This window comes from Hyphomonas sp. BRH_c22 (assembly GCF_000961795.1).
Taxonomy (GTDB): Bacteria; Pseudomonadota; Alphaproteobacteria; order Caulobacterales; family Hyphomonadaceae; genus Hyphomonas.
This window is the reverse complement of record NZ_LADU01000122.1, coordinates 57,672-110,258: the sequence shown is the minus strand read 5'-3', so window position 1 is coordinate 110,258 and position 52,587 is coordinate 57,672. Positions and strand designations below refer to the sequence as shown.

The 52,587-nt window shown below is 58.1% G+C and carries 57 protein-coding genes, 1 tRNA gene and 4 pseudogenes (1 of these 62 cut by a window edge); 29 read left to right on the top strand and 33 right to left on the bottom strand.

The window, feature by feature from the left end:
- Positions 1-470 (bottom strand): helix-turn-helix domain-containing protein (locus VR74_RS17825; RefSeq protein ID WP_045699084.1); only part of this gene is annotated, 470 nt, incomplete at its 3' end.
- Between the two features lie 447 nt (positions 471-917).
- On the opposite strand from VR74_RS17825, the gene VR74_RS17820 reads away from it, so the two are divergent.
- The 10 genes from VR74_RS17820 (at position 918) to VR74_RS17775 (ending at position 10,557) form a co-directional block, all read left to right on the top strand.
- Positions 918-1,685 carry a DUF3450 domain-containing protein gene (locus VR74_RS17820; protein ID WP_045699046.1) on the top strand — a complete coding sequence of 256 codons (768 nt, stop codon included), beginning with the start codon at positions 918-920 and terminating at the stop codon, positions 1,683-1,685.
- Between the two features lie 33 nt (positions 1,686-1,718).
- The gene (locus tag VR74_RS17815; protein WP_045699043.1) at positions 1,719-3,119 is read left to right on the top strand and encodes a MotA/TolQ/ExbB proton channel family protein; all 1,401 of its coding nucleotides are present in this window, start codon (positions 1,719-1,721) and stop codon (positions 3,117-3,119) included.
- Between the two features lie 39 nt (positions 3,120-3,158).
- Positions 3,159-3,668 (top strand): MotA/TolQ/ExbB proton channel family protein, encoded by a 510-nt coding sequence (locus VR74_RS17810; RefSeq protein WP_045699041.1) that lies wholly within the window; start codon positions 3,159-3,161, stop codon positions 3,666-3,668.
- Positions 3,668-4,084, top strand: coding sequence for a biopolymer transporter ExbD (locus VR74_RS17805; RefSeq protein WP_045699039.1), 417 nt, complete (start codon positions 3,668-3,670; stop codon positions 4,082-4,084). Before VR74_RS17810 ends, VR74_RS17805 begins: the two co-directional genes overlap by 1 nt.
- A 15-nt stretch (positions 4,085-4,099) precedes the next feature.
- Positions 4,100-4,519, top strand: coding sequence for a biopolymer transporter ExbD (locus VR74_RS17800; RefSeq protein WP_045699037.1), 420 nt, complete (start codon positions 4,100-4,102; stop codon positions 4,517-4,519).
- Positions 4,520-4,530: 11 nt separating this feature from the next.
- Positions 4,531-5,154, top strand: a complete 624-nt coding sequence (locus tag VR74_RS17795; protein WP_045699035.1) for an energy transducer TonB — start codon at positions 4,531-4,533, stop codon at positions 5,152-5,154.
- Positions 5,155-5,591: 437 nt separating this feature from the next.
- Entirely contained in the window at positions 5,592-6,992 is a 1,401-nt protein-coding gene (locus VR74_RS17790; protein ID WP_045699034.1) for a tetratricopeptide repeat protein, read from the top strand.
- 501 nt (positions 6,993-7,493) lie between these two features.
- Positions 7,494-8,501 (top strand): glycosyltransferase family 2 protein, encoded by a 1,008-nt coding sequence (locus VR74_RS17785; protein WP_045699032.1) that lies wholly within the window; start codon positions 7,494-7,496, stop codon positions 8,499-8,501.
- Complete coding sequence (locus tag VR74_RS17780; protein ID WP_045699030.1) at positions 8,498-8,920, top strand: GtrA family protein; 423 nt, start codon at positions 8,498-8,500, stop codon at positions 8,918-8,920. Before VR74_RS17785 ends, VR74_RS17780 begins: the two co-directional genes overlap by 4 nt.
- Positions 8,921-9,021: 101 nt before the next feature.
- Positions 9,022-10,557 carry a glycosyltransferase family 39 protein gene (locus VR74_RS17775; RefSeq protein ID WP_045699027.1) on the top strand — a complete coding sequence of 512 codons (1,536 nt, stop codon included), beginning with the start codon at positions 9,022-9,024 and terminating at the stop codon, positions 10,555-10,557.
- 160 nt (positions 10,558-10,717) lie between these two features.
- Here VR74_RS17775 and VR74_RS17770 read toward each other — a convergent pair whose 3' ends face one another.
- The 4 genes and pseudogenes from VR74_RS17770 to VR74_RS21615 form a co-directional block, all read right to left on the bottom strand.
- Positions 10,718-11,287, bottom strand: coding sequence for a plasmid pRiA4b ORF-3 family protein (locus VR74_RS17770; RefSeq protein WP_045699026.1), 570 nt, complete (start codon positions 11,285-11,287; stop codon positions 10,718-10,720).
- Entirely contained in the window at positions 11,284-12,696 is a 1,413-nt protein-coding gene (locus VR74_RS17765) for an IS66 family transposase (protein ID WP_299951153.1), read from the bottom strand. The genes VR74_RS17770 and VR74_RS17765 overlap by 4 nt, the downstream gene beginning before the upstream one ends.
- Positions 12,696-12,947, bottom strand: coding sequence for a hypothetical protein (locus VR74_RS21295; protein WP_299951150.1), 252 nt, complete (start codon positions 12,945-12,947; stop codon positions 12,696-12,698). Before VR74_RS21295 ends, VR74_RS17765 begins: the two co-directional genes overlap by 1 nt.
- Positions 12,923-13,042 (bottom strand): annotated as a pseudogene (locus VR74_RS21615) (IS66 family insertion sequence element accessory protein TnpB); the annotation flags it as partial. The gene VR74_RS21295 and the pseudogene VR74_RS21615, both read right to left, overlap by 25 nt.
- A 93-nt stretch (positions 13,043-13,135) precedes the next feature.
- On the opposite strand from VR74_RS21615, the pseudogene VR74_RS17760 reads away from it, so the two are divergent.
- Positions 13,136-14,484, top strand: a pseudogene (locus VR74_RS17760) (IS1182 family transposase).
- Positions 14,485-14,525: 41 nt separating this feature from the next.
- Here VR74_RS17760 and tnpB read toward each other — a convergent pair.
- From tnpB to VR74_RS17735, 5 genes and pseudogenes are all read right to left on the bottom strand, one after another.
- Positions 14,526-14,753: pseudogene (tnpB, locus tag VR74_RS17755) on the bottom strand (IS66 family insertion sequence element accessory protein TnpB); the annotation flags it as partial.
- Positions 14,750-15,103, bottom strand: a complete 354-nt coding sequence (locus tag VR74_RS17750; protein ID WP_045699024.1) for a transposase — start codon at positions 15,101-15,103, stop codon at positions 14,750-14,752. The pseudogene tnpB and the gene VR74_RS17750, both read right to left, overlap by 4 nt.
- A gap of 233 nt (positions 15,104-15,336) precedes the next feature.
- Positions 15,337-15,864 carry a polymer-forming cytoskeletal protein gene (locus VR74_RS17745; protein ID WP_045699023.1) on the bottom strand — a complete coding sequence of 176 codons (528 nt, stop codon included), beginning with the start codon at positions 15,862-15,864 and terminating at the stop codon, positions 15,337-15,339.
- Complete coding sequence (locus tag VR74_RS17740) at positions 15,854-17,071, bottom strand: M23 family metallopeptidase (RefSeq protein ID WP_045699021.1); 1,218 nt, start codon at positions 17,069-17,071, stop codon at positions 15,854-15,856. Before VR74_RS17740 ends, VR74_RS17745 begins: the two co-directional genes overlap by 11 nt.
- A 208-nt stretch (positions 17,072-17,279) precedes the next feature.
- Positions 17,280-17,744 carry a peroxiredoxin gene (locus tag VR74_RS17735; RefSeq protein ID WP_045699018.1) on the bottom strand — a complete coding sequence of 155 codons (465 nt, stop codon included), beginning with the start codon at positions 17,742-17,744 and terminating at the stop codon, positions 17,280-17,282.
- Positions 17,745-17,843: 99 nt separating this feature from the next.
- Between VR74_RS17735 and VR74_RS17730 the strand changes: the two genes are divergently transcribed.
- A complete protein-coding gene (locus tag VR74_RS17730; RefSeq protein WP_299951148.1) occupies positions 17,844-21,230 on the top strand; it encodes an AsmA-like C-terminal region-containing protein in 3,387 nt (1,128 codons plus the stop codon).
- 88 nt (positions 21,231-21,318) lie between these two features.
- Here the strand turns inward: VR74_RS17730 and VR74_RS17725 are convergent, their stop codons facing one another.
- The 4 genes from VR74_RS17725 to VR74_RS17710 form a co-directional block, all read right to left on the bottom strand.
- A complete protein-coding gene (locus tag VR74_RS17725) occupies positions 21,319-22,521 on the bottom strand; it encodes an acyltransferase (RefSeq protein WP_299951145.1) in 1,203 nt (400 codons plus the stop codon).
- A 179-nt stretch (positions 22,522-22,700) separates the two neighbouring features.
- A complete protein-coding gene (locus VR74_RS17720; protein ID WP_045699013.1) occupies positions 22,701-23,765 on the bottom strand; it encodes an acyltransferase in 1,065 nt (354 codons plus the stop codon).
- Positions 23,762-24,502 carry an SGNH/GDSL hydrolase family protein gene (locus tag VR74_RS17715; protein ID WP_299951140.1) on the bottom strand — a complete coding sequence of 247 codons (741 nt, stop codon included), beginning with the start codon at positions 24,500-24,502 and terminating at the stop codon, positions 23,762-23,764. The genes VR74_RS17720 and VR74_RS17715 overlap by 4 nt, the downstream gene beginning before the upstream one ends.
- A complete protein-coding gene (locus tag VR74_RS17710) occupies positions 24,499-25,770 on the bottom strand; it encodes an O-antigen ligase family protein (RefSeq protein ID WP_045699011.1) in 1,272 nt (423 codons plus the stop codon). Before VR74_RS17710 ends, VR74_RS17715 begins: the two co-directional genes overlap by 4 nt.
- A 168-nt stretch (positions 25,771-25,938) precedes the next feature.
- On the opposite strand from VR74_RS17710, the gene VR74_RS17705 reads away from it, so the two are divergent.
- Both VR74_RS17705 and VR74_RS21290 read left to right on the top strand, forming a co-directional pair.
- Complete coding sequence (locus tag VR74_RS17705; RefSeq protein ID WP_299951163.1) at positions 25,939-26,811, top strand: GDSL-type esterase/lipase family protein; 873 nt, start codon at positions 25,939-25,941, stop codon at positions 26,809-26,811.
- A gap of 181 nt (positions 26,812-26,992) precedes the next feature.
- Positions 26,993-27,141: pseudogene (locus VR74_RS21290) on the top strand (IS630 family transposase); the annotation flags it as partial.
- Positions 27,142-27,358: 217 nt separating this feature from the next.
- Here the strand turns inward: VR74_RS21290 and VR74_RS17700 are convergent.
- The 4 genes from VR74_RS17700 to tyrS form a co-directional block, all read right to left on the bottom strand.
- Positions 27,359-28,729 (bottom strand): alkaline phosphatase family protein, encoded by a 1,371-nt coding sequence (locus tag VR74_RS17700; RefSeq protein ID WP_299951137.1) that lies wholly within the window; start codon positions 28,727-28,729, stop codon positions 27,359-27,361.
- A 134-nt stretch (positions 28,730-28,863) separates the two neighbouring features.
- Positions 28,864-29,043 carry a hypothetical protein gene (locus tag VR74_RS17695; protein ID WP_299951134.1) on the bottom strand — a complete coding sequence of 60 codons (180 nt, stop codon included), beginning with the start codon at positions 29,041-29,043 and terminating at the stop codon, positions 28,864-28,866.
- 10 nt (positions 29,044-29,053) lie between these two features.
- Positions 29,054-29,347 carry a hypothetical protein gene (locus VR74_RS17690; protein ID WP_045699008.1) on the bottom strand — a complete coding sequence of 98 codons (294 nt, stop codon included), beginning with the start codon at positions 29,345-29,347 and terminating at the stop codon, positions 29,054-29,056.
- Between the two features lie 48 nt (positions 29,348-29,395).
- Complete coding sequence (tyrS, locus tag VR74_RS17685; RefSeq protein ID WP_045699007.1) at positions 29,396-30,649, bottom strand: tyrosine--tRNA ligase; 1,254 nt, start codon at positions 30,647-30,649, stop codon at positions 29,396-29,398.
- Between the two features lie 49 nt (positions 30,650-30,698).
- Between tyrS and VR74_RS17680 the strand changes: the two genes are divergently transcribed.
- Positions 30,699-31,829, top strand: a complete 1,131-nt coding sequence (locus VR74_RS17680) for an anhydro-N-acetylmuramic acid kinase (RefSeq protein WP_299951131.1) — start codon at positions 30,699-30,701, stop codon at positions 31,827-31,829.
- Here VR74_RS17680 and VR74_RS17675 read toward each other — a convergent pair.
- Complete coding sequence (locus VR74_RS17675; RefSeq protein ID WP_045699006.1) at positions 31,826-32,503, bottom strand: alpha/beta hydrolase; 678 nt, start codon at positions 32,501-32,503, stop codon at positions 31,826-31,828. The two genes, VR74_RS17680 and VR74_RS17675, sit on opposite strands and share 4 nt — an antisense overlap.
- A gap of 113 nt (positions 32,504-32,616) precedes the next feature.
- Between VR74_RS17675 and VR74_RS17670 the strand changes: the two genes are divergently transcribed.
- Genes VR74_RS17670 through VR74_RS17635 form a run of 8 tightly spaced genes read left to right on the top strand, consistent with a single transcriptional unit; the run spans position 32,617 to position 39,812 of the window.
- Entirely contained in the window at positions 32,617-33,762 is a 1,146-nt protein-coding gene (locus VR74_RS17670) for a cysteine desulfurase family protein (protein ID WP_045699075.1), read from the top strand.
- Positions 33,762-35,324, top strand: coding sequence for a Fe-S cluster assembly protein SufB (sufB, locus tag VR74_RS17665; RefSeq protein ID WP_045699003.1), 1,563 nt, complete (start codon positions 33,762-33,764; stop codon positions 35,322-35,324). Before VR74_RS17670 ends, sufB begins: the two co-directional genes overlap by 1 nt.
- A gap of 52 nt (positions 35,325-35,376) precedes the next feature.
- Positions 35,377-35,745 (top strand): hypothetical protein, encoded by a 369-nt coding sequence (locus tag VR74_RS17660; RefSeq protein WP_045699001.1) that lies wholly within the window; start codon positions 35,377-35,379, stop codon positions 35,743-35,745.
- A 58-nt stretch (positions 35,746-35,803) separates the two neighbouring features.
- Complete coding sequence (gene sufC / locus VR74_RS17655) at positions 35,804-36,565, top strand: Fe-S cluster assembly ATPase SufC (RefSeq protein WP_045699000.1); 762 nt, start codon at positions 35,804-35,806, stop codon at positions 36,563-36,565.
- Entirely contained in the window at positions 36,562-37,788 is a 1,227-nt protein-coding gene (locus VR74_RS17650) for a SufD family Fe-S cluster assembly protein (protein ID WP_045698998.1), read from the top strand. Before sufC ends, VR74_RS17650 begins: the two co-directional genes overlap by 4 nt.
- Positions 37,785-39,008, top strand: coding sequence for a cysteine desulfurase (locus VR74_RS17645; RefSeq protein WP_045698996.1), 1,224 nt, complete (start codon positions 37,785-37,787; stop codon positions 39,006-39,008). The genes VR74_RS17650 and VR74_RS17645 overlap by 4 nt, the downstream gene beginning before the upstream one ends.
- A 10-nt stretch (positions 39,009-39,018) precedes the next feature.
- Positions 39,019-39,408, top strand: coding sequence for an SUF system Fe-S cluster assembly protein (locus VR74_RS17640; protein ID WP_045698994.1), 390 nt, complete (start codon positions 39,019-39,021; stop codon positions 39,406-39,408).
- Between the two features lie 35 nt (positions 39,409-39,443).
- Positions 39,444-39,812 (top strand): iron-sulfur cluster assembly accessory protein, encoded by a 369-nt coding sequence (locus VR74_RS17635; protein WP_045698992.1) that lies wholly within the window; start codon positions 39,444-39,446, stop codon positions 39,810-39,812.
- Between the two features lie 55 nt (positions 39,813-39,867).
- Here VR74_RS17635 and VR74_RS17630 read toward each other — a convergent pair whose 3' ends face one another.
- The 3 genes from VR74_RS17630 to VR74_RS17620 form a co-directional block, all read right to left on the bottom strand.
- Positions 39,868-40,389 carry a hypothetical protein gene (locus VR74_RS17630; RefSeq protein WP_299951129.1) on the bottom strand — a complete coding sequence of 174 codons (522 nt, stop codon included), beginning with the start codon at positions 40,387-40,389 and terminating at the stop codon, positions 39,868-39,870.
- A gap of 99 nt (positions 40,390-40,488) precedes the next feature.
- Positions 40,489-41,295, bottom strand: a complete 807-nt coding sequence (locus tag VR74_RS17625; RefSeq protein WP_045698989.1) for a 1-acyl-sn-glycerol-3-phosphate acyltransferase — start codon at positions 41,293-41,295, stop codon at positions 40,489-40,491.
- Positions 41,296-41,334: 39 nt separating this feature from the next.
- Entirely contained in the window at positions 41,335-41,943 is a 609-nt protein-coding gene (locus tag VR74_RS17620) for a TetR/AcrR family transcriptional regulator (protein ID WP_045698988.1), read from the bottom strand.
- Between the two features lie 151 nt (positions 41,944-42,094).
- Between VR74_RS17620 and VR74_RS17615 the strand changes: the two genes are divergently transcribed.
- Positions 42,095-42,625 (top strand): hypothetical protein, encoded by a 531-nt coding sequence (locus tag VR74_RS17615; RefSeq protein ID WP_299951126.1) that lies wholly within the window; start codon positions 42,095-42,097, stop codon positions 42,623-42,625.
- A gap of 10 nt (positions 42,626-42,635) precedes the next feature.
- On the opposite strand, the gene purS is transcribed toward VR74_RS17615, so the two are convergent.
- Complete coding sequence (purS, locus tag VR74_RS17610) at positions 42,636-42,881, bottom strand: phosphoribosylformylglycinamidine synthase subunit PurS (RefSeq protein WP_045698986.1); 246 nt, start codon at positions 42,879-42,881, stop codon at positions 42,636-42,638.
- Between the two features lie 85 nt (positions 42,882-42,966).
- Complete coding sequence (purC, locus tag VR74_RS17605; RefSeq protein WP_045698984.1) at positions 42,967-43,740, bottom strand: phosphoribosylaminoimidazolesuccinocarboxamide synthase; 774 nt, start codon at positions 43,738-43,740, stop codon at positions 42,967-42,969.
- A 172-nt stretch (positions 43,741-43,912) separates the two neighbouring features.
- Here purC and VR74_RS17600 point away from each other — a divergent pair, with 172 nt between their 5' ends.
- Positions 43,913-44,242 (top strand): DUF1476 domain-containing protein, encoded by a 330-nt coding sequence (locus VR74_RS17600; protein WP_045698983.1) that lies wholly within the window; start codon positions 43,913-43,915, stop codon positions 44,240-44,242.
- Here VR74_RS17600 and VR74_RS17595 read toward each other — a convergent pair.
- From VR74_RS17595 to VR74_RS17580, 4 genes are all read right to left on the bottom strand, one after another.
- The gene (locus VR74_RS17595; RefSeq protein ID WP_299951123.1) at positions 44,239-44,730 is read right to left on the bottom strand and encodes a thioredoxin domain-containing protein; all 492 of its coding nucleotides are present in this window, start codon (positions 44,728-44,730) and stop codon (positions 44,239-44,241) included. The genes VR74_RS17600 and VR74_RS17595 overlap by 4 nt on opposite strands.
- A gap of 61 nt (positions 44,731-44,791) precedes the next feature.
- Entirely contained in the window at positions 44,792-45,592 is an 801-nt protein-coding gene (locus tag VR74_RS17590) for a family 16 glycosylhydrolase (RefSeq protein WP_299951121.1), read from the bottom strand.
- Positions 45,593-45,922: 330 nt separating this feature from the next.
- On the bottom strand, positions 45,923-46,549 hold the full coding sequence (locus VR74_RS17585) for a 5-formyltetrahydrofolate cyclo-ligase (protein ID WP_299951118.1): 627 nt from the start codon (positions 46,547-46,549) through the stop codon (positions 45,923-45,925).
- A gap of 257 nt (positions 46,550-46,806) precedes the next feature.
- Entirely contained in the window at positions 46,807-47,874 is a 1,068-nt protein-coding gene (locus tag VR74_RS17580) for an esterase-like activity of phytase family protein (protein ID WP_299951115.1), read from the bottom strand.
- Between the two features lie 141 nt (positions 47,875-48,015).
- On the opposite strand from VR74_RS17580, the gene VR74_RS17575 reads away from it, so the two are divergent.
- Complete coding sequence (locus tag VR74_RS17575; RefSeq protein WP_045698977.1) at positions 48,016-48,480, top strand: helix-turn-helix domain-containing protein; 465 nt, start codon at positions 48,016-48,018, stop codon at positions 48,478-48,480.
- 203 nt (positions 48,481-48,683) lie between these two features.
- A tRNA-Gly gene (locus VR74_RS17570) sits at positions 48,684-48,758 on the top strand.
- Positions 48,759-48,834: 76 nt separating this feature from the next.
- Here the strand turns inward: VR74_RS17570 and VR74_RS17565 are convergent.
- On the bottom strand, positions 48,835-49,890 hold the full coding sequence (locus VR74_RS17565) for a hypothetical protein (protein WP_045698975.1): 1,056 nt from the start codon (positions 49,888-49,890) through the stop codon (positions 48,835-48,837).
- 127 nt (positions 49,891-50,017) lie between these two features.
- Between VR74_RS17565 and VR74_RS17560 the strand changes: the two genes are divergently transcribed.
- Positions 50,018-50,668: a hypothetical protein gene (locus VR74_RS17560; RefSeq protein ID WP_299951113.1), complete on the top strand. Its 651-nt coding sequence runs from the start codon at positions 50,018-50,020 to the stop codon at positions 50,666-50,668.
- Here VR74_RS17560 and VR74_RS21285 read toward each other — a convergent pair.
- On the bottom strand, positions 50,592-50,840 hold the full coding sequence (locus VR74_RS21285; RefSeq protein ID WP_299951110.1) for a hypothetical protein: 249 nt from the start codon (positions 50,838-50,840) through the stop codon (positions 50,592-50,594). The two genes, VR74_RS17560 and VR74_RS21285, sit on opposite strands and share 77 nt — an antisense overlap.
- 185 nt (positions 50,841-51,025) lie before the next feature.
- On the opposite strand from VR74_RS21285, the gene VR74_RS21280 reads away from it, so the two are divergent.
- Positions 51,026-51,163: a hypothetical protein gene (locus VR74_RS21280; protein WP_299951107.1), complete on the top strand. Its 138-nt coding sequence runs from the start codon at positions 51,026-51,028 to the stop codon at positions 51,161-51,163.
- Between the two features lie 36 nt (positions 51,164-51,199).
- On the opposite strand, the gene VR74_RS17555 is transcribed toward VR74_RS21280, so the two are convergent.
- The 3 genes in view from VR74_RS17555 to VR74_RS17545 are tightly spaced (at most 13 nt apart) and all read right to left on the bottom strand, a layout consistent with a single transcriptional unit that may run on beyond the window.
- Positions 51,200-51,517 (bottom strand): hypothetical protein, encoded by a 318-nt coding sequence (locus VR74_RS17555; protein ID WP_045698971.1) that lies wholly within the window; start codon positions 51,515-51,517, stop codon positions 51,200-51,202.
- A complete protein-coding gene (locus VR74_RS17550; protein ID WP_045698970.1) occupies positions 51,514-52,230 on the bottom strand; it encodes a hypothetical protein in 717 nt (238 codons plus the stop codon). The genes VR74_RS17555 and VR74_RS17550 overlap by 4 nt, the downstream gene beginning before the upstream one ends.
- Before the next feature lie 13 nt (positions 52,231-52,243).
- Positions 52,244-52,587: the final stretch of a terminase family protein gene (locus VR74_RS17545; protein ID WP_045698969.1), read on the bottom strand. The gene runs 1,039 nt beyond the window's last position; only the last 344 of its 1,383 coding nucleotides appear in the window; its start codon lies beyond the right edge, outside the window — the gene reads right to left on this strand; the stop codon is at positions 52,244-52,246.

Genomic DNA, 52,587 nt, shown 5'->3' with positions numbered 1-52,587 from the left:
CCGAGACGGAACTCTCCCTTGAAGTCGACACACCAGAGGGCATTGGGAACCGATCCGGATGAAAGGGAGGTTCCCAATGCCCTCTGGCGCCTCTTGCCTGCCCGCTTCACAAGGCCGTAGCGGTCAAGGACAGCATGAATGGTCGAGCGGGCGGGAATGCGCACGTCACCTGCCAGGCGCCGCACCAGGAGCTCCCTGATCTTGCGGGCGCCCCAGTGGGGCTTGTCCTTTTTGGCATCGATGATCGCCCGCTCGATGGGCACCGGCAGCTGGTTGGCATACCGCACCGGCCGTCGGGAGCGATCCTCAAGGGCAATCAGCCCCTCTTCCTTGTAACGATTGAAGATCTTGTAGCCGGTCTTGCGCGAAATTCCGAACTCCCGGCAAAGATCCGTCATCGATTCACCCTCCAGCCGGCGGGCGACAAAGCGCAGTCTCTCGTCCATTTTCGATTGTTCCTTCCATGGCATCGTAACCTCCCGCCAAAGCGGAAAGTGTTACCCATGTGTCCGGTACAATCTGTCACCTATGTCTCGAGCCGCTCAGGTGTTCGCGATGGCGCAATCTTCTTTGTTACTGTATTGCAAGAGTTGCGTTCGCGCGTGACGCGGATATTTTCTAAACGAATCGTAAAGCCTTGTTGATCCCGTCGTTCAGGGTTGTTAGCGTCGAAGTTCGCAAATAAGGGCGTTGCGGACTTGTTGCTAGAATGGCAAGGGTCAAAGCGAGAGAGCGAGCAGCGCTCCAGAATGGGCAGGTGTCGGGCGTCTTCGCCTTGCGACTTCCAACATAACTCGGCCGGTGTGTTTTTTGGCCAGGCATTGAAACCGGGACATCTTCGCTAGCAGGATGCCTGATTGTCGAATTTCCCGCGCAAATTTTTTGCGCGACCGTTTGGAGAGTGAGAGGCAAACCTCATGAAGAAACTTCTGTCACCAGCTCGCGGCGTCATTGCCGCTGCGCTGATTGCTGGACTGGCCATTCCGGCCCAGGCTCAGTTGCGCGATGCGCTTAATACGGGCGAGCAGGCCACACGGCGTGCTGAACAAGTCCAGGAACAAATCAACCAGCTCGACGATCAGCGCACCGATATGGTTCGCGAGTATCGGACCTTGCTGCAGCGTCGCGACGCTGCCGAGCTCTACTCCAAGCAGCAGGAACTTGTTGTGAAGAGCCAGCGCGAAGAGATCGTGTCTCTTACCGAGCAGCTTGGGTCGATCGACGACATCACGGCTCAGACGGTCCCAATGCTCCTGAGCATGGTTGAAGAGCTTCAGAACTTCGTTGCAGCTGACCTTCCATTCAAGCAGACGGAACGTGAAGCCCGTCTCGAAGGTCTGGTCGGCATCATGCAGCAGCCCAATGTTACGGCTGCTGAGCAGTACCGGCTCATCATGGACGCCTATCAGGCTGAAATGGAATACGGCCGCACGATCAGCACCTGGCAGGAAGAGATCGACCTCGACGGTAACCCGACGACGGTTGACATGTTCCTCTATGGCCGCGTTGCACTCGTCTATCTGACGCCAAACGGCAAGGCATCTCGCTACAATAGGGCGACGGGTGCTTGGGAATCGCTTCCTGGCAAATATGCGCCTGATATCGCCAAGGCGATCCGCGTTGCGCAGGGCAAGGCACAACAGGACGTCCTGTTTGCTCCGGTTCAGAAATTCTCGGTCGAATAGTCGGCGCGATCCAGGGAACAAGAGGTACAGAAAATGTTGAATATTAAATCCTCGCTGAAGGCTCTGGGCGCGGCAACGCTGCTCGGTCTCAGCTCAGTAACACTTGCGGCTCCTGCAGATGCACAGGCGACATTGAAGTCGGTTCTGGACAGCATCCGCAAGGACTCAAATGAAATGTCCGCCGCTGACCAGGCTCGCCTGCGCGAGTTCCAGCAGGACAAGAATGCCCAGGAAGCCAAGATGGCTGAGGCGCGCAATGCGCTTGCAGTTGTCGAGGCTCGCGGACGTGCACTCGGCGCTGAATTTGACGCCAACGAAGCAGAGCTTGGTGCTCTTGAAGCTCAAGTATCTGAACAGGCGGGTGACTTCCAGGAACTGCTCGGCCAGTTCCGGACTGCAGCTGGTGAAACGATGCCAGAGATTGCGAACTCGTTTGCGAACTTTGACTATCCCGACCGCGTTGAAGGCATTGCAGAAATTGCCGAAGCCCGCACACTTCCTAACCGGGCTCAGCTTGAACGTCTGCCGAAGGCAATGCTGCAGGAAATGCTGGCGCAGTCAGAAGTGAAAACGTTTACCGCCGTGGTCGATGGCATCGGTCCTGACGGTTCGAACGCTGAAGCCGAGCTGATGCGTGTCGGCGTGTTCACCGCCGCGACAACGAACGGCAAGAAGTTTGTTGAAGTGAAAAAGGCTGGCAGTGGCGACACGTTCCTGCAGGCCTTCAAGCAACAGCCCGCTGGCGCGTTCGCGTCGGGAATGGGTTCGCTGATCAATGCGGGCCCCGACCAGATCGTTCGCGCGCCGGTTGATCCTTCGAAGGGCAACCTGTTCGGCATTCTCGGCGACCTTCCGAAGTTCAGTGATCGTCTCCAGCAGGGTGGCCCTGTTGGTGCTGTGATCGCCGTGCTTGCGGCTATCGGTATCCTGATCGGCTTCTATAAGATGTTCACGCTCTTCACGATGGGCGGGGCGATGCGGAAAACCGCGAAAACCCGTCAAGCAGGCACCGGCAACCCGCTGGCGCGCGTATTCGAAGCGTATGAGACGAACCGCAACACCGACATCGAGACGCTTGAACTCAAACTCGACGAACAGATCCTCCGTGAATCTCCACGCATTGAGCGCTTCAACGACATCATCAAGGTGTTCGCGGCTGTGGCTCCTCTGCTCGGACTTCTCGGTACGGTTATCGGTATGATCATTACCTTCACCACGATCACGATCTACGGTGCAGGCGATCCGAAACTGATGGCTGGCGGTATCTCGGTCGCACTTATGACCACCGTGTTTGGCCTTGTGGCCGCCATTCCGCTCTTGCTGATCCACGCTGTTGCCTCGTCGATGGCGCGTGCCAACCAGCAAATCCTCGACGAGCAGGCTGCTGGCCTGGTTGCCGAGAAAGCGGAATCCCTGCGCGGGGCGATGGCGTAAGCCATCCCCCTCGTTTCACTCGAGGAGGAGGAACCCGATATGGGTTTTGCAGATCTACAAGCTTTCCTCGATCGTGGCGGTCCCGTGTTGATTGTCATTATGGCAGCAACATTCTTCATGTGGGCACTTATCCTGGAACGGTTGTTCTATTTCAGGTTCGCTCACAAGCAGGTGGCCGCGGAAGCGATCGCGGAGTGGCGCTCGCGCTCCGATCGGAAATCAACATTAGCCCATTGGGTGAAAGACAAGCTGGTGTCTGAAGTTCGTTTGAAAGCCGAACAGAACGTTCAGTTGACCAAGGCCATGGTGGCGCTCGCGCCGCTTCTCGGCCTGCTTGGAACGGTGACAGGGATGGTGGCTGTGTTTGACGTCATGGCCATCACCAATGGCGCGGATGCTAAGGCCATGTCGGCCGGTGTGTCGCGTGCCACGATCCCGACAATGGCCGGCATGGTCGCGTCGCTTTCTGGCATTCTCTTCACATCCGGCATGGATCGCCGCGTGAACAGGTCTGTCCAGTGGGTTGAAGACGAGATGGAGATCGGTTGATGCGCGGACGCAAAACAAGAAATGTGGACGAAGCCAATGTCGATCTCACGCCGATGCTGGACGTGGTGTTCATTCTTCTGATCTTCTTCATTGTGACGGCAACGTTTGCTCAGGAAGAGGCGCTGGGACTTGAACCTCCACCTCCGCCTGCTCCGGAACAGGAGCCAGACAAACAGGTGCCCGCCATCCTGATCCTGATTGACGAGTCAAACCTCATCACCGTGAACGGGCGCGCGACAGACATCGGTTCGGTTCGGGCGAATATTGAGCGTGTCCGGGCCGAGACGCCGGAGAGTGCCGTCGTTATCCAGGCCCATCCCAAGGCCAAGAGCGGTGTTATCGTTCTGATCCGGGATGCAGCTTACAACGCTGGCTATATGGACCGGGTTAACCTTGTCCTGACAGCAGTAGAATAAGAGGAGCGACAAGACATGGCACGCAGAAAACGCCAGTCCGCCAGTGGCGGCGGAGGAGCGGAAGACGACGTCAACTTGACGCCCATGCTGGACGTTGTGTTCATTCTTCTGATCTTCTTCATTGTGACAGCCCAGTTCATCAAGGAGCCCGGGGTTCCAATCGTTCGTCCGGAAGTGGACAACAAAGCCCAGGTCAAACCGCTTGCGATCCTCATCGCAATCAACAAGGACAGTGAAATCTACATCGACAAAAAGAAGGTCGATCCGAACGAAATGGGCTTTACGTTCAAGCAATTGCGTGAGGACAATCCGTTGGGTGAGGTCGTCGTTCAAGCCGATGTGGATTCGCAAGCCGAAGTGCTTGTCGACGTGATGGAAACGATCAACAAGATCGACGGCGCGACGGTCATCAATATTTCGGCCAAGCGAGAGTAGGAGACCAAGACATGTTCAACAGTCCTTTTCTCAGGTTAGTGGTGGCATTCGCGATTGCGGTGCCGATCGTCTACTTGCTCTTCATTCTTATGAGTTCGTTGATCAACGTCACCGAAATCAGGGTTGATAAGGGTGAGCAGCGGGTTCTTTCGGCGATCACACCACAGCAGCAGGACAGCGAAATCCGGACACGCCAGCGCTCCAAGCCGAAGCGTCTTGATTCAGCTGCGAAGCCGCCACCGCCACCGAAAGTGTCAGCGACCAAGTCGCAGATCAACCTTCCGACTCCGAAAATCGCGGGCGCCGCGCCAACGGAGCTGAACCTCGGCCGGATGCAGTCGCTTGCGATCGACCCGGTGGCTATTTCCGACCGGGACGCTCAACCTATTCGTCCACCAACGCCTTCGTTCCCGCAACGTGCGGCAGAGCGCGGCATTGAAGGAAACTGCGATGTCCGTTTCGATGTGGACACGCGCGGGCGCCCCTACAATGTCCAGGCAACGTGCACGAACGACATGTTTACGCGCGAAGCTGAACGGGCCGTTTCCCGAGTTGAATTCGCACCGAAGATCATTCGGGGCAAAGCAGCAGAGCGCAAGAATGTTGTGTATCCGCTCGAATTCAAACTCCAATAGGATCGGACCTGCATAGGCTCCTCACTCAATCAAGAGCGCTCCCTTGGGGCGCTCTTTTTTTGGAAACCGGTGGGGGTGTGAGCTCTGGTCGACCTGGTTTGAGGATGGCTTGAGTGAAAGCGGCGAAAATGATATAAGGTAACATTGTCGAACTTGATTACCTTCGTTCCGTTCGAGCAGAGTCTGCCTGTGCGGTGTCAGTCGGAGCATTCCTGCTCTCATCTCGTGATGAGTGATGAATGGCGAGATGTCGGATGACGAATTACATTGACGAAACGGGTGATAGCGACCCATAAAGTTATGGATACGCACACCTTAAATCGGGCAGAAGCGCGCTGTGAAATAGCTTCATTTTTCGCGCAGAAGTTCTTGATCCCGCCCAACAATTCCGATTGATTGGGCCAAACGCCGCGAGCAGCGCGGTCAGGAGAGGAAAGATGGGAATTAGAGCAACTCTCAAGAGCGCCGTTGTCGTGGGCCTGATGGTCACGATGGGAGCGGGTGCCGCGCTGGCGCAGGCTTGTACCGAGACAGAATTCACCTCGAAAACGGGACAGACCTATCTCGAGGCCGAACAGGCAGCGATGGTCAAAAAGGATTTTGCGACCGCGATTGCGAAACTCAATTCACTGCGCTCTCAGCCTTTGAATTGCTACGAAGAAGGCGCTGTCATCAAGCTGTCTGCTTACATCAAGATCGAGAACGGTGATCGCAAAGGTGCGGTGCAGGATCTTCTGACAGCTCTGAACAAGGGCTACATTCCAGAAGCGGACGCTGCGCAGACCTATTACAATATTGCCCAGATCTATCTTCAGGAAGAAGATCTCGTCAAAGCGCTTGAATATATGAACAAGTGGCAGCAGGCTGGTGGCAAGCCAGACCGCACGCAAAAGTGGCAACTGGCTGTCCTTAATCAGCGTGCAGACAAGTTCAAGGAAGCGGTCCGCTGGGCTGAGGAGGTTCGCCGTGAAGACGGATCGAACTTCAAGCAGGAAGTCTATGATCTCTTGTTGTTCCTTTACAACCAGACTGACGAAAAGGCGAAAATGGCCGAGGTTCTGGAGGTGCTCGTAGAGCGCAATCCGACTGAGCGGAAATACTGGGATGCGATCGCAGGCAACTATTTTGCGGATAATGAAGAGCGCAAGGCATTCGAAGTTCAAAAAGCGATGTATCTTGGTGGTCTTTTGACGACGCAGGACGAGCTCATGCGCATCGTGAACTTCTACAATCGCTTTAACGCGCCGTATCATGCCGCGCGCATTCTCGAGAAAGAGATGAATGCGGGGCGCATCACGAAGAACCTGGAGCGGCTTGAGCTGCTGGCGAACCTTTATCAGGTTGCACGTGAACACGAAAAGGCTATCCCGGTCATCAAGCAGGCTGCTGATGCCGGCGGTGGCGGTGCGATGTATGAACGTCTCGGTCGCTCCTATGCCGACCTCCAGAAGTGGAAAGAATCGGAAGAAGCACTTACCAAGGCGATAAGCATGGGCGGCGTCAAGGATCGCGGCAACGCTTACGTTCTGATCGGGCAGTCGCGCTATGAGCGTGGTGATCGCTCCGGGGCGCGGGAATCCTTCAAGACGGCAGGCAATACTGCAGGGCGTAGCTGGATCGACTTCATGAACTCGGAGGAGAACACCAAACGTGCTCTCGTCTGTTTCGAAGTTCAGTCTGCCTGGCTCAACGTAGAGAACGAGGCGAAAATCTGTAAGCGGCTCGCTGTTCTCGGAGAAGAGAATCTCCCGGAGAATTGCAAGACGATCAAGGATCGTCTGGAAGCTGCCGAAGCCAAGTTCAACGCCACGCCAGAGTGCAAAGGGCAGGGCACTTGATTTAGCCAAAATCTTCGCGTCCTCAGTTTGAGCGTGCATTAATCAAGAGCCCCGAGTTGAACGCTCGGGGTTCTTTATGTATTCGGCTATTCGTTCCCGACGAAGTGGCATTGCCTCTGATAACCTTCAGGATCTTTCGCCCACTTGATTGTATGGTTGGTTCCTTCGAGGCTGGGAGGGTCGACAATGGACGAGAAAGAAGGCAGGTCGATGGGGAGTTTGGCTCTCATCAATGTGGCCCGGATACGGGTTCCTCGATCCCGAGTTATTGGCGCGATCGACTTCCAGGGCAGAACCTATGCTTTTCGAACACAGATGTTCAGGTCTGAAGCAAGCCTGCCATCCATGGTTCGACGATCACGACGAAGCCGGGTATGTGGTATTGGACTTGCACTTAGTCATGCTCATAAAGGCTTCACACTTGATGTTCACCGAGCGCATGGGCCGGGCGTGTGAACCGGCAGACAGCAACCGGGACTTTCAATCGTACAGGGTCGAGATATGCAAAAACCGGAAATATCGATCATTGTGCCTTGGTACAATGAGGCGGAAAACTGTGCGCATTTTTTTGAAACAGTTGTGCCCATCTTGGAAGACGTCACAGTCTCCTATGAAATCGTCTGCGTGAATGATGGTAGCAAAGACGACACGTTCAGTTTGCTGCGCGCACATCGCTCCGAAAACCCGAATATCAAGATTGTCAATCTATCGCGTAACTTCGGAAAGGAAGCCGCGCTTTCCGCCGGGGTCGATATAGCCTCAGGACGTGCCGTCATTCCTATGGACGCAGACCTTCAGGACCCGCCGGAATTGCTCGACGCCATGGTGAAGGCCTGGCGGGACGGCGCTCAGGTTGTACTGGCCCGTCGGATGGATCGTCAGAGCGACAGCGTGTTGAAACGTGCGACATCCCGTTGGTTCTATGAACTGTTTTCCAGAATGGCCAAGCCGGCAATCCCCAAGAATGTCGGTGACTACCGGCTGATGGACCGGATCGTGGTGGACGCGCTGAAGCAACTTCCCGAACGCTCCCGCTTCATGAAAGGTCTGTTCGCCTGGGTCGGCTTTCGCCAGATCACCCTCGACTATACCCGTCCGCAACGTGCTGCGGGGAGCACCAAGTTCAATTATCTGAAATTGTGGAATTTTGCGCTTGATGGCATTTTTTCCTTCAGCTCCCTGCCACTGAAGATATGGTCCTATTTTGGCTTCCTTGTGAGCATGGTCGCCATCATCTTCATGGCGTTTCTCATCGCTCGAACGATTTTGACGGGCATAGATACGCCTGGCTATGCGTCCACGCTGAGCATCATTCTATTGTTCAATGGGATTATTCTGATCAGCATGGGGGCAATGGGTGAATATATTTCCCGTATCTTCATAGAGGTCAAGCAGCGGCCAATATACCTGATCAACGAGATGGAAGGATTTGAGGCAAGTATCGACAGCAATGCGACTTCATTGCCAGATGTGCCGGTCGGCGGGCCGCCAGAAACGGCCAGAAAATGAACCCATTGAAACTGGACCGGCGCACCGTGGAATTGGCCTGTTTTGGCGCGGTTGGTCTTGCCGCCTCCCTGACACACTTTGGCACCGCCATTTGGCTGATAGAACACGCTGGCCTGGGTGCATCGCGCGCGAACATTCTTGCCTTCCTGGCGGCTTTGCCCATCAGCTATGTTGGGCATGCCTTTTTTACATTCTCTGCTAAGCGCTATGGTCGGGGTTCTGATCTGACGCGGCAATCAGCGGGTCGGTTTGTTGTTCTTGCGATGACGGGATTTTTGCTCAACCAGGCCAGCGTGGTGCTGTTCGTGGAAACACTCGGCTGTCCTCCGCGGATTGTCTTTGGCCTGACCATTCTTGGAGTTGCCGGATTCCTGTTTATTGCGAGCAAGTTCTGGGCCTTCAGGGGATCGTCGCGTTGATACATCCTGGTCGCCTGGACTGGCATATACGGAAGGCAGATAGTCTTCTGCTTGACGCTCCCCGTCATGTGTCTGCACGAACTGAGTATACCGGCCTTGCCATGCTGCTCGTCCTCGGTGCATTTCTGCGCCTGGCTACGCTGTCTCATGACTCCCTCTGGGCGGATGAGGCGTACACGCTTTCAGTTGCACAGCTGCCTTTTGCTCACCTCTGGGGCGTTCCGTTCGATGTCCATCCGCCTTTGTTCTATTCGCTGGTAAAAGTTTTTTTCGCCTTCGGTTTAAGCGAAGCAACTGTGCGCATTGCGTCGGCGCTGGCGTCAACTTTTACCCTGCTGGTCGTTTATTTCCTGACCAAATGGCTGATCGGCAATGTCGGAGCACTCGTGACTTTGGCACTGAGTGCAACCTCTTACACAAGCCTGGTCTATGCGGATGATGGCCGCAATTATGCGCTCTTGTCGGCCTTTCTTCTTCTCTCTTACTCAGCGCTTTTCCAAGTGGTGCAGGCTCTGCGCTCGGATGATCCCGTTCCCAACAGGACAACATTGCTGGGCTGGTTAGCGACTTATAACATCGCGGCCGTCGCGGCGCTGTACACGCACAACTCAGCTGTATTCTATATCGCATCTGCAAACATGGCCTGGGCGCTTGTTGTGCTTTTTACCAGCCCAAGGGAGCTGGTTCGATTTTGCCTGAGGCTTGTCGTGTTGAATGGACTGGTCGTTCTTGCCTGGCTTCCCTGGCTCATGACGCTTTTCTCAACCTCGGCTGACTTTACCTGGCTGGAACAAGCCCGTCCGATTGAGGCGATCAGGACGCTTCTTGTAACGATTCTACCCAACAATATCAGTGTTCCAGGAGCCTTGGCGTATCTGGCTATAATCGGAACTGGCACCATCATTGCCTTGCGACGCGGCGGTACGTTGCTCACGGTCGTCTGCTTCCATCTGATCGCCTTCCCATTCTTTATTTGGATGTTCGGCTTCGTATACAAGCCGATCTTCATGGAGCGAACAGTATTGCCTGCCATATTCGGTGGCGCGCTCAGCGTCGGAGTCGTTCTTGCATTTCTGAGGTCGCGGTTCGTCGCCATTTTGATCGCGTGTATCGCGATTTCATTGAGCCTTGTGTCATCAGCGAGCTATCTCGGCCGTGGCAAGGATAAAGACCATTACGGGGCACATATTGTACAGGACTGGAGGTCGGCGGTCGCCGAAAGTCCCGGAGGTGATCGCAGCGCAATTGTCCTTTGCGAGCCCTTCAGTCATCCTGCCGTTAGCTTCTATGCTCCAGACACTAGCATCCTGTTCCTGCGTTCAAATAATAATCTGTTGCCCGTGACAAATGCGCAATGGCGCAAGCTGTACGGCATGCCCGCTACGGCTCGGCTTCCCCATCTTGAAGAGAGCCTTGCGCGCATCGTTGCAGAAGACGACGTGTCGGAACTTTCGATTGATCAGTTAGCTGAACGATTTGATCACGTCACCACTGTGCGTGCCAATATTTTCTGCGACGACAGCTTTCTGTCATCATCCATAGAGCGCTTTCGCCAAGCAGGCTTTGAAGCCGATCCGCTGCGAAGCTACCCGGGGGTTACCGCAAGAACTTTCAACGGGACCTTCCCACAGGATTGATATGGGGCGGTAATCATCCCGGAAACAAGGGACTTGAGAACTGGGTTTCTCCGGCTTTGATGAGGCACAGAGAAGAACATGAAGAACTGGGGATGTGCAAACGGGCACATCCTGGCGAAATCAGGATCGAGACGTAAGCGTCCGGCCTGAGCGCCCTTGATCACTTCTTCGCCGGCCTGGCCTTTGCGAGACTTCCAAACCACAGGCGAACGGTTTGCCGGTCGATATTCTGGGGATCGAACTTCCGGCCATACCAGTTGAGCATTTGATCGTGTTCTTCATGCGAAGGGTCAGAGATGGCCTCGAGGAACATCTCGTATCCATGAGGACCGCCGACATCTTCAGGCGGTGTCCTGTACTCCCCTTCGATGAACCGTGGCAGGCGCGCGCCAGTTTCGGCTTCGAAGACGTCCAGAACATCGATGCGGTGTTCCCAGTTGTCACCGAAGTCATAGGTGTAGAGGAAGCTCTCGCCCTTCATGCTTTTGAGCCGTGTGAGCTTTGCGATGCTGGCCTTGTGGACCTTCATGTCCGGATCGTCGTCAAAGGGCATGCCGTAGCGCTTATCGCCGATCTCGAACTCCCAGAGGTGATAGTCCTGCCAGAGAAACGCGGCCTGGATCGCGTCGTGAAGGTTTTTCAACGACATCGAAAGCGGAACTTCGATCACGCGCCATGGCGCCGGGTTGAGGTCGTGAAGCGTGATCCGGAGGCGGGCGGCGTCAATCATGCCACGAGATTATCCCGGGCGCTGCGATCGGGGAAGTTCCAGGGCGCGAGATCTGCGACGCGGTTGATCGGATGATCGGCAATCCGGGACAGGATATGCGTGAGCCAGGCTTGTGGATCCACGTCATTGAGCCTGGCGGTCTCGATCAGGGTGTAGGCGATGGCAGCGGCATGTCCTCTGCCCTCGGAGCCTGCAAACAGCCAGTTTTTACGCCCGATAGCCAGGCCCCGCATGCCGCGTTCGGCGGCGTTCGACGGGAAATCGCAGTGCGATAGCTGATCCGTCTTACTGTCGATCTCCAGATGCCCATTCGACAGATAGATTTCCAGCCGCGGCAGGCGTGTCAGGGCATAGCGGATGGCCTTTGCCAGGTCTGACTTGCCGGAGATCTTTGGTAGTTCAGATTGCAGCCAGCTGATCAGGTCATCGAACACCGGCCGGGCTTTTGCCTGGCGTATTTCAACACGTGTGTCTGGCGGCTGGCCGCGGGCTTCGGCTTCGACCGCGTAAAGCGCCGCAATGCGCGCCACCGCTTCGGTCGCAACAGCTGAACCGGTCGCCTTGGCGATATCGAAGAACTTGCGCCTTATATGGGCCAGACAGGCGACTTCGGTGATCCTGCCGGACCGGTAAAGTTCTTCGAACCCTGCATAGCCATCGGCATGCATGAACCCGGAGTATCCCTTCAGGTGCTCTGCGGGGCGGATGCCCTTGCGGTCCATACTGAACCTATAGAACGCCGCTGGAGGTGCGCCCGATCCGTGAGCTCGTTCGTCGCGCGCATAGACCCAGACCCTGCCGGTCTTTGTCTTGCCGTTGAAGGGCGCGAGAACCGACACCGGTGTATCATCGGCATGGATCGCAGCGCCCGCGCGCACATGCTGCCCAATCGCCTCAGCCATCGGCTCAAGCAATGCTGTCGACTTGCCGGCCCAGTCGGCCATTGTCGAACGTTCAAGCTCGATGCCTTCACGGGCATAGATCTGGCTCTGCCGGTAGAGTGGCAGGTGGTCGGCATACTTGGAGACGAGGACATGCGCGAGCAGGCCCGGGCCGGGGCGACCGCGTTCGATCGGACGTCTGGGAAGCGGGGCCTGGTGGAACCGGTCACAACAGGTGCAGGCCATGCGGGGGCGCACATAGCGGTTCACCATGAACCGGCCGTTCGACGTGCAGTCGCGGTGCGATTGCATTTCCGTCTCACCATACTCGAGCTCCTCGGTCACATCCTCGCCAACGCGCTTCAGCTTGCCGCCGCAGTCATTGCAGGCCTCGCCCGTCTCAAGCACCTGTTCGGTCCTTGGCAGATGATCCGGCAGCGGCTTGCGGGCTAGCTTGTCCTTCGAGGCAGGCTCTGGCGCGCCAGCGGGAACCTCTGTGCTGCGGGTGATCTCCAGGTCTTCCAGCATCAGCTGGAGCTGCTGGAGGCCTTCGGCCGTGATCCGAACCGATGACGGGCCATCCCTGACAACTGGAGCTTCAGCTTCTCGATCAGCAGGTCGCGGCCACGCAACTCGATATGCGCGTCGCGCAGCATCGCCTTCAGCGCTTCGACATCATCGGGAAGATCAGCCACATCCGACATAGGCAGGAAACTACCCTGCTTCGCCTCCCCAGTGAATCCCGAAAATCGCTTTACCCTGTCGTCAGAGGCCGCCATGTCTGCTTCGTGATCCGCCAGTCGATCCCTTCAAGCAACATCGACAGTTGCGCCTGGCTGAGGTGTACCTTGCCATTCTTCGCCGCCGGCCACAGTGATACGGATCAGCAATCGATCCAGCGGGGGCTGTTGAAAAAGCCTCTGACTGTTGATTCACTGTGATTCGTATCTGCTGCTTTGGAGTTGACATGTTGGGTCGCAAGGAACGCGGACAGTTGGAGTTGTTCATCACCGGTTCGCTGCGTGACCTGATCCCCGATGATCATGTCCTGGTGCGGATAGATCGGGTTCTCGATCTGGGATGGCTTCGCGCTGAGGTGGCCGAGCTTTATTGTGCCGAGAATGGCCGTCCCGGTATCGATCCCGAAGTGGCTGTGCGCCTGATGCTTGCGGGCTTCCTGCTCGGGGTCGTCCAGGACCGGCGGCTGATGCGTGAAGCGCAGGTCAACCTCGCGATCCGCTGGTTCATCGGCTACGCCTTGCATGAAGCCCTGCCGGATCATTCCTCGTTGACGCGCATCCGCTAACGCTGGGGTGAAGACGTGTTCCGCCGGATTTTCACCCGCGTCGTGCGGCAGTGCCAGGCGGCCGGTCTGGTCTCAGCCGAGACCGTCCACATCGACGCCAGTCTGATCCGGGCGAATGTCAGCATGGATGCGCTGGTTTCGCGCCATATTGATGCCGCCCTCGACGTCAATGACGTGGCGCGCGACGCGCGCACGATCGGCAAGTTCAAGAAGGTCTGCCGCACGGACCCCGACGCAACAATGGCCACGTCCTCGATGGCGCCGCTGCGCCCTTCCTACAAGCAGCATACCGCTGTGGATGACCTGGAAGGTGTCGTGGTCGATGTGGAAATCGTGACGGGTGAGGCGCATGATACGGGTCAGTTCGAGCAACGCCTCGACGCCATCGAAGAGACCCTCGCGATGGCCCCGGACCGGATCACGGCGGATGCGGCCTACGGCGTGGGAAAGGTCTATGCCGTCCTTGAAGACCGCGAGATCGAGGGTGTCATACCGCCTCGGCCCGCGACCCGGCGGGCAGGCGCACAGGCTTTGCGACCGAACGTTTCAAATACGATCCCTATCATGATGTTGTCCGCTGCCCGGCAAAGAAGCAGCTGACGGCCCGAAGCACCACGAAATCGGGGCGATGGTATCGCGCCGATCGTCGCGACTGCGCGCGCTGTCCCCTTAAGGCGCAGTGTCTGCCCAAGGCGGGCCCGTCGCGCAGGGTTCACATCGTGACAAACCATGCCGCAATTCTTCGCGCCCGACGCAAGCGCGCGGCTTGGGGTGAAGACGAATACGCAATCTACACCCGCCACCGATGGCGGGTCGAAGGTGCGCACGGGACGGCCAAGACTCTCCATGGACTCGCCAGAGCCGTCCGAATGGGCCTCGAAAACATGAAGATCCAAGCCTTGCTGACAGCAATTGCCATGAACCTCAAGAAGCTGGCGGCCGCAATCGTGCTTTTGTTCCGATTGATCATCACATGGAACGCGGCTCGACCCGTCTCAGCGCAGACCTGAAACGACTTTTTCAACAGCCCCCAGCGGATCGATTGCCCGGCGAACCGGCCGCGCTCAAGGCGCTTGGCAAAAAGGCACGCGCCCTGGCCGTCCCACCAGATGATCTTCACAAGATCACCTCCGCGTCCCCGGAACACGAACAGGTGGCCGCAGAAGGGATCCCCCTCCAGGACCTTCTCGGCCAGTGCGGAAAGGCCATTAAAGCCCTTGCGCATGTCGGTCACGCCAGCCGCCAGCCAGACCCTGGTCGTAGCCGGAACCGGGATCATGTCACCTGCCTCAGGGCACGCAACACCCTCACCAGGGATGGCTCGTCCCTGCAGCGGATACGTGCTCCCGCCGCCAGTTCCACGATCACGTCATCGCCTGGTCCCGACATAGGTTGGGCGGTCACCGCGACAGGCGCCGGACCGATCTTGACCGGAAGGAAACCCGTGACCGCCTTGTCACCGCCAAAGCGAGGGTCACGAAGCCAGTTGAAAATGACGTTCGCGTTCATGCCATGTCGGCGGGCCACTTCGGCTACCGACACAAACGGCTCCCGCGTCTCGGCCAGGACCTGGAGCTTGAACGCCCTTGAATAACTCCGCCGCTTGCGCACAGGCTTATGGTCAAACATGGTCGGATCGTGTCCACTTAAATCAGGCGGACACTATCCGCCTCCATCCGACCAAAATCAGCATCGAGGCGTTCACCACAAGGGCGGGAAGACCGGACGGTTACATCGAGACTTTCACCACAAGGGCCGGTAGACTGGACGGGCAGGTTGCCTGGCCCAATTGAAAGAGCCGCCAGCGTATGCCTCGCCGGCGGCTCTTTCCAGAACCTGAGTCTGTTGAAGTTGCCAGACGCTCACGACGCCGAAGAGGATACTCCGAATGAGGTCGTTCCGGAATGACCCAGCGGTGACGATGTTTCATTCGCAGCGGTTGGCGAAGACGCGCCCTTGGGGCCTGTGTCCTTCAACGGGTCGTCGGCGTGTTTCACCTGGCCTTCGAATACGGCATTTGACTGGATCTGCAGTGAGGCATGGACGATGTCGCCCTTCACATGGGCGCCGGATTCCAGTTCGACTTTCCGGGCGCGGATCGAACCGCGGATCTTGCCCTTGACCTTGACGACTTCGGCTTTGACTTCGCCGGTGATGTATCCGGATGCGCCGATGGTGATGTCTGTTGCGCTGACGTCACCGTCAACGACGCCATCGATCTGCAATGCGCCTTCCGAGATCACCGAACCGTTGATCTTCATATCCGCGCAGATAATCGATGCCGCGCGTGCAGCGGGCTTCATTGCCGCGCCGCGAATGGCGTCCTGGGTAGGTGCGGCTTTGACTGGCTCTGCCGGGGTGGTTTCTGTGTTTTTGTTTTTAGTGAACATGACGGCCTGCTTTCAAGAATTTCGCTGGATCATAAGGTTTGCCGTTGAACCAGACTTCATAGTGAAGATGGTCACCCGTGCTTCGTCCGGTGGTCCCCATCTTGCCGACCAAGTCTCCGATTTCGACAGTCGCCCCCTTTGATACCGTAATACCGCTCAAGTGACCATAGCGTGACTTGAAACCGTGTCCGTGATCGATTTCGACCATGCGTCCGTATCCCGCGCTCGCACCTGCAAAAGAAACTTTCCCGGGCCCTGCTGCGATGATCGGAGCCGCATGATAGGCGGCCATATCGAGGCCATTGTGCCAGCCTGGGCGTTTCCTGAACGGGTCTATGCGCATGCCGTAATCACTGGTCTGGCGGTAGGGCACACCAACCGGGCGTCCGAGCGGCAGGCTTGCAACGATTTGCTCGTAGTAGCGCATTTCTTCGACGCGAGCTCGCGTCTGAGTGAGGCGATTGTAAAAGGTCGTGTCTGCGTTCGACAGTTTGTCTGCACCTGACGTCATGGTCGCTATCGAAACGAGCGGTCCGCCCATTTCGGCGCCCGACATGATACGGTCGCTGCCGACAGATGTGAGTTGAAGCACGCCGCGTGCGCGCTCTGCGCGGTCTATCGCCATGTCTTCAGCTTCATTAAGAATGCGTTCCTGATCGTATTTCAGGTTTTTCAGGCTTACCCGCGTACCGCTTGTATCGAACGATGCTGTGACGTGAGAGACGTTGCGAGATTGACGATTGTCCGCTTCTTCAATCGACGCTTTCACCAAAAGGCCGGTGCCGTCACCCTTCAGCGCAGAAACCTCCAGGTTTTCGTCGCCCTTCAGCTTGTCGAAAAGGTCTTCAAGCGCCTTCTGTCGATCTTCCCATTCCGCGGTTTCCTTCTGAAAGGCGTCTGTGCGTTCTTCGAGAAGCGAGCGGGACAGGGCATCTTTCGCCCTTAATTCCTGAACCCAGCGTTCGTACTTGGCGAGTTCGCGGTCATCTGGATTGCCGGCGATGGTGCTGGAAGGCCCGCCGAGCACATAACTGCCGGTAACAAAAAAGGTCCAGCCAGCAAGCGCGGCAGCGCCTGCAGCGATAATAGCCTGCTGCCAGGGGGAGACCGAGATGTACCGGACCGTGCCGCCGCTGCGGTGATAAATCTGACGTTCCGGGAACGCTCGATCAAACGCCGCTTTAACGTTCGCACTCCACTTCGCCATTCACGCCACCTGTCGACTGGAAATCACACCCCATGCTGCAATAAACACTACAGCACGTTTCCCAAACCCGTGGATCACATAAATACCCATTTCGAACGGGGGTGAAAGCCCTAGGGAACACAATTCATGCAAATTTTCGTCTAATTGGGTAAATCCCCTGTTAAAGCTTGGAATTTTGGATGACCAGTGTGTAATTTTTCGCCACCTGTCAGCTATTTAACGAATCGAGCACGTCTTGAGCGTGACCCTTCACGCGGACATTCGGCCAGATTCGGCTAATTCGACCTTTCGGGTCGATGAGAAAGGTCGAGCGGGCAATACCCATATAGGTTCGGCCGTACATGTTTTTTTCAACCCACACTCCGTAGGCTTCGCATAGTGCGCCGTCTTCATCTGACCCCAATTGAATTTGCAGTTCGTGCTTTGCGATGAATTTGTAATGTTTGGTGAGGGTGTCGCGGGAAACGCCAAGAACTTCTGCTCCTGCCGCTTTGAATTGACTTGAGAGACTGGAAAAATCCCTGGCTTCGTTCGTGCAACCAGGCGTGTCGTCCTTCGGATAGAAATACAAAACCAGATGCTTGCCTTTGTATGAGGCGAGTTTCTTCTGACCTTCGGTGGTCTCAACAGAGAAATCAGGCGCTTTCGCTCCAGTTTCCAGTGGTTGGCTCATGTATTCCTCCTATGGTGCCTGAAAAGGTCTGCGCTTATATCCAAGACGTGCAGCTTTGCTATTCTGAACGTGACGCATGAAGTTTTAAGGAGCGTGCTCTTGGTTCGCCAGACCGCCTCGATGTTAATTCTGGAAATACTTGGCGGTTTAATTCTGCTTGTTCTGGTCGCGGCCGGTTTGCTGGCGTTTCGGCTGGCGAGCGGTCCGCTCGAACTGGGTGTTTTCAGGGACGATGTCGAGCGCGCCCTGACCGACGCCAGAAGCGGACGATCTGTCAAGATCGGTGAAGTGTTCCTCGAATGGTCGCAAGACGACCGTCGCGTTCTGATAAACGCAAAAAATGTGCAATTATTTGATGATGCCGGCAGCCTGAGCGCTGAAGCAGAGACTGCTGACATAACGCTTGCGGGTTCTTCACTCGTATTCGGCAAAGTCGAAGTCATAGCAATGCATCTCGACGATGGCTGGATAAATGTCGACAGCGTCACCGAAACAAAATGGAAGATGGCGGGTGATCCATTGCCCGAGATTCCGTCCGGCAAGTTGCCGACCACTCCAGCAGAATGGCTGGAGCGCGCCAATGACGTGTTGCCTCAATTGCTTGTCGCGCTGGAACAGGCCGAAACGGTCGTCGATCTGGAGCGCGTATCGTTCGATCAATTTGAAGTGCATGTTCGGGACGCAGACGAAAAGAACCTGCTGACGTTACGAGCGGCGAAAGGGCGTCTTGCCCGCGAAGCAGGCGGGATCGTCCTGGCGATCTCGGGCAGTGGCGTTGGCGAAGGTTTACCAGCCGGGTTGGCAGCAACGCTCGCAACATCAAACCTTGGCAATCATCTGAAGGCAGAATTTGCCGTGGCGAAGTGGCCTCTGGGAGATCTCGCGGTCCGGCTCGGCATGAGCCGTGACCGGTTTGATGGACTACCGGCAAACGTTGCCGTGTCGTTCGACGTCTCAAGAGACGTCGGTGTCGAGCAGATACTGGTAGATATCGCTGCGGGAGAAGGCCGGTTGCCTTTGGGCAGCAATGAGTTCGACGTTCAGGATTTCGGCTTGAAGGCGGCATACAATTCTGGAACGGATGGGCTGACACTGGAAGCCAGCAGTAACCGCGCAGGTCCGCTTAAGGGCCGCGCGTTGCTGAACATACAGGATGCAATGAAGGGGCAGGGTTTTCACAAGTTCAATCTGACCAGTCCTGCCATGCAGCTCGATTTTACACCGGCCTTTGAAAGCGTCATTCCGCTCGAGAAAATCAGTATCGAAGGAGAGGTGGATCTGTCGCGTTTTGCGCTTCGGGACGCTGTGGTCGATTTTACGACTGGCGGCGATCGACTCACGGCTTACGGCTCGATCGTACTCACACCAGACAGACAGGAGGGCGAGCCACCGGTGATTGGGAGTTTCGACATCGCGTCTCAGGGTGATATTCGCCGGGAAACGGTATTGGCTTTCTGGCCAGTCGGTCTCGGAGCGGGTGCCCGGCGGTATGCGGCCAATCGGATCACGTCCGGTGTTGCGTCGTCGGTAGAGGGACACATGGACCTGCTGCGCGACAGCTTCGCCGAGGGCTATTTAAAGGATGAAAATCTGACGTTGGACTTTGAGGTTCGCGACGCGTCCGTTCGGTTTCTCGACGACTTGCCGGCCGTCGAAAATGCAACCGGCAAGGGGCGCCTTACCGGAAATGGGTTCAAGGTTGTCCTTGACAGCGGAGAATACGGTGGGTGGTCCCTGGATGAAGGTCTCGTCGATTTCCCGGCCTTCAATCCGCGAGGTGTTCCGTTCAGGGTCTTCGCGAAGGGACGCGGTCCTGCGAAAAACATCATGAAGACGCTCGTTGAATCGCGATTCAAGATCGAGTTTGACCCGGGCAGGCTCACGGGTGATGCCGAGATGGCTTTCGAAATGTTCCGTCCGGCGCTTGATAATGTGCCGTACGAGGATGTTCGATTCTCCGCTTTGGGGACGGTGACCCAGGGTGGGTTAAAGCAGGCTGCACTGGGATTTGATCTCACAAAGGGAAGCTTCAGGATCGACGCCAGTCAGGCGGGTGTCACGGTCAGCGGGTTTGGTGATCTTGGGCCGTCGCCGGTCCAGTTTACATGGCGCGATGCGTTCAATGACGGCGACCAGCCATCAAACCTGTCGGCAACGGCGGTTGTGACACCGGATCTTCTCAATCGTTTCGGGGTGCTGGGGCGCGCCTATCTGTCTGGAGAGATCCCGATAGAACTTCAGGCGCGGGTCGCCGGAGATGACCTGATTTCTGCCGACACGTCGCTTGACCTCGGTGAGGCCCGTCTGGATATTTCCGAGATTGGATGGGTGAAGCCGAAAGGCGTTCCAGCCAAGGCATCCATTCAGTTTGAGAAAGTCGGCAGCCTGTCGAGATCGACGGTCCTGTTCACGTCGGAAAACGCGCGCCTTGATGGTGAATATATGCTCAGCGAGGATTCAAAGCTTGTTTCAGCGATTGTGAGACGGGCGTACCTCAAGAACAAGGCCGATTTTGGGGGTGATATCGCGCGGGCCCAGGTTGGGGGCTTGATTGTCAAACTGGACGGATCCTATCTGGATTTGTCCGGTGTTATGTCAGGTCTGGGGGCGGCAGGAAGCGCGGATGCTGGCAACAAGACGCCTCTTGACATTAGCGCCAACCTTGAAGCTCTGACGCTTCGGCCTGGGCTGGACATGCGCGAGGCGAAGCTGATGGCCAAGACAGGATCCACGGGGCTCTCCATTTTTACTGCCACCGGCAAGGCCGATGACGGTTCTCCATTTTCTGCGACATACGATGCGACCTTACCGGACGGGGCGACGGTGAACATTACGAGTGGAAATGCAGGATTTATGGCGCAGGCCTGGATCGGCGCCGACTTTCTGGAGGGTGGCAATCTCGACCTGACCGGAAAATTCACCAAGGATGGTTCACCGGCCGACTTTGATATCGTTCTCACGGATGTGCGAATGCGGAACGCTCCATTTCTGACACAAATTCTTTCACTGGCGTCCCTCAGGGGACTGGCAGATACATTGGGAGGCGAAGGCGTTCTCTTCTCCCGCATCGATGTGCCTTTGAAATTGGCGAATGGCCGCTATGTCGTGACGGGTGCCAAGGCGCAGGGGCCGGCGCTTGGGTTAACGACGAGTGGTTTCATCCAGGGGGACGATGGGACAATCGAGTTCAACGGTGTCCTTGTGCCCAGTTTTGGCATGAACTCGGCGCTCGGCGGGATTCCGATCATCGGCGACCTTGTGGTTGGCCGGGATGGCGAAGGCGTGTTTTCACTCACCTACGCAGTCAGTGGAACGCTCGAGAAAGCCAATGTGTCAGTCAATCCGCTGTCAGCACTCGCACCGGGCGTCATCCGGCGCATATTCGAGAATCCGTCCGACACCAAAATTCCCGAGGCTAAACCACGCCTGCCGGACGAACCGATCCCCTCGGAGCTGCCGCCTATTCCTGACGAGTCGTTCGAATAGCGCGTTCTGGTTGGTCTGTCCGAGGGTGGGCGACGACGTCAGACCTTTCGGGGTCTTCAGTAGGCCAGAGCTTTTTGGGAAATGAACATCAGGTCGTTTTCCGGGCCTTCAACGAAGATGGCCGCCATGACGCGAAGGGCTTTTCGACCAGCACGAAGAATGCGTATCCTGCAATGAGCCCGGCCAACATGATCAGAGCGAAACCGCCGAACAGCGTAAAATAGTTGATCGGAACGAACCTGGCGAAGATCTGGGCCGCGATGTGGAAGAGCTGCAGGTGAACCAGGTAAAGCGAGTAACAGGCCAGCCCGATATACGTAATGTAAGGCAAGCGGCAGAAACGCCCGAACAACGTATCCGGCTGGAAGGCCAGCCCGAACAGGATGACGATGATGCCGAGGCTGAACGCCCAGCTGAACAGCGTCATCGCGAGCGGCTCAAAATGCGCGGTGCCCAGCCAGAACATGCCCAGCACGGTTGCCGTGCCAAGCACAAGGCTGGCGCGCGATCCGATCAGGGCGAAGGCCCGCCGGAAGGCGCCCTCATGCCGCGCCAGCATTATGCCGACCCCGAAATAGACGATGTAGGACAGGATGGTGAACGAGTTGACCGGAACGATCTTGTTGATTGCCACGAAGGAGACGGCGAAGAACACGGCGAGCATCGCTGCAAAGCGCCAGGGCGCGGCGCGATCGTCGCCGCGAAACAGGGTGAGGAAGATCAGCGGCGCGAGAACGTAAAACTGAACTTCTACTTCGAGGGACCAGCCCAGCGCGTAGAGACGTGGCAGGGAGTCGAAGACCGCGCCGTGGACATAAAACACGCTGGCCAGGAGGCTGTGCGGCAGGGACACATCTGATATCGCCGACCGGTTAAGCCCCGACGGCTGCAGACCGAGGAAGAAATAAACGCAGAACGTGCTGAAGATAATGAAATAATAGGGCGGGAATATCCGCGTGATGCGCCGGACATAATATTTGGTCACAAAGGCCGAATCGAATCGGCCGGCCGCGACATCCTGCATCTGCTTCGCGATGATGAACCCGCTGATCGCAAAGAACAGAAGCACACCCTGGTTTGGGCTGGCGAAGAAGTGCAGTACCGCGTTGATCGGGCCGTTGTCGAGCTGCGGATTGGGCGCGATCCAGAACCGTTCAACCCGCTCGAGCAAATGCCCGATCATGACGTTCATGATCGCGAAGAAGCGCAGACCGTCGATCTCCGGGCGGTAATTCGCCGGATTTATGCTCCGCTGGAAAACCTTGGACGGTTGCAAGTGATTGAGGAGCATCGCGGGGTCCGACTTGATTTCTGGCTGCATTCTACGGGCTTGGTGAGTGTTAATGCGCGGCGCTGAGGTCTGTACAGGCTGGCGCTTCAAATGACTGCAAGAACTGTTCCAAAAAGGGCCAGAGGCACGTCCGAAACAGCCCGCCAAAGCAGCGGTTTCCGGCACTCCGAGCTCCCCACTCAGGCCTGCACCTTCCGGTCAAAAGCCAGAAGACAGGCGCGCAGCCATTGATTCGTCGGGCGCTCCACCAGGCGGAATACGAAGATGGAGACCCCGACGGTCATCAGGCCGGCCAAGAGGCTCGAAAGGCTGATCGATACCCAGTTGACGCCAAGCACCGGGATCGCGACCTTGAACAGGGTCTGTAGGATGTAGGGGTGAATGAGATAGAGCGAGTAGGAGGCATCGCCGAGCGTGACGAAAAACTTCGAGATGCGCCCCTTCCCAACGGGCATTGTCAGAAGGCCGGCAAGTAGCACCATCGAAGGAAGGCCAAACGCAAATTCACGCGGCAGAGGGAGCGGCACCCAGTTCTGGACGAGGATCGCAGCGACTGCGAGCAGCCAGAGCGGGCGCGCTAGCTTGAGCAACTCTGGCGCGCGCTCATAGACGAGGTAGACGACACAGCCCCAGGCAAAGTTCAGCATGATGCCGGACGTGAAAAAGCGGACCGGAACAGATTCTGGCGTCGCAAGCCAGCCAAAGACGACGAGCGCGACAATCACCGCGAGCACCGCGAAAATGCGGTGGTGCCCGGCAAGCATGCAAAGCGAGAATATGACGTAGAAGAACATCTCGTAATTGAGCGTCCAGCCCAGGAACAGCAGCGGCTGCACCAGACCATTCTCCTTGGCGTAAGGGATAAACAACAGGGATCGTAGCAAGTTCTCGACGTTCGCCGTCGTCGAATAAAGCAGGTGCGGCGCGATGAGCGCGACCACAAAGACGCAGAGGGTCAGAAGGTAATAGAGCGGCAGAATGCGGCTCATGCGCTTCACCATGAAGCGCACTGGCGAGGTTTCATTCTGGCCCGCAAAGCAGATTATGAAGCCGCTGACGACGAAAAAGATATCGACACCAAACGCGCCGACCTCGAAGAGGTTTCCGCCGAACAACCCGAATTCAAGATACAGGTATAGAAAGTAGTGAAATAGCAGAACGCTGCTTGCGGCGGCGGCGCGCAGGATTTGCAGCGAATCGATCTGAACGCGTCCGCTCTCCGGTGATGCGGGGCGTTCGCTCAAGGCCGGGCTGTTTCTGCCAGCATAACGGCAATCGCTTTCGCCATCTTTTCATGGGTGCTTGTTCCGGGATGCCACTGGCAGCCAATTGCGGTCACCGGATCGTCGTCATAGCTCAGGTGCAGAAACTGGATATCGCGATGGGTCTTTCTGGTCGCCGCATCGATTGCCCGATGGATAGACCCGGTCGCGCGCGCCGCATCTTCACCGTACAGCGCAGGCCCGAAAAGGCTCAAGATGCGCGCGTCGGGATAAGCTCCTGCTATCACTTCCAGAAGTGTTTCGTAGGCCGTTTCGAATTCTGGACCAGGATCGTTCTGATAATGATCGTTGGTGCCGATATGCACAATCACGAGCGCGGGATCCAAATGGCTGTAGGGCCCGGCCCGAATCTGAGGATCGTCAATCAGTTTGGCCCGCACGGTTGGGGCGTTTTGGCCCTCGACGTTGTGAACGAGGCCGCGACCCCCGACCGCATCGACGATCAGCTTGGCTTTCAGCTGTTTTGCAAGCAGTACCGCATAGGTCCGGTCTGGTGCGTTTGTTTCCGGCGTCGCCTCGCAATTGGGTCCATGCCCAAGCGCGCCATAGCCGGTCGATATCGAGTCGCCGATGACGAAGATTTCGCGGCCCTCAAATTCAGCTGACTCTGCAGAACATGCCGGCGTCAATCCCAAGAGAAGTGCGAGCGAACCAAGCCTGAGAAACAGCTGGAGCATCGAAAATGCGGACATACTCATGCGTCTGTCTCCACCAGATTACCTGAACCGATGAACTTTCGCTCACCGCTCCTGAATGCCGCAAGTCCGCCAAAATACAGGAGCGCCACTATCGGACTGAAGGATAGCGCCGCATATGACTCGGTGAAGGACGACACCAGGATGATGAAGAAGAACAGCATCAACGCCGAATTAGCGAGCGATCCCTCCTGGAGCCACAGGCGCACAGTGCGGAAACCCGACCATGCTATCGCGAAGATCATGAAGCCGAGGCCAATAAAGCCAAGGTGGACGCGAATTTCCCAGAACGCGCTGTGAAACGAAATGGGCAGGCCCGGGGGTGTATGCGTGAGCTCATTGAGCGTCACGGCGAGACCCGTGTCGGGCTGCCAGAAGCCCGCAAGCCCGAGTCCGGTCCATGGACGCTCGGCCGCAGCCATCTCCGCCCCGATCCAGATATCGGTACGGCCGGTTAGCGTCGAATCCTTGCCGACGAGATTCAAAAAGTCGGACAGAAGGGTGATCTGCGGCATCATCGACACGACCAGCGCCACCAACAAGATCAAGATCAGCGCGACAGAAAAGATCACAAACCTTAGATCAGCGACCTTTTCCGCAGGGACCCAGAACGTCTTCACCGCAATCAAAAAGGTTCCGCCAAGCAGAGCCAGGACCAGTGAGGTGGCCGAATCCGCGATCAGCTGAAACGAGAATGCGACCACCGTTGTCGCCAGGGCAATCAACCGCACGATCGTGTGTTCGTTCGTATTCAGGAAAGTCGTGAACGAGACCAGCGTCACAAGCATCATCTGATAGGCGAGGACGTTCTTCTGGTCGTAGGGCCCGCCTTCGGGCAAGGTTGGAATGTAGGGGATGCAGTAGAGCACTGCGAGCGTTCCGCCAAGCATCATCACCCGAAAGAATTCAGCCGGACGCAAGCGCGAAGCAATCGTGACCAGCAAAATCGGCGTTAGAAGAAGGAGGATGGCTATTGGAATGGCTTTGCCCGGGTATCCTGTCCAGAAAATCGACAGAAGGCCCATCACCGGGACGATAAGGAGCGGCCAACTCCGCAGCAACATCGGCATCGTTTCACGAAAGTGCCAGGCGAAGACAGAGAGTATTGCGGCGATGCAAACGAAGCGGATTGGCCCCAATTCGAGCACCGGAAGGGAAACCGCGAAAAACCAGACAGCCAGCAGTGCCTGCTCCCAGATAGCGGCCTTGCGCTCTGACTCGTAGATTTTGACCGGTATGACGCTACGTGCCGGCTGGAGGCTGATTTCCATTTGCATTTGGTTTCCAGTCACCGTCCAAGACCACGAAACGTCTGCAAGCTCCATGCCATACGAGGCCAGTGCCTGCAAGGCAGGGACGCTTCTGCAGAACCCGGCGTTAATACCAGGTTCGTCACATGTCATTGCCGTATGGTCCGTCGCCGGATCTCAGTGTTGACGATGAATGTCAAGCTCACTATCTACATCCACTGTGAATGGATTTTGTCGCAGAGAAGTTGCGCATTGGGCGACCAAATGAACAGACAGGAATGCGCTTACCTCGTTCGGGTTCTTGCACTCACCGCGCTACTTGTCGCTAACGGATTGTCCGCGGAAGCGCGCAGGGCGCCTTCGGCACAACTGGTACTGGATGGCTGCCAGGAAATTCCCGCCGACGCCTTTCTGATCGACCCCGAATTTGCCTCTTCCCTGACGCCAACTGCACAGCGGCACTTCAGCGAACGTCTCGAGGACTTCTCGGAAGCGCCGCTGAACTGCCGGGAAATTGTGATGCTTGGCGATAGCCTGACCGAACTTCACGTATGGAATGAGGCGGTCGCAAATAATCTGGTTCTCCGAAACCGCGGCATAAGCTGGGATACGTCCGATGGTCTGTTACTAAGGCTGGACGAAATCATCGCCATCCGCCCCAGGGCCGTTTTTTTGCTAATCGGGACGAATGACTTGTGGTCGGGCAATTCGCCCGAAACTACTGCGTCAAACATTCTGAAGATCGCCGATCGGATCCGCACACAAAGCCCCGGCTCGCTGATCTTTGTGCAGACCATCTTCCCCGTGACCGGCGCGCCACTAAACTGGGGCGCGGCACCTAACAAGAAGGTGCGCACAATCAACGCCCTCCTCAAGTCCGAAAGCGACAAAGCCGGGTATACGCTTCTGGATACTTACGCGCTGATGGTCGACCGGAACGGATTCCTGAACGCCGCTTATACAACCGATGGCGTGCACCTCAACGAGAGAGGATACGACGTCTGGTCGGCGCTAGTCTCGGACGCGTTGGCCCGACATGGGCTTTGGAAGCAAACACCTTAAGCCTTGGGGCCGATCCCTTTGAATGAATCGCGCGTCAGTGCCACGACCTGAAACTCTGTTTGGCAGCCGGGTGCTCCATTGTAGCGCGCATCTTGGCCGCAGATGAAGCGCGCGCCTGGCGTTGCACGACGCCCGCAGCAAACGCGCCACCGATCAGAGAGGTGGCGTCGCATGGTTCCGGTTCCTGCCTGAATACTCCTCCGACCGGAACCCGATCGAGATGGCCTTCTCGAAACTGAAGGCTCACTTGCGAGCGGTCGCCGCCAAACCTTTGAAGAGATCGTCATAGCTGTTGGCAAGATCTACTCCTTCTTCACACCTGAAGAATGCTGGAACCTGTTCACGGATATGAACGATGTTGCAGGGTGCGCTGCCCGGGAAGAGCTCAACCGGCCACGGGACCCGTTCAGTGCCAACTTCTCTCGACGGACCGCGCCAGACGGGCATTCTTGTGCAACTTCATTCAGGGTCTCCTGAGGTGAGTGAAGTGTGGTAACGCCAGTCCTCTCGATCAGCCCCGGATGGACAACCTGTTGAAAGCTCGCATCTAAGCCGCTTGATGCTGTTTTGTGCCGGTTAGCTGCGCCATAATCAGGTTCGTTGCGTCTTCCAATGGAAGCGTGCCTTCATGCACGGTAGGTAAATTGCCCGCCTTGGGCAGCCAGAAGCAACCATGACGATTGTGCTGAGAATTGTTCACCTGACCGATCAGCAGGAACAAGTCGGTGAAAGCGATACGCTTGTCTTCGGTGGCGTGGACCACTTCAAAGCCATCCTCTACGACAGAGATAAGGTTACTGTAGAAAAACAGGCGGTTCTTGATGACCCGGCAGTCCATGACCGGGGCGCCATTTGATGTGATATTGCTGAGGGCCTTCTGTGCCGCCTGCGCTTGTTCCTGTGTGTCATAGGTCGCCCATGCCTGATGCGTCATCACTGGTTCAAACGACTTGGCCTTTGGTGCTCCGGCCCACTCAAACAGTTTGCCAAAATCGTGAGGGCGATAGACGAATTTGCCGCCAATATGCTCGTATCTTGTATTGGCTTCCTGACTCAGCGCCGTCGCAAAGATGACGCGGCCGTTCTTGCCGATCAATTTGCGCGTGCGACCGATGATGCGATCCATGTGCCGATAGGATTCTTCGATGGCATTGCCATAGGCCGCCATATCCGGATCCGACGGCCGCACCGTGTAGCTTTCCGGCGACATATGGCGCCAGTACCGGTGCTGCAGGAAGGCGGTGGAGTTCGCAAAGAAAGTCGCGAAATCCGGGCGGCGCTTCTTGTATGTCGCTTCGAAAACATCCCACAGGAGCTGGTCCAGAATGATTGCGCGGCGCCAGTGGCGGTCTGTCTTGCTGGTTTTCTCAGACGCAATCTGTGAGACTGCATCCGTGATCGTCGTGAGTGAAAGGCCGTGAGACAGGAGGAAAATCACTACCGATGCCATCTCGTTCATGCCTTGTTTGGCGTTCGGGTTTGTGTGCTCGGTGACGTGATAGCTGATGAAGTCGTGCAAGCCTTGATAAGCCGGGTCAGTCGCCTTGACGCCTGCAGACCACGGATCTGGTAGCAGCCAGACTTTATCTGGCCGTTCTGTGCGGCAATTCATGGAACCGAAGATCAGGGACTCTATGCCCTCATCGGCCATCTTGTCCCAGAAGCGCGGCGTATCGATCAAATGGCCTTCATCAAGCTCGGTTGCGCCATGCACGCTCTCCGGTTGGCCGGTATGCAGCGTCACCCATTGCACCCATGGTTCCAGGTTTGGGTCATCTGTGAAAGTCACATGCACGTCGCTTTGACTTTTGAGCCATGTGAAGTTCGGGAGCTCACCTGCGGCCATCATCCGATCAACGATTGGGGGGCAGAGCTCGTTGAGTTCGAGCATAATGATGGGAGAGGATTGGTTGAGCATTATCTTGACCCTGTATAACGCGAGTACGAGGACTGTGGTACTATACGAAACGCCTGTGAAAATGGTTATCTGTGACCGCTAAATTTGCATGAAATCAACTTCATGTCCAAGTAGAGATGCCCCGGATAATCCGATCAGCGCGGGTCAGGCGAGATTTTTTCCTGCAGATCAACTATTTTGCCGGGCACTGGAGAACGACCTTGCCCAGACGACCCTGCCGAAATTTCAGCCCGGCTTTCAAAGCGAAGGTGGCCCTTGCCGCCGTCCGTGGTGAAAAGGATCTCACCGACCTTGCCCAGCAGCTTTATGTTCATCCGAACCAGATCAAACAGCAACGGGAGGAGGCAAAGAGAACGATCCAATGATCGTTTTCCCGATGCCCCGCGTCTGGAAGGAGCGGTCTGAGTGTTCGGCCAAGCGGAGAAGCAGCAGGCTCCCGGCATTGATCTGAGAGAGCTCCATACCAAGACCGGCCACCGGGCACTGGAGAATGAGACACAAGATCCTTTGATGACGAATAAAGCGTGAGAATTTCTCGTCCGTCAGCAGACCCGGATCGCAAATACCTTGCGCGCTCAACTTGGCGAGTCCGGTAACGTCGTCCCCAAAGGTATTCATGATGTCGAGCGCCTGATTTTGGCTATCGGCAGACCGGATCTGCCAGCCCTAGACCGCGACCTTGATCAAGGCATGACGCTTCTTTCCGGCCGAGAGTTTGATGGCGCCATCAATCAGGTCTGTCGTACCGAGAACGCCATTCTGGTCGCTGACTGTCACGTCGTTCACCTTTGCGGCACCTTGCTTGATCAGGCGGCGGGCTTCGCCGTTAGACGCGGCAAGTCCAGCGGCCGAAAAGGCTGCAGCAACCAGGATGCCGATGCCGAGGTCGGCTTGAGAGACTTCCACAGTCGGCAATGCGTCAGCAGACGCGCCTTCTCCAAAAACCGCCGCCGCGGCGGCGGCCGCTTCTGCGGCCGCCTCAGGGCCATGCAAGAGGGTGGTTGCAGCATTTGCCAGCGCCACTTTCGCGTCATTGATCCTGGCCCCTTCAAGCTGATCCAGCGACGTGATCGTCTCGAGGTCGAGATCAGTGAACAGGCGAAGGAAACGACCGACATCGGCGTCTTCCGTGTTGCGCCAGAATTGCCAGTATTCGTAGGGACTCTTCTTGTCGGCGTTTAGCCATACAGCGCCATCGGCGGTCTTGCCCATCTTGCCGCCCGAAGCCGTTGTGATCAGCGGTGACGTCAGGCCATAGGCTTCGCCTCCCGCGACGCGTCGCGTAAGCTCGACGCCATTGATAATATTGCCCCACTGGTCGGAGCCGCCAAGCTGCAACCTGACTCCGTATCGCCTGTAGAGTTCTAGAAAATCGTAGGCCTGGAGGAGCATGTAGTTGAATTCGAGGAAGGTGTAAGGCTGCTCATTGCGCAGGCGCCGGTCGACTGTTTCCTGTTTGATCATTGTGTTGATCGTGAAGTGAACACCGTAGTCGCGCAGGAATTCGACATATCCGATCTTCGAAAGCCAGTCGTCATTGTTGACCATAATCGCGTCAGCTGGACCGTCACCGAATGTGAGGAATGGCTCGAACGCCTTCTTGATGCCCTCCATGTTGGACGCAATCTGCGCGTCCGTGAGCAGTGGACGGGATTTTTCCTTGTCAGTTGGATCGCCGACCTTGGTCGTGCCGCCGCCCATCAATACGACTGGCTTGCCGCCGCATTTCTGAAAATGGCGCAGCATCATTATCTGGAGGAGTGATCCGACGTGCAGGCTGTCTGCCGTTGCGTCGAAGCCGATATAGGCGACAGGCGTTCCTGAGGCGCAATACGCATCCAGCTCGGCGGGGTGTGTTATCTGTTTGATGTATCCCCGTGAATCGAGTGTTTTCAGGAAATCCGACTTGAATTCGGTCATGGTCTCGTGTCTCCGTAAGCGCAGGCGCGTAACACGGAATGAGGGACTCTTGAACCATCCAATTCACGATCAGGGACCGCAATGGGTGGCGGGCTTCATGTCTGGAACGTCACTGGATGCGACAGATGCGGCGCTTGTTCTGACAGACGGGGAGCGGGTTCTGGAGTTCGGGCCGGTCGCAGAGCGCAAATATTCGGCCAAAGAGCGGCAAATACTACAGGATGCGACAGATGCGGCGCGCGCCTGGAACTGGGTCGGACCTGCGCCGGAGACGGCATTCAAGGCGGCGCGCAGGGTGGTGACACACACGCATGCAGAGGCGTGGCAAATGCTGCGGGAAGGTGGGGGTAAGGGCGTGGTCGCGGCGCTGGCGGGCGTGCACGGCCAGACGGTTCTACATCGCAGGCCCCAACCCGGTCGACCGGGCGCCACGCTCCAGCTGATCGACCCTGTCGCAATGCAGGCAGCGCTCGGCATTCCACTCGCATACGATTTTCGCTCAGCCGACGTGGCTGCGGGCGGGCAGGGAGCGCCTCTCGCGCCTGTCTATCATGGTGCGCTGCTGGAGCGCGCAGGTGACGGCGCGAGCGCGGTGCTGAACCTGGGCGGTGTGGCGAACATAACGGCCCGCATGGCGGACGGGACATTGTTCGCATTCGATACCGGACCTGCGAACGGTCCTATCGATGAGTGGGTCGAGGGGCACGCAAGGGGGACGCATGATGTCAACGGCGCATTCGCGGCCGCTGGCCGAGTCCATGAGGGGCTCTTGGCGCAGCTGCTGGACCATGACTGGTTCGCAGAACTGCCTCCCAAGTCGCTGGACCGGTATGATTTCAATGCCAGCATGGCGCGTGGCCTGTCATTCGAGGACGGGGCTGCAACGCTGACGGCCTTTTCGGCGCGCGCAGTTGCCGCCGGCGTGGCCCAGTTGCCTGAGACGCCTGAGCGCGTGATTGTGTGCGGTGGCGGGCGTCACAATCCGTCGATGATGGCGGCGTTGCGTGAGGCGCTGCCATGCGCGGTACTTGGCGCGGAACAGGCCGGTTGGCGGGGCGATTCGATTGAGGCGGAGGCGTTCGCCTTCCTGGCTGCACGAACCGTGCGCGGCCTGCCATTAAGCTGGCCGGCGACAACCGGCGTTCCGGCCGCCATGCCCGGCGGCCGGATGCTCGGCTAGTCTTTTTCGGCTTCGATACGCAGTTTCTCTTCTGCATCTTCCAGGCGCTTGAGCAGGTAGTCTTCGCAAAGGCCGATCAGCTCGTCGCGCTTGTCGACATAGAAGTGATTGGCTCCCTTAACGCGGGCGCGCTCGATAACTTCGCCCTTCTGGACGCGCACTTTTGTGAGGGCGCGCTCAATGTCTTCGGGGCTGGCGATCGAGTCAGTGTCACCGGCAACGATCAGGCCAGACGCCGGGCAGGGCGCCAGGAATGACAGGTCGTAGTGGTTGGCGGGCGGCGAAATGGCGAGGAAGCCATCAATCTCAGGACGCCGCATCAGGAGCTGAAGCGTGATCCAGGCGCCAAAGCTGTAGCCCGCGCACCAGACGTATCGGGGGCTTTCGCTGAGGTTCTCGATATAGTCGAGTACGTAGGCGGCATCTTCGAGTTCACCGATGCCCTGGTCGTAGGTTCCCTGGCTGCGGCCCACGCCGCGCGAATTATAACGTAATACGCCGAAACCATGCTTCTCGAACATCTGAAAGAGCATGATCGAGATCGGATCCTGCATCGTGCCACCCGCCTTGGGGTGGGGATGGAGGACCAGTGCAATCGGGGCGCCCGGATATGGCGGCTCTGTATAGCGCGCCTCGATACGGCCCTGTGGACCCGGAATGATCAGTTCTGCCATGACGTCCTCTGCGTGAATGCGCTCGTAAGCGGGCGGTCATAAGCCAGATGGACCGGGAAATGCAAATTTTTCTGCAGGTGCACACGCGGCGCCTAACGGGTATACTTGTCTTCATGATTTATGCTGACCACAATGCGACGGCCCCGCTTCGCCCTGAAGCGCGTGAGGCCATGCTGGCGGCCCTGGACATGGGGGCAACCAATCCGTCGTCCGTGCATGCCAAGGGCCGCGCGGCGCGCGCGGTGATTGAAGGCGCGCGGGTGCAAGTGGGCGGTGCCATAGGCAGCCGCGCCGCGGACATCATCTTCACAAGCGGTGGCACGGAAGCTGACGCCCTGGCCGTGCAAGGGGCTGTCGACGCACTGGATGGCCGATGCACGCTGATCGTGTCGGCAATTGAGCATGAGGCCATTGCGAAATCGGCGGGGCATTCGGGTGCTCTGGTGCAGACGGCCTATGTCACCGAAGCCGGGACACTGGATCTCGACGATTTGCGGAGCCGGATGACGAATTGGGACGTGGACGGGCTGGGCACACCTGTCCTGTGCGTGATGCTGGCGAATAACGAGACCGGCATCATCCAGCCAGTGGCCGAGGCTGCCGCCATCATGCGTGACGCGGGTGGTTTGACGATTTGCGACGCTGTGCAGGCACTTGGCAAGATTCCGGTGAATGTCGCCATGCTCGGCGTCGATTACCTGTCGGTTTCGGCGCACAAGGTGGGTGGGCCACAAGGTGTCGGCGCGCTATGGCACCGGGCTGGCGCGCCACTGAAGGCGATTCTTCATGGTGGCGGGCAGGAACGGTCCCTGCGATCGGGCACGGAAAACGTGGCCGGGATTGCCGGGTTCGGCGCGGCTGTCGAGGCTGCGGTCCGTGACCTGCCCGAATATGCCGCCCTGGCCCAGTATCGTGACGCCATGGAAGCGCGCCTGAAAGCCGAAGGCGGTGTGGTGGTGATCGGCGCGGGCAGCGAACGCCTGGCCGGCACATCGAACTTCGCGCGACCGGGTTTCAAGGCTGAAACCCAGGTTATGGCGCTCGATCTGGCCGGCGTATGCGTGTCTGCAGGTTCCGCTTGCTCTTCGGGCAAGGTCAGGCGATCTGTCGTGCTTATGGCCATGGGCGCATCTGACGCCCTTGCAGAATCCGCAATACGCACCAGCTTTGGGTGGAACACCGTGCCTGCTGACTTTGACGGCGTGGCAGATGCATGGCTGGAAGCAGCACGACGTACGGTTTTGAAGGAGAATGTGTGATGGACTGCTGCGGCGGGACCACAGAACACGACGAAGACTGCGGTGAGGTCAAGGTCAAGGACAGTATCGACGCCAAGACGGTCGAGGCTGCAAAGGCGCTTGAATCGGAGAATTATTCCGCTGGATTCGCAACTGATATCGAAACGGATTTCGCGCCAAAGGGCCTGTCGGAAGATACCATTCGCTATATTTCTGCGGCCAAGAACGAGCCCGAATGGCTGCTCGAATGGCGCCTGAAGGCTTATGAACGCTGGTTGACCATGGAAGAGCCGAGCTGGGCGATGGTCCGCTATCCCAGGATCGACTACCAGGCCTATTATTATTACGCGGCGCCGAAGGCCGGGGCGAAATATGCCTCGATTGACGATGTACCGAAGGAAATCCTCGAGACCTACGAGAAGCTGGGCATCCCGTTGCGCGAGGCTGAGGTGCTGCTGGGCGTCGAAGGGGCGGTCGAGACGGCGGCCGAGGCGCGGGAGAAGCCGCGCGTGGCGGTGGACGCCGTGTTCGATTCGGTGTCTGTGGCGACCACGTTCCGCAAGGAGCTTCAGAAAGCTGGCGTCATCTTCATGTCGATCTCGGAGGCCGTGCACGCCTATCCTGAGCTGGTTAAGAAATATCTCGGCACCGTGGTGCCACAATCAGACAATTTCTTTGCGACGCTCAATAGCGCGGTGTTTTCGGATGGCACCTTTGTCTATGTGCCGAAGGGTGTGCGCTGCCCGATGGAGCTGTCGACCTATTTCCGGATGAATGCCGAGAATACGGGGCAGTTCGAGCGGACGCTGATTATCGCCGACGAGGCAGCCTATGTGTCGTATCTGGAAGGGTGTACCGCGCCGATGCGCGACGAAAACCAGCTGCATGCTGCTGTGGTCGAGCTGGTTGCCCTGGACGATGCCGAAATCAAGTATTCGACGGTGCAGAACTGGTGGCCGGGCGATGAGGACGGCAAGGGCGGCATTTTCAATTTCGTGACCAAGCGTGGCGATTGCCGCGGTGTGCGATCCAAGATTTCCTGGACGCAGGTGGAAACGGGCTCGGCCGTGACGTGGAAATACCCATCCTGCATCCTGCGCGGCGATGACAGCGTCGGTGAGTTCTATTCGATTGCCGTCACCAATGGCCGCCAGCAGGCCGACACGGGGACCAAGATGATCCACCTGGGCAAGCGCACGAAGAGCCGGATCATCTCCAAGGGCATTTCGGCGGGCAAGTCTGACAATACCTATCGCGGGCTTGTTTCCGTAAACCGCAAGGCCGTGAACGCGCGCAACTTCACCCAGTGCGATTCGCTGCTGATTGGCGAGCGCTGCGGCGCTCACACGATACCCTATGTCGAGAACCGCTGCGCCAGCGCGCAGCTGGAGCATGAGGCGACGACGACCAAGCTGTCGGAAGACCAGCTGTTCTATGCCCGTCAGCGCGGGATTGCCGAGGAAGATGCGGTGGCCCTGCTGGTGAACGGTTTTGTCCGCGATGTGCTGCAGCACCTGCCTATGGAATTCGCCGTTGAGGCGCAAAGCCTGCTCAAAGTGAGTCTGGAAGGCAGTGTGGGCTAAGGATTCGGCACTTTTCAGAGCTATGCCTGAATGTTACACCTCAGGTGGAAAAATGGTGGATTTCTGCATGAGGTGGGCGGTTGGCCTGATCTTGTTGTCGTTGATCGCACTAGGTGCTTGCGCCAGTGGTCACGCCGTTCCGGACAAAGCGGCGTTCAGCGCGGAGCAGCTTGTTTTTTCCCGCAATGGTTACGAATTTGCGGCGAGAATCGATGGAACAGTGCTGCGGGTGCGTGTCCCGTGTTGCCAGACATATGACGCAGATGACGCATTCAGGCTGAACATGCTGCAGGCTGTTGAGGAGCGTTTTGGCTGTCGGCCAGCCGAATACACCTTCACGGAAGGCTGGCACGGACTCTGGCAGCTTGAAGTTCCGATCAAATGCGATGATGACGCAATGCTGTTGCTGGCGCTGAACTGAGCGGGTTTCTCTGTCGCAGGGGCTTTCCCTTGGGGGTCGGGCGGCTTACATGCCCCCTATGTTGAAGATTACAGACCTGAGCGCCACGGTTGGCGAAGCGGCGGAAGCCAAGACCATCCTGAATGGCCTGACACTGGACGTGCCTGCGGGCGAGGTCCATGCGATCATGGGGCCGAACGGGGCTGGCAAGTCGACCCTGTCATATGTGCTGACTGGCCGGAGCGGCTATGAGGTGACGGGCGGGAGCGCGACGCTCAATGGCGACGACGTTCTGGCCATGGATCCGGAGACACGCGCCGCAAAGGGCATGTTCCTGTCATTCCAGTATCCGGTGGAGATTCCCGGTGTGCCTGTGATGACCTTCGTGCGCACGGCCATGAACGCCCAGCGCAAGGTGCGTGGCGAGGCCGAGATATCTGCGCCGGACTTCATCAAGAAATCACGCGACGTCGCCAGGATGCTGAACCTTGATGCCGAGATGCTGAAGCGTCCTGTGAATGTCGGCTTTTCGGGCGGTGAGAAGAAGCGGCTTGAAATCTATCAGATGATGATGCTGGAGCCGAAATTCCTGATCCTCGACGAGACCGACAGCGGCCTCGATATCGATGCGCTTAAGACGGTGGCCGATGGCGTGAACGCAATGCGCGCCCCTTCGCGCGGCATGCTTGTGATCACGCACTACCAACGCCTGCTTGACTATATCAAGCCGGACAAGGTGCACGTGCTGGCCAAGGGCCGGATCATCAAGACAGGCGGTCCGGAACTGGCGCTGCGCCTTGAGCAGGAGGGGTATGACGGGGTGCTGGGAGAGGCGGCGTGACGATCGCCCTGCGCGACCTGATCAAGAATCCGACAGCAGCCGAACTGGAGCTGGTTGCACGCTATGGCATGCAGCCGGAGGATGCGCGGCGTGAGCGTGCGTTCCAGGCATTTACCGAGACGGGCCTGCCGCACAGGCGGATGGAGGCCTGGAGGTGGAGCGACTTCAAGTCGGCGCTGAAGGCGCTTGAAACACCAGGGACTGCGTCATCAGCAGACCCGCTGCCGCATGAAGGCGCGCTCGTGTTCAGGTTCACGCCAACCGGTTTCGAGCAGCCAGATGCACTGCCCGATGGTATCCACGTGCTTGCCCAACCGACTGCGCAAGCCCTGGGCGGCGCAGAGGACGTGCCGCTGGGCGCGCTGGCGGCTGCCCTGTCCGGCGGCGGATCGCGGCCTGCGTCGCTGACTTTTGAAATCACATCGCGTGACCTTCCCCGGATCCATTTCGTTTTCGAAGGGGCGGGCGAAGCAAGCTTTGCACGGATCATTTTTGTCATTCGCAGCGGCGCGGCCATCAATGTGACCGAAAGCTATCTGGGCGGGGCCGGTTTGACGTCCGCGCTGCTGGAGTTCGGTCTTGAGGCAGGCGCGCAGCTGAACCGGACGATCTATCAGCGCGGCGGCTCGGATGAATCGCTAGCCGTGACCAGTGTTCTCAAGCTGGAAGCCGGAAGTGAAATGACCCAGACGACGCTGGCATTCGGCGCGAAAGTGGCCCGGCTGGAAACACGTGCCGTGCATCAAGGCACTGGCGCCAGGCTGTCGCTCAATGCGGCCTATCTCTCGGGCAAAGGGTTTCACACGGATATAACGACGAATGTGCGCCATGGTGCTCCCGCCTGCGTCACACGGCAACTGACCAAAGGCGCCGTTCTGGACGGTGGGAAAGGCGTGTTTCAGGGGAAGTTCTATGTTCCGCGCAAATCCGGTCAGCAAACCGACGCGGACATGCAGCACCAGGCCTTGTTGCTGGAGGATGGGGCCGAAGTCTTCGCCAAGCCGGAGCTTGAGATTTACGCTGATGATGTCGAGTGCGCGCACGGCAATACATGTGGCGCGCTGGATGATGCGCAACTGTTCTACCTGCGCCAGCGTGGCATTCCGGAAAGGCAGGCGCGCGGCATGCTTACCGAGGCCTTTATCGCCGAGGCATTGGACACAGCGGATGAATCTGTCCGCGACGTGTTGCTCGCTGAAGCACAGGCGTGGCTGTCATCATGAGCCGTGCATTCGATGTTGTAGCCATCCGCAAGGAATTTCCAATCCTGTCACGACAGGTGAATGGCAAGCCTCTGGTCTACCTTGATAATGCCGCGAGCGCGCAGAAGCCGGATGCGGTGATCGATGCCATCGCCAACCAGTGCCGGACATCCTATGCAAACGTGCACCGCGGCATTCATACGCTGTCAAACGAAACGACCGAAGCCTATGAAGCCGGGCGCGAAGCGGCGCGCGATTTCCTGAATGCGCAAAGTGTGGCGAATATCATCTTCACCAAGGGCGCTACCGAGGGGATCAATCTGGTTGCATCATCGCTGGCTGGAACCATCCACGCGGGCGAGGAGATTGTTCTGTCGGTGATGGAGCATCATTCCAACATCGTGCCGTGGCACTTCCTTCGCGAGCGCCATGGCGCTGTGCTGCGCTGGGTTGGCCTGAACGATGATGGCTCGCTCGACATGGACGCCATGCGCGCTGCGATCGGGCCGAAAACGCGCATGGTTGCCATCAGCCATATGAGTAACGTGCTGGGGACCGTGAATGATGTGGCCGAAGTGGGGCGGCTCGCGCATGCTGCAGGTGCGCGCGTTCTGGTCGATGGATGTCAGGCCGCTGTGCATCTGAGCGTCGATGTGCAGGCGCTTGGCTGCGACTGGTATGTCTTTTCGGGGCACAAACTTTACGGCCCGACCGGCATCGGCATCCTGTGCGGCACGGATGAAGCCCTTGCGGAGGCCCGCCCCTATCAGGGCGGCGGCGAAATGATCGAGACGGTCAGCATGGACCGGATCACGTATAATGAGGCGCCGCACAAGTTTGAAGCCGGCACGCCGCCAATTCTGGAGGCAATCGGGCTTGGCGCGGCGATTCGATGGTTCCAGCAGTTTGAACCGTCTGATGTCCACGCACACGAGCAGAAATTGTATGAGCGCGCGCGAGAGAGCCTGCGGGGCATCAATGGCCTGACGGTTCACGGAGAGGCGCCGGGCAAGGGATCCGTTCTGGCGTTCAGCCTTCAGGGCACTCATCCACACGATCTGGCACAGATCCTGGACCGGTATGGTGTAGCCATCCGGGCAGGACACCATTGCGCCCAGCCATTGATGACCCATCTGGGAGTCTCTGCGACGGCGCGCGCAAGCTTTGGAATCTACAATACCGAAGCCGAAGTGGACATATTCATTGATGCGCTGGAAAAAGCGCGCGGAATGCTGGTATAGATGGTCAGACATGGCAGATGATATGACTTCTCGCGACCTGATCGACGTCCCTGCGCCAGCAGGCGAGACGCCTTCCGCAATCGCGCAAGACGAGCTGAACCGTATCACGGACGCTCTCATTGCTGCTTTCAAGACGGTTTATGACCCGGAAATCCCGGTCGACATCTATGAATTGGGTCTGATCTACAAGGTTGATATTGATGATGACCGCAAGGTGGACGTGGATATGACGCTAACGGCGCCGGGCTGCCCCGTGGCGGGCGACATGCCCGGATGGGTCGAGACGGCCGCGCGAACCGTCGATGGTGTTACGGATGTCGAGGTGCGCCTTACATTCGATCCGCCATGGGATCCGTCGCGCATGTCAGACGAAGCGCGCCTGGCGCTCAACATGCTTTGATTGAATAGCAGCCTTTGAGACCCTATGTGTTGAACATGGCCAGACGACCCCGCCCCAAACCCGTTACCCTGACCGACGACGCGGCGACGCGCGTTCAGGAAATCATGCAGGAACGCGGCGCTGGTTTCCTGCGCGTCGGCGTCAAGAATGGCGGCTGTGCAGGCATGGAATATGTCATGGATTACGCCATGGCGCCTGAGCCGCTGGATGAAGTAGTCGAGGAAGACGGCGTCACCATCCTGATTGATGCCAAAGCGGTTCTGTTCCTTCTGGGCAGCCAGATAGATTATGAAGTCACGCCGCTCCACGAGAAGTTCGTATTCCGCAACCCGAACCAGACGGATGCCTGCGGGTGCGGTGAGAGTGTGACGATTGTGCCGGCGACAGCGGACCAAGACGGCTGAAAAGGCGCGCATCACGCAGCCTTTCACAGCCTATTTGGGCGCCAGTGCTCTGAAGTCAGGATTCGTCCGGTTCCGACCGGCTTTTCTGGCAAGTGTCCGCAAAAGCCTGGAACACATCATTTGGTGGCGGAAAACGTGCGTCGACATCATCACCGTGCTTTACGTCCATCTTGAATGGTTCGCCCAGAACCGTCGCATTGAATACTTTCGCAGCCACCATGTGTGAATTGGCCTGGACTACATTTATTGCGGGAATCCACGTAACCTTTGCATCCTGAGGTGATTGGTCGCCCACGCTGACCATGGCTTTTTCACTACGTTTGTATGGTGCGTTCATTTTCAACAAGTCTGGGAAAGAGCCTGGCTGCGTGGAAATAATTGCTGTCAGGCGACTATCACCATTGCAGGCAAGCACGGCGCCCAGAGCCGTAGCATCATCAGTGTAAATTACGCGCGGCGCAGTTGGGTCCTGGTTGGCCCAGGCTTTCCACTCGTTTCCGAAGGCAGGGAGTACGGCCGTGGCCGCCAGAGTGATGGCAATGGCGCTGATACGCGCAAACTGACGTTTCGTCTTCATTTTGGTCATCCCGATTTGGCCCCCGGGACGTCCTGAGCCCTTATTGAATATCAATAAATGCATCGTGCGTAAAGACTTGATTCTGGCTGTTGCCGGATTTCAGGCCTTGGAGAAGGCGGCCGGATCGTCGGACGTCGGCCTGGATTGCGATCCGTTCACTGGATCCGGGATCAATGTGGCGCGGAAAGGCTGTGCACCACGCGCTTCGGCAACAAGGGTGGCCGTGCGGGACTCCACGGCGTCCGTCAGGCGGGCCATGAACTCGTCCTTGGGAAGGCCGGGCGGGATGGGTTCCAGAAACGCGATGATGGCCCGGCCAGGCGTCTTGCGCGTTTCCTGTTGTTTCCAGAAGAGCCCGATATTGGTGGCGACCGGCACCACGGGCACGCCCATCGCTTCGGCCATATGCCAGACGCCGGGCTTGTATCGAAAGTGATAGTCGACGGGGGCGAGGTGGCCTTCGGGGTAGATCAGGACCCGGCGGCCTTCCTTGCGTGCTGTCTCCATGCCCTCGCGCAGTGATTCGGCCTTGCGATCGCCGCCGCCGCAGGTGTCGATAACGATGGCGCCGAGCTTGCGGAGGATACCGCCGACAAGAGGAAATTTCTCGAGATGGTCACCTGTCACGAAGGCAAGGTTCTTTATTTCCGGATAGATCATGTAGCCGTCACCCCAGCTCTGGTGCTTGGCGGCGACGACAAACGCGCCATCGGGAAGATTTTCGCGGCCGCGGACCTCTTTGCTGATACCGCCGATGAAGCGCAGGTTGAGGTTCATTGCGCGCGTGTAGCTGCGAATGATGATGCTGACCGGCCCGCGCCCTGGCAGCACCAGGAAGGGCAGGGAGGCCAGTACATATATGACTGACAGCAGGTAGTAGGTGACCGTGAAGAGGATGCCGCGCATGAGTGTGAGCTTTCTTGAAGTCGAGGCCAGGTATCGCATTCAGCCTGAATGAAGAACGGCAATGATTGCCTTGGTGAAGGCATCGGCATGTTGTGACAGGGGGCCGGGCAGGCGATTGTAGATCTTGTTCTGCCCGGCCTGCATGATCACGCCCAGCGCCATAGCCGCCATAACGGCCGGGTCGCCTTTCGGGATGATGCCGTCCTGCATCAGGCCCGCAATGACGCGTTCCGTGATCGATACCGGGTCATCCTCCCGGCGCTTGTCATAGGGCAGGTATCGGTTCAGCGAGACAAGGTGGAAAGAAAACAGGAGGAAGTCTTCGTCGGCTAGCTGGCAATAGGCGGTCACTGCAGCCCCGACTTTTTGCTCAAGTGAGCCCTCACCAGCGAGGGCTTCCATCATCATCGTTCCGAGCCGGTTATGGGTTTCCATGAAGAGCGCCAGCGCCAGCTCGTCCTTGCCCTTGTAGTGACGATAAAGGGCACCCTCCGAGACGCCAGCTTGTTCCGCGATTTCGCGTGTTGTGGCCGCGTCCACGCCCTCGTGGATGAACAGCTTCAGCGCTGCACGCTCTATCTTCGGCCGCGCATTGCGCGCACGAGGTTTCCTGGCGGATTCATGTGCGGGGATTGCAGATCTAGCCATTTATTGTCTTCCTTGGTTCAGCGGCGGTTTAGCATGGGAAGACTCACTGCGCAAGTGAATAATCGCTCACTAATACACGGACTGGCCTGTGTCATTTGACAATGGCCAGTCTTGGAGGATGCTGCCTTTTAGACGAAAGAAGGAGAATAGCATGTATCGCGCAATCATCTCGAGCGTGATGTTTGGAATGACCGCAAGCGCAATGGCGCAGACATCGACCGCTCAAACGCCACCTCCGTCTTGCTCAAGCGCGGCTCACCATGCGTTCGACTTCTGGCTCGGCGCATGGGAGGTGACGGACATCTCGGGCAATGTCGCGGGTGATAATGTCATTGCGGCGGAGGAGGGCGGATGCCTGCTTGTGGAGCGTTGGACATCTGCTTCAGGCGGAACCGGCCAGAGCTACAATTTCCTCGACCCGGCAAATGGGAAGTGGAGACAGATCTGGGTCAGCAAGGGGGCCGTGATCGACTATTCAGGCGGACTCACAGACACGGGGTCGATGAAGCTTGAAGGTGAAATCGCGTATCAGGTCAGCGGACAGACGGCGCCGTTCACCGGCGAATGGACTCTGAACAGTGATGGGTCCGTGACTCAGCATTTCGAGCAATACAATGCTGATACGAATTCGTGGGATGACTGGTTTACCGGCGTCTACGTCCGGAAGGCGCCGACTGAATAGTGCACGTGCCCTAGGCTGCGAATTCGACCCGGTAGCTCTCGATGACAGTATTGGCGAGCAGCTTCTCGCACATTTCCTTTACGCGCGCTTCGGCAGCTTCGGACGTGAGAGCATCATCAATGTCGAGTTCGATGACCTTGCCGATGCGGGCAGCTTCCACTTCCTTGTAGCCCATCCTTGCGAGCGTATCAGCGACCGCCTTTCCCTGAGGATCGAGGACGCCTGATTTGAGTGCAACGTGGACAATGGCTTTCATCGGGCTGTGGGCTCCTGAAGTGTAAGTCGGGCCCGCTTTAGCCCAGTTTGGTTGCCAATGGAACGTGCCGTGACACTCGTTTTGCTTACTTGCCGCCGGTGAAACTCACGACATTGTCCGTTTCGCCGGATTCCTTGATAATGCCCAGACGGCGGGCGACTTCGGCATAGGCTTCCGTTACGCCCCCAAGGTCGCGGCGGAAACGATCCTTGTCGAGTTTCTCGCCAGTTTCAAAGTCCCACAAACGGCAGCTGTCCGGGCTGATTTCGTCTGCGAGCAGGATTCGAGGTATGTCGCTGTCGCCTTCGAAATACCGACCGAATTCGAGTTTGAAGTCCACGAGGCGGATACCGACTGCGGCGAACAGGCCGGACATGAAGTCGTTGACGCGGAGCGCGAGTGAAATGAGGTCATCATATTCCTGCGGGCCGGCCCAGCCGAATGCCGCAATGTGCTCTTCGGTCACGAGCGGATCACCCAGCGCGTCATCCTTGAAGTAGAATTCAACCATCGGGCGCGGCAGGACCTGGCCTTCTTCAATGCCCAGGCGTTTGGAAAGGGTTCCGGCGGCAATATTGCGAACCACGACCTCAAGGGGAATGATCTCGACCTTCTTGATCAGCTGTTCGCGCATGTTGAGGCGGCGGATGAAGTGAGTCGGAATGCCGACAGCGCCCAGGCGAGTCATCATGAATTCGCTGATTCGGTTGTTCAGCACGCCCTTACCGTCGAGTACGGCTTTCTTCTGAGCGTTGAACGCTGTCGCGTCGTCCTTGAAATACTGGATCAGGGTACCCGGTTCGGGACCTTCATAGAGGATCTTGGCCTTGCCCTCATATACGACGCGCTTTTTCGACATGCGACGAGCCCTTTCATGGGTGATAGCGGGTAAAAGGCGGGTCGGAATCGCCAGCGTCCCCATTCGCTCGCGACTGTTACGCCAAGTCGCGCCGATAAACAATTATTGCGCACACCTGTTGTGACACCCTATATGGCAGAAAATCCTGAGTTTCTTGCTGAAAGGCCCTCCGATGAGCACATTTAATGATCGTGAACGCGCACAAGAGGCCAAGTACGCCCTTGACCAAGAGACGCAGTTCAAGGTGCAGAACCGCCGGAACAAGCTTCTTGGTCTCTGGGCTGCAGACCTGATGGGCATGACGGGTGACGATGCTGAGGCCTACGCCAAGACTGTTGTCCTTTCGGACCTGGAAGAAGTCGGCGAAGAAGACGTGTTCCGCAAGATCCGGTCCGACTTCGATACAGCCGGGGTTGATCGCACTGACGCGCGTATTCGTGAGCAAATGGCCGAACTCACGCCCGTGGCTCGCGAGCAGGTCCTGAAAGACATAAAAGGCTAGTCAGCTTTTGAACTGGACCCGGTGTTCATGGGCGCCGGGCAGTCAGTGCCATTCGGTCGCCGGCGTCCCGGCCTGACTTTGCTCGCCAGAACCAGGCTTTCCTGAATGCGATCCTCAATCTCGCGCTGGCTCAGCGCGCGCGTGAGGCACGTGAGGGGTTCGCCATTGTCGGCAGCGATGATCACGACGATACCGGCATGGCCGCCATACCAGTTCCAGAGATAAGCAGCGCCATGCGACGCTGCGACGGCCTGCAGCCGGGCTATGATGGCCTCGCGTTCTTGATCGTTTGAGCGGTCGAGGTCGGTCATGTCGATCTTGACGAGAACAACGCCTTGAACGCTGAAACCCTCAACAGCATCTTCAATACGCGGATCCAGTACACGGCACAGAGGGCACCACTTGGCCGAAAAGTTCACGACTTTAACCACGGGCTCAGCGGTTGCACCAAAGCCCAAGCTGGTAAATGCCAGGAGTATTGGCAGCAATCGGAGTATCATAGCGACAGACTAGCGCGCACGCGTCCAGGCTGGCCAGTCTCTTTGCCTGCTATTGAGACAGCTGGGCTGTTTGCGCGTATGCGCTGCGGTGGCGCTTGGGCAGGAACAAATCGCTGCAGGCGCGCGATTCTTCGCCAATCGGCGAAAATGAAACGCATGAATAGTGAGCAGCTGCGCCGGATTCAAAGGTCGGCTTGCCGTGCCAGCCCGCCATGCCCGGTTTGCCGGTCCATGCGTTGAAATAGATGTTCCCCGGCGTTTTTGGAAGAAAAGCGTCGCCTTCGACCGTCTTGTAATAGGGCTCGCCATCGACGAACCAGGTGATGCCCTCGGCCGTCCATTCGAATGCATAGAGATGGTCCTCTTCGGCCGCATCGAAGGGCAGGTCAAAGGTTGCGGAGGCGCCAGTGCGTCCATTCCGGAAATAATTGAAGTGGATGCGAGTCGTGTCGAGGCCGAGGAATTCGATGTCGATTTCGTCATGCGGGTTGCCGTCATAGGCGCCGGTATAGGTGAAAAAGGACGAGACAAGCCCGGAGCCCCTGGCTGGCCGCATGACAACTTCATAGCGGCCGTAGCCATAGGTTTTCAGCGTCTTCATCTCACCGCCTGTATAGGGGCCGGAGCGCGAGGCTTGCCGGCGGACCGACAAATCGGCGCCTTCGGCGGACTGGCCGATATTTTCGTGCGCCCAGTCACCGCCATAGGCGTCAGTCGGATTCGAATAGTTGGCGCGGTAGAAAAAGGCGTCGTTCAGCGTGTCGCCAAGCAGTGTGATGAAGCCCGGCGCGGATGGGAGCTTGGCGTGTGCCCTGGACGGGGCAGGGAGGGTGATTACACGGGGGGGCATGGTATCGGGGGCCTGGACTTCGAGCTCGGGTTCGGGTGCAACGTCCGCGACCTCAATTTCGGGAAGCGTTGCGGTCGCGGGTATTTCGACCGTAGCGACCGCTGTCTCTACTGGTTGAGGCTGATCGATACTGCTTATGGTAAAGATGCCAAAACCGCACACTACGAAAAGGCAGGACAGAATGAATGCATCATAGCTTGCAGTGTCGCGCCTAGTGCTTGGTAATGTATCAGTATTTTTCAATTTTATGCCGCGCTCAAGAGGTTAATCAAACCCTACGAAAGCAAGAATTGCGCCAAGCGGTATGATTAACAAGCCTTGTGGCGCACGTCAGGCCGCACCGGAGCCGCCCGGCGTGTTGGTGTTGAGCGCCTTCATGTTGCGCATCATGAAGAGCGGTACCGAACCGACTGGCGTGACAGCCCAGTCCAGTGGCTGGTCATGATCGAGAGCGGGAACCGAGTCGATCTGCTGGGCGGCATAGGCAAGGGCGCAGGCGAAGGTGCGGCCTGCATCGCGCAGGCTGGCGATAGCGCGGTCATAATGGCCTTTGCCATATCCGAGCCGGTTGCCCATTGCGTCGAAGGCGAGAAGGGGCGTCAGGATCAGCGTGGGGGATGTTTCAGGGGCATCAAGCCCCGGCTCGGACAATCCGAACGGCCGGCGTTCCAGCGGTTCGCCGAGCGACCACATCCGCCAGGTCATGCGACCGTCATCCTCGACCCGCGGCAAGCACAATTCAGCGCCCGCGCGGCTGAGGCGCTGCATCAGCGGGGTGGGGTCAATCTCCTCGTTGATCGGCACATAGCCAGCCACAACGGGGCCATATCGCTCCAGAAGTTTCATGGGAAAGAGTTCCGCAAGCTTTACGGCGGCATCGGGATCGCGCGCCGCCGCTTCGGCCCGCAGGGTGCGCATGCGGTGGCGGAGCTGTGTCTTGTCGGGAGCCTGGGACATGCTTGAGAGCCTTAACGCGCGATCTGACCGGCGTCACGCCCCAATAATAGCGCACAAGAACCGCAGACGTCGCTGGGCATATTCACTCCCGTCAACCTAGAGACTAGGTGGGCGCCGGGTGAGCCCGGACCAGGGTCCGAACCAGAATGCCAGCTCCCTGACGATGAGTAAGGTCGCCGGAGATCAGTCCCATTGCGGGCGCCGCAGCCCTTGTGCAACGTCAGATGTAAGCTCATCTGCAAAGATTGTAAGTGAGATTATTCCGTGCGGGTGTCGATGTCGAAAGCGAAGAGTAGCGTTTGCTGACGGTCGGAGAAATTATTATCGGAAATCAGCCAGATGCGCATCGTGTCCGCGTCGAGAATTTCGGCTGCGATACCTTCAAAATTATCAACCGTCATCGGGCGCTTGAGTTTGATTTCGATATCCGACCTTGTCCAGGTGATGATATTGCGATTTCCACGAATCGGATCGTAACTGCGGTACAGGGTCACCGACACCGGCTCGCCGGTGGCATCCGTGGTTTCGTCGAAGCCTACCAGCGAGTAGCCTTTCGGGTTCGGCGCCATGTCTCCTGTCAGGACACCTTTGCCGGTAGCGAGTACCGCGCCCAAGGGTGACGCACCGCCCCCGAAGCTCTCCAGTCCGAACTCGATCGTGCCGGCAGGCTGGAGCGAAAGGGCTTCAGCGCCGTGATTGTCGTCGATCGGTTTGCCGGCCACATCGAAGGGCAGGCCAGCGACAGGCGCGGCCCTGGCATTCGCGCCGCAATTGGCGAGGTCGAATGCCTCAATCCGGTGATCGCGCTCGAAACTCACGAGCGCCAGCCCGTCGCGAAATGCCAGGCCTTCGGCATCACCGGCCGACTTTCCCGACAATTGCGTGCCGTCCGCCCCGAGCATGTAGGCCAGGTTGCCCGTCCCGTCAGGATAACCATCGGACAGCCCGATCCAGACGAATGCGCCGAAATCCGAGACCGTCAGCAGGTTACCATCGGGCAGCGTTTCAATGCCGGACAGTCCGCCAAAATTGACGTTGCCGGATGTCAGGCGCCATCCACCCGCGAACACGACGGAGTCAGGTAAGGGAGGGGTTGCGTCAGCGTCATTCAGGTTGATAGGAACGGCTGCAATCGCGATAGCAGTCGGTTCAACAGCTGGTGTGCCGGCCGGGCAGGAATGACCCCGAAGGGATTGGACCGCCGTGTCAAAGCTCCATAAAGCGGTCTCGCTGGCGGGCTCGCGGACGGGCACATCGACCGGGTCCGGTGCGGCGCAGGATGCCAGTCCCATCAGAAGCGCGACGGCGAAGGCCAGTTTTTTCATGCGAAGCCCTGTCCTGAGTGCGCCGGTATTGGCCTGCTTTTCCCATTGGATAGCGGCATTTGCAAGACAGTTCGCGGGAAAATCGAGCATTGGTCACGGGGCCTCTGGATTTCGAAAGCGAACCCATACATGAGAGTCGGAATGACCCAGATTCCTCTCGCCCGTCGGTCTCCGATTCCACCGGAAACCTGTAACCTCGCCAGCGCCATCGAGTTGATTGGCGACAGGTGGACGTTGCTGATCCTGCGGGCGGCTTTGTATGGCGTGCGCCGGTTCGATGATTTCCAGGCAGAGCTCAAATGCCCGCGTACAGTTTTGTCGGGTCGATTGAAGTCGCTGGTTGATTCCGGGCTGCTGGTGAAGCGGCCTTACAAGGCGCCAGGAAAGCGGGCCCGGCCGGAATACCTGCTCTCTGCCATGGGATTGTCGCTGCGTCCAATCCTGATCGGCCTGACGCAGTGGGGCGATGCCTGGCTGGCAGGAGGTGAAACGCCACCCATCAGTTTCACCAAGGCGGGAACGAAAAGCGCGATTCGCGCAGCCTTTGTCGATGCCGACGGACGGGAAGTGCGACCGGACCAGATTCGCACGGTCATCCGAGGCTGAATGCGGCCGAAATCGCGGCGTCTGGTTCGATAGGGCCGTCCGCTGAAACGGTTCGATTGCCTGCGTTGCCGGAGGATCCGTGCATGAGGGTTCAAAGCTAGACAAATTGTGCAGCAGGGTGGAACTAAGCGCTTGCAAACGCCCGCATGATGCGCTTTATCACGCCTTCTCGGCGGGGTTGCTGCCGAGCTAAAATTCAGGATGCGGGCGTAGCTCAGTGGTAGAGCACAACCTTGCCAAGGTTGGGGTCGAGAGTTCGAATCTCTTCGCCCGCTCCAGAAAACCCTAAAAAATACAGACACTTACCGGGTTTTCTGGGGCTCCGCTTTTGGTCCGAGTAACTTCGGAGTAACTTCAGGCGACAGATTTCGGAACTGGTGCGGCAAACACCCTCGTGTCAATCGGGCGGCGCTTTTGTGTGCTCATGGTCCGGAACCACCAAACATGCTTGTCGTTTTCGGCGCGGCATTGAATGGGGCAGTCGCGTAGGCGCAGCCAACGTTGGATGTTTTCCAGATTGCCGGGCTGGAAGAAAAGGCGGAACTGGGCCAGTCCGTCACGGGCTTGGTTCACCGCTTCCGTTGCTCGCAGCACAGCAGAGTGAAGCTGAGGCAGCTTGCCAGTTTCTTGGGTCGCAAGTACGCCTTGTAGTACCGCTTCCTCGGTGTCGCCGAACCCTTCTAAGAATTGCATGTTTGAACGCAGAACGCTGTCAAACGCAAACTCGCTGCGCACGGCAGTCTCACCGACTATCCGAGCAAAGTTCTCAGTTACTTCGCGGGGCACCGAGACGCCGTTGCCGAGTTGCACTTCTTGAAGCTGCTTGACCTGAAGCCAGCCGCCATTGTCCACGATGGCGGACCGCATTGTCTTCCTGAAGGTCGGATGGCGTTTAATTTCCCGATGGGCGGGAGCGTAGGATTCCGCGACTTCAAGCAAGCTCTGGGCGCGTAGTACAATCGCCGGAATGCGCCCGGCGTTTTCAAAGAAGTACTCTTGAGCTCGCCGCTCCGCCGTTTCTCGGTCAAAGACCTTCTTCGCATCAGAAAATTGGCCCTCATAGTGAGCCATCGCGCAGTCATGCCCGACGAAGTATATCCAGCCTTTGTCACAGAGGATTGCGTAGCCGTTGTTCTTAAACTTCGGTGAGGGGCCGCAAAGATTGCACGGCAGGAAGCAGTCAGTCGGGCTGTCAGGGTCAGTGGAAAGCCTCAGTCGCAAGCCGGGCGTAATGGTCACATCCTTGTGGATGATTACGAACCCTCGGTCTTCGGGTGGCTTGGCATTATGCGCCACCCCTGGAAAGTCCTCCGGGTATTCACTGCGCTTGAGGTGTTCTGCGAATCCCTGTCTGACTTGCTCCGGAGAGACTTTATGGTGTGGGCCCGGCTGGTTGATGTCTGTCGGCAACGAGGTGTCTCCGAGATTTCATGATCTGTTAAGATACTCCCATCGCGGGAACAAATCAAGATCATGTGTGTCATTTCCCCAAATGCACTAGATGTAGGCCGGGGCGTCCGAGTAACCGGCCGTAAAGATGAAGCCGAGCATAGTTGCTGGCATGAGCAAATGCTGCCTCCACTGCCCGAACAAGGAGCAGGTCCATAACGGGGCCTGCTATATGTCGCCCACCTGCACAGTAGGGCTCGCAGCGGAGGCCACAGAGGCGTTGCGGCGAGCCCGGCAGGAGGCAAGCCGCCTGCTCGTGGCGGCGGCGTTGGAACGGCGCTTCGACGGCGAAGCACTGGCCGATCTAGCCCAGCGGGTGAGCGACTTCTCGGACGACGAAGCCCGCTACTATGAGCCACACATCTGGGCGGGCTTCGGGATGACGCTGACGGAGTTCTCCGAGCGGCTGACCGCCACGGCCTGCTCCGCTTCGCAAAAGCGCGTTGCGAAGCGCGCCAACTGGCGCGTCGATTGGTGGGCTCCATGCGTCGCGCCGCTGTACAACTGGTGGCGTGCGCAAGGTTGGCAGACGACCGTCAGCATCGCGGACTCCAAGCCCGAGGACGACGAAGACTCGGAGGGAGCGAACAGTCCATTCGCGGAGTTCCTCATCCGGGAATTGAAGCTGCTCGGCGCGGACGATCTGGCCACGCCCAATGGCGTCAAAAAGCTGCACCGCGCGGTGCGAACGGGATCACATTCCCGGCCCGAAGTGTGGTACGGACTGCCTCAAGAATAAACCGGGCTTGGGCGTCGGGATCGGTCGCGGACGTTTGCCCGATGATCGCCGCGAAATACTTGGCCGCTTCCAAGTAGTTCATCGCGCCGCCCGCGTCGGCAACCGCATCGGCGGACATATACAGAATTTCCTCAGCCGTGACGCAGTAGTCTTCGTTTCGAAAGTTGGTCATTTGGTTCTCCTTTCTGATCAACGCAGAACGGATGACATAGGCGCGCGATAGGCTCAGGGTGCGATACTTCGGAAAATCTGAAAGTATCGCGCCCTGAGGGAAATTCCTGAGTGTGGTTTGGTTAGGTTGTCGCCGCAGGGTGAGCCGACAGCGACAACCTAACCTGCCATAAGAGGAGACCCCTAATGGTAACTGATCAACGCGACAAAGCGATTCAGTATCTACTCGACCTCATCGAAGAACTCCGGGTCGCCGCAGACATGTGCGGCGTCTTTCTGGAGATCGAAGATGGCATCGTCGATATCTACTATCGTCGTGACTAACTGATCAGGCCCGGCGTTGGCGCGCCGGGCCTTTTCTTATGCGCTGCCGATGGTGCGGGCGAGGGTGAGTGCGGCGGCGGTGGCGAGCTGGGTCTGGCGGTGACTGGAAGGGGCGGCGTAGTCCGCCGAGAACACTTCGGCCCGACTGCCGGGCTCGCGTCCGATCACATAGCCCAGGAGAGCTAGGACAGCGGCGCGCGGGGCGCGGTAGTGGTCTGCGAACTCTTCTATGCGGCGAGGGTCGAACCGGACGCCGAGCACCGTCTGGGCGGTAAGCGCGGCGCGAGCGGCGGCGAGCGTCTCCGGCGATTGGGCGTCCAGCGCGCCGTCGATAAATTCTTCGTCCGTCATCATGTGTTTAGAGCCCTCAGAGCGTCGGGCTCTTTAGCCTCTACTTCCCATGCGACCACTTTGCTGCCGAGCCCAGTGACGATGTGATCTGCCGCAGCGGCGATGCGCTGGCCGGCAGCGATAGCCTCGTCCATCAGGGCAGACTGCTCTGGTGCGTGAGCCTTCGTGGCGCTCTTGCGGACGAGGGCGAGCTGGTCGGGCTTAAGCCCAGTGAGGAAGGCCGGGGCGGAGAGAAGGGCAGACGAGACGCGGGGATCGGACTCGGCGGCTTTGACAACCTCCATGATCCCCTTGTCGCGCAGGTGCGTGCGGATTTCGGCGGCGAGCGCCGCGTCCACGCGCGGTGCGACGCGCTCTTCGATCTGGGAGGCATAGTGGGCGATCTGTGTGTCAATCGTCGCCTGTGTCGTCCGTAGCTTCGCAGCGAGGCCATCGTACGCGCGCCGGGCAGCGGGAGCGAGCTTGTCCATCGAGCTATCCTTGGCGGCCTCGGAAATCGTGGCCCAAGTGACGGAAAGCTCCGAGAGGGTGGCGATGGCGTTGCGGGCGGCAGGACCGTCGCCCCGGACGGAGCCCGGCATGAAGTCGAGCGTGAGCGGCTTAACGGCGCGCAGCTGCTGCTGGCGCACAATCTTGGCATCGGGATAGGGTTGCTTGGCGCGGGTCCGGCCCATCAGGGTCTGGTCCAGCGGCGAGAGGTGGGAAGTGTTGGTCATTGTTTTAGGTCTCCTAAGAAAGTCCGGTCACGGACGATACAAGTGTACGCCTAATCCTGTGCTGGGCTATGGCATATTGGGCGGAATCAAGAGGGTGGTCTGGGCAGCCCGGCGTATCGGCAACGTCATCGGGATCGCGCTCGTCCCGGACGGAGTTCGAGATGGCGTGGATAAGGAACTGGCAGTTGTCGCTGATGTAGAGATGTGGCCGGTGCGGGTTACTTTCGGCAGCGGCCTGTAACATGCTCGCCATCAGCGCGTGTCGCTCGGCGCGGCGTCCCTTGCGGGGGAGGGTAAGCGACCAGAACTTGCCCGTCTTGCGGATTTCCTCGATCACATCGTCGCCGCTAAGCCCCC

What these genes read in the sequence shown, in the direction of transcription:
- VR74_RS17735 (WP_045699018.1), bottom strand. Translation starts at nt 17,744, where the DNA reads ATGAGCCAACCACTGGAAACTGGAGCGAAAGCGCCTGATTTCTCTGTT.
- VR74_RS17585 (WP_299951118.1), bottom strand. Translation starts at nt 46,549, where the DNA reads ATGTCCCAGGCTCCCGACAAGACACAGCTCCGCCACCGCATGCGCACC.
- VR74_RS21295 (WP_299951150.1), bottom strand. Translation starts at nt 12,947, where the DNA reads ATGGCGGCCTCTGACGACAGGGTAAAGCGATTTTCGGGATTCACTGGG.
- VR74_RS17700 (WP_299951137.1), bottom strand. Translation starts at nt 28,729, where the DNA reads ATGCTCAACCAATCCTCTCCCATCATTATGCTCGAACTCAACGAGCTC.
- VR74_RS17770 (WP_045699026.1), bottom strand. Translation starts at nt 11,287, where the DNA reads ATGATTGACGCCGCCCGCCTCCGGATCACGCTTCACGACCTCAACCCG.
- VR74_RS17715 (WP_299951140.1), bottom strand. Translation starts at nt 24,502, where the DNA reads ATGAGTATGTCCGCATTTTCGATGCTCCAGCTGTTTCTCAGGCTTGGT.
- VR74_RS21280 (WP_299951107.1), top strand. Translation starts at nt 51,026, where the DNA reads ATGGTAACTGATCAACGCGACAAAGCGATTCAGTATCTACTCGACCTC.
- VR74_RS17810 (WP_045699041.1), top strand. Translation starts at nt 3,159, where the DNA reads ATGGGTTTTGCAGATCTACAAGCTTTCCTCGATCGTGGCGGTCCCGTG.
- purC (WP_045698984.1), bottom strand. Translation starts at nt 43,740, where the DNA reads ATGTCGAAAAAGCGCGTCGTATATGAGGGCAAGGCCAAGATCCTCTAT.
- VR74_RS17695 (WP_299951134.1), bottom strand. Translation starts at nt 29,043, where the DNA reads ATGAACATAAAGCTGCTGGGCAAGGTCGGTGAGATCCTTTTCACCACG.
- VR74_RS17640 (WP_045698994.1), top strand. Translation starts at nt 39,019, where the DNA reads ATGGCAGATGATATGACTTCTCGCGACCTGATCGACGTCCCTGCGCCA.
- VR74_RS17740 (WP_045699021.1), bottom strand. Translation starts at nt 17,071, where the DNA reads ATGGCGAAGTGGAGTGCGAACGTTAAAGCGGCGTTTGATCGAGCGTTC.
- VR74_RS17675 (WP_045699006.1), bottom strand. Translation starts at nt 32,503, where the DNA reads ATGGCAGAACTGATCATTCCGGGTCCACAGGGCCGTATCGAGGCGCGC.
- VR74_RS17725 (WP_299951145.1), bottom strand. Translation starts at nt 22,521, where the DNA reads ATGCTCCTCAATCACTTGCAACCGTCCAAGGTTTTCCAGCGGAGCATA.
- VR74_RS17670 (WP_045699075.1), top strand. Translation starts at nt 32,617, where the DNA reads ATGATTTATGCTGACCACAATGCGACGGCCCCGCTTCGCCCTGAAGCG.
- VR74_RS17560 (WP_299951113.1), top strand. Translation starts at nt 50,018, where the DNA reads ATGAAGCCGAGCATAGTTGCTGGCATGAGCAAATGCTGCCTCCACTGC.
- VR74_RS17625 (WP_045698989.1), bottom strand. Translation starts at nt 41,295, where the DNA reads ATGCGCGGCATCCTCTTCACGGTCACCTACTACCTGCTGTCAGTCATA.
- VR74_RS17550 (WP_045698970.1), bottom strand. Translation starts at nt 52,230, where the DNA reads ATGACCAACACTTCCCACCTCTCGCCGCTGGACCAGACCCTGATGGGC.
- sufC (WP_045699000.1), top strand. Translation starts at nt 35,804, where the DNA reads ATGTTGAAGATTACAGACCTGAGCGCCACGGTTGGCGAAGCGGCGGAA.
- VR74_RS17780 (WP_045699030.1), top strand. Translation starts at nt 8,498, where the DNA reads ATGAACCCATTGAAACTGGACCGGCGCACCGTGGAATTGGCCTGTTTT.
- VR74_RS17785 (WP_045699032.1), top strand. Translation starts at nt 7,494, where the DNA reads ATGCAAAAACCGGAAATATCGATCATTGTGCCTTGGTACAATGAGGCG.
- VR74_RS17645 (WP_045698996.1), top strand. Translation starts at nt 37,785, where the DNA reads ATGAGCCGTGCATTCGATGTTGTAGCCATCCGCAAGGAATTTCCAATC.
- VR74_RS17600 (WP_045698983.1), top strand. Translation starts at nt 43,913, where the DNA reads ATGAGCACATTTAATGATCGTGAACGCGCACAAGAGGCCAAGTACGCC.
- VR74_RS17795 (WP_045699035.1), top strand. Translation starts at nt 4,531, where the DNA reads ATGTTCAACAGTCCTTTTCTCAGGTTAGTGGTGGCATTCGCGATTGCG.
- VR74_RS17705 (WP_299951163.1), top strand. Translation starts at nt 25,939, where the DNA reads ATGAATGTCAAGCTCACTATCTACATCCACTGTGAATGGATTTTGTCG.
- VR74_RS17660 (WP_045699001.1), top strand. Translation starts at nt 35,377, where the DNA reads ATGGTGGATTTCTGCATGAGGTGGGCGGTTGGCCTGATCTTGTTGTCG.
- VR74_RS17620 (WP_045698988.1), bottom strand. Translation starts at nt 41,943, where the DNA reads ATGGCTAGATCTGCAATCCCCGCACATGAATCCGCCAGGAAACCTCGT.
- VR74_RS17775 (WP_045699027.1), top strand. Translation starts at nt 9,022, where the DNA reads ATGCTGCTCGTCCTCGGTGCATTTCTGCGCCTGGCTACGCTGTCTCAT.
- VR74_RS17710 (WP_045699011.1), bottom strand. Translation starts at nt 25,770, where the DNA reads ATGGAAATCAGCCTCCAGCCGGCACGTAGCGTCATACCGGTCAAAATC.
- VR74_RS17575 (WP_045698977.1), top strand. Translation starts at nt 48,016, where the DNA reads ATGACCCAGATTCCTCTCGCCCGTCGGTCTCCGATTCCACCGGAAACC.
- VR74_RS17790 (WP_045699034.1), top strand. Translation starts at nt 5,592, where the DNA reads ATGGGAATTAGAGCAACTCTCAAGAGCGCCGTTGTCGTGGGCCTGATG.
- VR74_RS17615 (WP_299951126.1), top strand. Translation starts at nt 42,095, where the DNA reads ATGTATCGCGCAATCATCTCGAGCGTGATGTTTGGAATGACCGCAAGC.
- tyrS (WP_045699007.1), bottom strand. Translation starts at nt 30,649, where the DNA reads ATGACCGAATTCAAGTCGGATTTCCTGAAAACACTCGATTCACGGGGA.
- VR74_RS17820 (WP_045699046.1), top strand. Translation starts at nt 918, where the DNA reads ATGAAGAAACTTCTGTCACCAGCTCGCGGCGTCATTGCCGCTGCGCTG.
- VR74_RS17815 (WP_045699043.1), top strand. Translation starts at nt 1,719, where the DNA reads ATGTTGAATATTAAATCCTCGCTGAAGGCTCTGGGCGCGGCAACGCTG.
- purS (WP_045698986.1), bottom strand. Translation starts at nt 42,881, where the DNA reads ATGAAAGCCATTGTCCACGTTGCACTCAAATCAGGCGTCCTCGATCCT.
- VR74_RS17580 (WP_299951115.1), bottom strand. Translation starts at nt 47,874, where the DNA reads ATGAAAAAACTGGCCTTCGCCGTCGCGCTTCTGATGGGACTGGCATCC.
- VR74_RS17765 (WP_299951153.1), bottom strand. Translation starts at nt 12,696, where the DNA reads ATGCTGGAAGACCTGGAGATCACCCGCAGCACAGAGGTTCCCGCTGGC.
- VR74_RS17750 (WP_045699024.1), bottom strand. Translation starts at nt 15,103, where the DNA reads ATGTTTGACCATAAGCCTGTGCGCAAGCGGCGGAGTTATTCAAGGGCG.
- VR74_RS17690 (WP_045699008.1), bottom strand. Translation starts at nt 29,347, where the DNA reads ATGAATACCTTTGGGGACGACGTTACCGGACTCGCCAAGTTGAGCGCG.
- VR74_RS21285 (WP_299951110.1), bottom strand. Translation starts at nt 50,840, where the DNA reads ATGACCAACTTTCGAAACGAAGACTACTGCGTCACGGCTGAGGAAATT.
- VR74_RS17745 (WP_045699023.1), bottom strand. Translation starts at nt 15,864, where the DNA reads ATGTTCACTAAAAACAAAAACACAGAAACCACCCCGGCAGAGCCAGTC.
- VR74_RS17800 (WP_045699037.1), top strand. Translation starts at nt 4,100, where the DNA reads ATGGCACGCAGAAAACGCCAGTCCGCCAGTGGCGGCGGAGGAGCGGAA.
- VR74_RS17635 (WP_045698992.1), top strand. Translation starts at nt 39,444, where the DNA reads ATGGCCAGACGACCCCGCCCCAAACCCGTTACCCTGACCGACGACGCG.
- VR74_RS17555 (WP_045698971.1), bottom strand. Translation starts at nt 51,517, where the DNA reads ATGATGACGGACGAAGAATTTATCGACGGCGCGCTGGACGCCCAATCG.
- VR74_RS17805 (WP_045699039.1), top strand. Translation starts at nt 3,668, where the DNA reads ATGCGCGGACGCAAAACAAGAAATGTGGACGAAGCCAATGTCGATCTC.
- sufB (WP_045699003.1), top strand. Translation starts at nt 33,762, where the DNA reads ATGGACTGCTGCGGCGGGACCACAGAACACGACGAAGACTGCGGTGAG.
- VR74_RS17630 (WP_299951129.1), bottom strand. Translation starts at nt 40,389, where the DNA reads ATGAAGACGAAACGTCAGTTTGCGCGTATCAGCGCCATTGCCATCACT.
- VR74_RS17590 (WP_299951121.1), bottom strand. Translation starts at nt 45,592, where the DNA reads ATGCCCCCCCGTGTAATCACCCTCCCTGCCCCGTCCAGGGCACACGCC.